55 protein-coding genes, 2 tRNA genes, 1 other RNA gene and 1 pseudogene (2 of these 59 only partly in view) are annotated in these 55,211 nt (G+C 69.2%); 40 read left to right on the forward strand and 19 right to left on the reverse strand.

Annotation, left to right across the window (positions count from 1 at the left end; translation table 11 throughout):
* On the reverse strand, positions 1-851 hold the 5' portion of the coding sequence (locus FHG54_RS07710; protein WP_139416761.1) for a DUF7847 domain-containing protein. The gene continues 322 nt to the left of window position 1, outside the view; the window shows 851 of its 1,173 coding nt (coding positions 1-851); its start codon is at positions 849-851; the stop codon falls past the left edge of the window.
* Between the two features lie 156 nt (positions 852-1,007).
* On the opposite strand from FHG54_RS07710, the gene mtrA reads away from it, so the two are divergent.
* The 6 genes from mtrA (at position 1,008) to secA (ending at position 9,796) form a co-directional block, all read left to right on the forward strand.
* Entirely contained in the window at positions 1,008-1,688 is a 681-nt protein-coding gene (gene mtrA, locus FHG54_RS07715) for an MtrAB system response regulator MtrA (RefSeq protein WP_139416762.1), read from the forward strand.
* Between the two features lie 8 nt (positions 1,689-1,696).
* Positions 1,697-3,445, forward strand: a complete 1,749-nt coding sequence (mtrB, locus tag FHG54_RS07720; RefSeq protein WP_232333628.1) for an MtrAB system histidine kinase MtrB — start codon at positions 1,697-1,699, stop codon at positions 3,443-3,445.
* Positions 3,438-5,135 carry an LpqB family beta-propeller domain-containing protein gene (locus FHG54_RS07725; protein ID WP_139416763.1) on the forward strand — a complete coding sequence of 566 codons (1,698 nt, stop codon included), beginning with the start codon at positions 3,438-3,440 and terminating at the stop codon, positions 5,133-5,135. The genes mtrB and FHG54_RS07725 overlap by 8 nt, the downstream gene beginning before the upstream one ends.
* A 95-nt stretch (positions 5,136-5,230) precedes the next feature.
* Positions 5,231-5,908: a ComF family protein gene (locus FHG54_RS07730; RefSeq protein ID WP_168197143.1), complete on the forward strand. Its 678-nt coding sequence runs from the start codon at positions 5,231-5,233 to the stop codon at positions 5,906-5,908.
* 171 nt (positions 5,909-6,079) lie between these two features.
* The gene (gene hpf, locus FHG54_RS07735) at positions 6,080-6,787 is read left to right on the forward strand and encodes a ribosome hibernation-promoting factor, HPF/YfiA family (RefSeq protein WP_139416765.1); all 708 of its coding nucleotides are present in this window, start codon (positions 6,080-6,082) and stop codon (positions 6,785-6,787) included.
* A 222-nt stretch (positions 6,788-7,009) separates the two neighbouring features.
* Positions 7,010-9,796: a preprotein translocase subunit SecA gene (secA, locus tag FHG54_RS07740; protein WP_139416766.1), complete on the forward strand. Its 2,787-nt coding sequence runs from the start codon at positions 7,010-7,012 to the stop codon at positions 9,794-9,796.
* A gap of 80 nt (positions 9,797-9,876) precedes the next feature.
* Here secA and FHG54_RS07745 read toward each other — a convergent pair whose 3' ends face one another.
* A complete protein-coding gene (locus FHG54_RS07745; RefSeq protein ID WP_232331264.1) occupies positions 9,877-10,329 on the reverse strand; it encodes an Rv3235 family protein in 453 nt (150 codons plus the stop codon).
* Between the two features lie 182 nt (positions 10,330-10,511).
* On the opposite strand from FHG54_RS07745, the gene FHG54_RS07750 reads away from it, so the two are divergent.
* Positions 10,512-11,105, forward strand: a complete 594-nt coding sequence (locus FHG54_RS07750; protein ID WP_139416767.1) for a hypothetical protein — start codon at positions 10,512-10,514, stop codon at positions 11,103-11,105.
* A gap of 4 nt (positions 11,106-11,109) precedes the next feature.
* Here FHG54_RS07750 and FHG54_RS07755 read toward each other — a convergent pair whose 3' ends face one another.
* Entirely contained in the window at positions 11,110-11,412 is a 303-nt protein-coding gene (locus FHG54_RS07755; RefSeq protein ID WP_139416768.1) for a helix-turn-helix domain-containing protein, read from the reverse strand.
* Between the two features lie 122 nt (positions 11,413-11,534).
* Between FHG54_RS07755 and FHG54_RS07760 the strand changes: the two genes are divergently transcribed.
* The 3 genes from FHG54_RS07760 to FHG54_RS07770 are packed head-to-tail and all read left to right on the forward strand — an operon-like array spanning position 11,535 to position 14,934.
* On the forward strand, positions 11,535-12,164 hold the full coding sequence (locus tag FHG54_RS07760) for an SAF domain-containing protein (protein WP_139416769.1): 630 nt from the start codon (positions 11,535-11,537) through the stop codon (positions 12,162-12,164).
* Between the two features lies 1 nt (position 12,165).
* Positions 12,166-13,437, forward strand: coding sequence for a CpaE/TadZ family protein (locus FHG54_RS07765; RefSeq protein WP_139416770.1), 1,272 nt, complete (start codon positions 12,166-12,168; stop codon positions 13,435-13,437).
* A 3-nt stretch (positions 13,438-13,440) separates the two neighbouring features.
* Positions 13,441-14,934: a sensor histidine kinase gene (locus tag FHG54_RS07770; RefSeq protein WP_139416771.1), complete on the forward strand. Its 1,494-nt coding sequence runs from the start codon at positions 13,441-13,443 to the stop codon at positions 14,932-14,934.
* Here the strand turns inward: FHG54_RS07770 and sigJ are convergent.
* Positions 14,894-15,853, reverse strand: coding sequence for an RNA polymerase sigma factor SigJ (gene sigJ, locus FHG54_RS07775; RefSeq protein WP_139416772.1), 960 nt, complete (start codon positions 15,851-15,853; stop codon positions 14,894-14,896). The genes FHG54_RS07770 and sigJ overlap by 41 nt on opposite strands.
* Positions 15,854-15,932: 79 nt before the next feature.
* Between sigJ and FHG54_RS07780 the strand changes: the two genes are divergently transcribed.
* Both FHG54_RS07780 and FHG54_RS07785 read left to right on the forward strand, forming a co-directional pair.
* Positions 15,933-16,868, forward strand: coding sequence for an NAD-dependent epimerase/dehydratase family protein (locus FHG54_RS07780; protein WP_139416773.1), 936 nt, complete (start codon positions 15,933-15,935; stop codon positions 16,866-16,868).
* Positions 16,869-16,952: 84 nt separating this feature from the next.
* Positions 16,953-17,873, forward strand: a complete 921-nt coding sequence (locus FHG54_RS07785; RefSeq protein WP_139416774.1) for a cation diffusion facilitator family transporter — start codon at positions 16,953-16,955, stop codon at positions 17,871-17,873.
* A gap of 21 nt (positions 17,874-17,894) precedes the next feature.
* On the opposite strand, the gene FHG54_RS07790 is transcribed toward FHG54_RS07785, so the two are convergent.
* On the reverse strand, positions 17,895-18,638 hold the full coding sequence (locus tag FHG54_RS07790) for a DedA family protein (RefSeq protein WP_198165643.1): 744 nt from the start codon (positions 18,636-18,638) through the stop codon (positions 17,895-17,897).
* A 126-nt stretch (positions 18,639-18,764) separates the two neighbouring features.
* Positions 18,765-19,418: a biliverdin-producing heme oxygenase gene (locus tag FHG54_RS07795; RefSeq protein WP_139416776.1), complete on the reverse strand. Its 654-nt coding sequence runs from the start codon at positions 19,416-19,418 to the stop codon at positions 18,765-18,767.
* A gap of 206 nt (positions 19,419-19,624) precedes the next feature.
* Here FHG54_RS07795 and FHG54_RS07800 point away from each other — a divergent pair, with 206 nt between their 5' ends.
* On the forward strand, positions 19,625-20,452 hold the full coding sequence (locus FHG54_RS07800; protein WP_210415487.1) for an LLM class flavin-dependent oxidoreductase: 828 nt from the start codon (positions 19,625-19,627) through the stop codon (positions 20,450-20,452).
* 6 nt (positions 20,453-20,458) lie between these two features.
* Here FHG54_RS07800 and FHG54_RS16340 read toward each other — a convergent pair whose 3' ends face one another.
* Complete coding sequence (locus tag FHG54_RS16340; protein WP_157001469.1) at positions 20,459-20,608, reverse strand: hypothetical protein; 150 nt, start codon at positions 20,606-20,608, stop codon at positions 20,459-20,461.
* A gap of 154 nt (positions 20,609-20,762) precedes the next feature.
* Here FHG54_RS16340 and soxR point away from each other — a divergent pair, with 154 nt between their 5' ends.
* Positions 20,763-21,203 (forward strand): redox-sensitive transcriptional activator SoxR, encoded by a 441-nt coding sequence (gene soxR / locus FHG54_RS07805; protein ID WP_139416778.1) that lies wholly within the window; start codon positions 20,763-20,765, stop codon positions 21,201-21,203.
* Between the two features lie 2 nt (positions 21,204-21,205).
* On the opposite strand, the gene FHG54_RS07810 is transcribed toward soxR, so the two are convergent.
* The 3 genes from FHG54_RS07810 to FHG54_RS07820 form a co-directional block, all read right to left on the reverse strand.
* Positions 21,206-21,784 (reverse strand): isochorismatase family protein, encoded by a 579-nt coding sequence (locus FHG54_RS07810; RefSeq protein ID WP_139416779.1) that lies wholly within the window; start codon positions 21,782-21,784, stop codon positions 21,206-21,208.
* A 91-nt stretch (positions 21,785-21,875) separates the two neighbouring features.
* Positions 21,876-21,957 (reverse strand) — tRNA-Leu (locus tag FHG54_RS07815).
* Between the two features lie 15 nt (positions 21,958-21,972).
* Complete coding sequence (locus FHG54_RS07820; RefSeq protein ID WP_139416780.1) at positions 21,973-22,533, reverse strand: helix-turn-helix domain-containing protein; 561 nt, start codon at positions 22,531-22,533, stop codon at positions 21,973-21,975.
* Positions 22,534-22,603: 70 nt separating this feature from the next.
* Here FHG54_RS07820 and FHG54_RS07825 point away from each other — a divergent pair, with 70 nt between their 5' ends.
* From FHG54_RS07825 to FHG54_RS07880, 13 genes are all read left to right on the forward strand, one after another.
* Positions 22,604-22,969, forward strand: a complete 366-nt coding sequence (locus FHG54_RS07825) for a hypothetical protein (RefSeq protein WP_139416781.1) — start codon at positions 22,604-22,606, stop codon at positions 22,967-22,969.
* A complete protein-coding gene (locus tag FHG54_RS07830; protein ID WP_233437904.1) occupies positions 22,966-23,697 on the forward strand; it encodes an ABC transporter ATP-binding protein in 732 nt (243 codons plus the stop codon). Before FHG54_RS07825 ends, FHG54_RS07830 begins: the two co-directional genes overlap by 4 nt.
* On the forward strand, positions 23,694-24,491 hold the full coding sequence (locus tag FHG54_RS07835) for an ABC transporter permease (RefSeq protein WP_139416782.1): 798 nt from the start codon (positions 23,694-23,696) through the stop codon (positions 24,489-24,491). The genes FHG54_RS07830 and FHG54_RS07835 overlap by 4 nt, the downstream gene beginning before the upstream one ends.
* A gap of 97 nt (positions 24,492-24,588) precedes the next feature.
* On the forward strand, positions 24,589-26,472 hold the full coding sequence (locus FHG54_RS07840; RefSeq protein WP_139416783.1) for a glycoside hydrolase family 15 protein: 1,884 nt from the start codon (positions 24,589-24,591) through the stop codon (positions 26,470-26,472).
* 34 nt (positions 26,473-26,506) lie between these two features.
* A complete protein-coding gene (gene zwf, locus FHG54_RS07845) occupies positions 26,507-27,910 on the forward strand; it encodes a glucose-6-phosphate dehydrogenase (protein WP_139418352.1) in 1,404 nt (467 codons plus the stop codon).
* Positions 27,911-27,982: 72 nt separating this feature from the next.
* A complete protein-coding gene (locus FHG54_RS07850; RefSeq protein ID WP_139416784.1) occupies positions 27,983-29,215 on the forward strand; it encodes a TadA family conjugal transfer-associated ATPase in 1,233 nt (410 codons plus the stop codon).
* The gene (locus FHG54_RS07855) at positions 29,212-30,078 is read left to right on the forward strand and encodes a type II secretion system F family protein (RefSeq protein WP_338025699.1); all 867 of its coding nucleotides are present in this window, start codon (positions 29,212-29,214) and stop codon (positions 30,076-30,078) included. Before FHG54_RS07850 ends, FHG54_RS07855 begins: the two co-directional genes overlap by 4 nt.
* Positions 30,066-31,019, forward strand: a complete 954-nt coding sequence (locus tag FHG54_RS07860) for a type II secretion system F family protein (protein ID WP_232333626.1) — start codon at positions 30,066-30,068, stop codon at positions 31,017-31,019. Before FHG54_RS07855 ends, FHG54_RS07860 begins: the two co-directional genes overlap by 13 nt.
* 54 nt (positions 31,020-31,073) lie before the next feature.
* Positions 31,074-31,241, forward strand: a complete 168-nt coding sequence (locus FHG54_RS16345) for a hypothetical protein (RefSeq protein ID WP_168197144.1) — start codon at positions 31,074-31,076, stop codon at positions 31,239-31,241.
* A gap of 47 nt (positions 31,242-31,288) precedes the next feature.
* Positions 31,289-31,669 carry a TadE/TadG family type IV pilus assembly protein gene (locus FHG54_RS07865; protein ID WP_232331267.1) on the forward strand — a complete coding sequence of 127 codons (381 nt, stop codon included), beginning with the start codon at positions 31,289-31,291 and terminating at the stop codon, positions 31,667-31,669.
* Positions 31,644-32,108, forward strand: a complete 465-nt coding sequence (locus FHG54_RS07870; protein ID WP_139416785.1) for a hypothetical protein — start codon at positions 31,644-31,646, stop codon at positions 32,106-32,108. The genes FHG54_RS07865 and FHG54_RS07870 overlap by 26 nt, the downstream gene beginning before the upstream one ends.
* A complete protein-coding gene (locus FHG54_RS07875) occupies positions 32,108-32,554 on the forward strand; it encodes a pilus assembly protein TadG-related protein (RefSeq protein WP_139416786.1) in 447 nt (148 codons plus the stop codon). The genes FHG54_RS07870 and FHG54_RS07875 overlap by 1 nt, the downstream gene beginning before the upstream one ends.
* 47 nt (positions 32,555-32,601) lie before the next feature.
* Positions 32,602-33,000: a PPOX class F420-dependent oxidoreductase gene (locus FHG54_RS07880; RefSeq protein WP_139416787.1), complete on the forward strand. Its 399-nt coding sequence runs from the start codon at positions 32,602-32,604 to the stop codon at positions 32,998-33,000.
* Positions 33,001-33,040: 40 nt separating this feature from the next.
* On the opposite strand, the gene FHG54_RS07885 is transcribed toward FHG54_RS07880, so the two are convergent.
* Positions 33,041-34,336, reverse strand: coding sequence for an MFS transporter (locus FHG54_RS07885; RefSeq protein WP_139416788.1), 1,296 nt, complete (start codon positions 34,334-34,336; stop codon positions 33,041-33,043).
* A 67-nt stretch (positions 34,337-34,403) separates the two neighbouring features.
* Here FHG54_RS07885 and prfB point away from each other — a divergent pair, with 67 nt between their 5' ends.
* The 5 genes and pseudogenes from prfB (at position 34,404) to FHG54_RS07910 (ending at position 38,971) form a co-directional block, all read left to right on the forward strand.
* On the forward strand, positions 34,404-35,510 hold the full coding sequence (gene prfB, locus FHG54_RS07890; RefSeq protein WP_139416789.1) for a peptide chain release factor 2: 1,107 nt from the start codon (positions 34,404-34,406) through the stop codon (positions 35,508-35,510).
* Positions 35,511-35,634: 124 nt separating this feature from the next.
* Positions 35,635-36,216: pseudogene (locus FHG54_RS07895) on the forward strand (cell division ATP-binding protein FtsE); the annotation flags it as partial.
* Positions 36,217-36,675: 459 nt separating this feature from the next.
* Positions 36,676-37,587 (forward strand): permease-like cell division protein FtsX, encoded by a 912-nt coding sequence (gene ftsX / locus FHG54_RS07900; protein ID WP_139418356.1) that lies wholly within the window; start codon positions 36,676-36,678, stop codon positions 37,585-37,587.
* Between the two features lie 105 nt (positions 37,588-37,692).
* A complete protein-coding gene (smpB, locus tag FHG54_RS07905; RefSeq protein ID WP_139416790.1) occupies positions 37,693-38,169 on the forward strand; it encodes an SsrA-binding protein SmpB in 477 nt (158 codons plus the stop codon).
* A gap of 64 nt (positions 38,170-38,233) precedes the next feature.
* Positions 38,234-38,971, forward strand: coding sequence for a tyrosine-protein phosphatase (locus FHG54_RS07910; RefSeq protein WP_139416791.1), 738 nt, complete (start codon positions 38,234-38,236; stop codon positions 38,969-38,971).
* A gap of 33 nt (positions 38,972-39,004) precedes the next feature.
* Here FHG54_RS07910 and FHG54_RS07915 read toward each other — a convergent pair whose 3' ends face one another.
* Positions 39,005-39,682 (reverse strand): SIMPL domain-containing protein, encoded by a 678-nt coding sequence (locus FHG54_RS07915; protein WP_168197145.1) that lies wholly within the window; start codon positions 39,680-39,682, stop codon positions 39,005-39,007.
* A 192-nt stretch (positions 39,683-39,874) separates the two neighbouring features.
* On the opposite strand from FHG54_RS07915, the gene ssrA reads away from it, so the two are divergent.
* Positions 39,875-40,246, forward strand: a transfer-messenger RNA (tmRNA) gene (gene ssrA / locus FHG54_RS07920).
* Between the two features lie 77 nt (positions 40,247-40,323).
* Here ssrA and FHG54_RS07925 read toward each other — a convergent pair.
* Positions 40,324-40,860, reverse strand: coding sequence for a septum formation family protein (locus FHG54_RS07925; protein WP_139416793.1), 537 nt, complete (start codon positions 40,858-40,860; stop codon positions 40,324-40,326).
* Positions 40,861-40,863: 3 nt separating this feature from the next.
* Positions 40,864-41,712: an inositol monophosphatase family protein gene (locus FHG54_RS07930; RefSeq protein WP_139416794.1), complete on the reverse strand. Its 849-nt coding sequence runs from the start codon at positions 41,710-41,712 to the stop codon at positions 40,864-40,866.
* Positions 41,713-41,826: 114 nt separating this feature from the next.
* Between FHG54_RS07930 and FHG54_RS07935 the strand changes: the two genes are divergently transcribed.
* Positions 41,827-41,899: transfer RNA gene (locus FHG54_RS07935), tRNA-Lys, on the forward strand.
* Positions 41,900-41,967: 68 nt separating this feature from the next.
* Here the strand turns inward: FHG54_RS07935 and FHG54_RS07940 are convergent.
* The 5 genes from FHG54_RS07940 to FHG54_RS07960 form a co-directional block, all read right to left on the reverse strand.
* Positions 41,968-42,561 (reverse strand): energy-coupling factor transporter transmembrane component T family protein, encoded by a 594-nt coding sequence (locus tag FHG54_RS07940; protein ID WP_139416795.1) that lies wholly within the window; start codon positions 42,559-42,561, stop codon positions 41,968-41,970.
* Positions 42,558-43,274: an energy-coupling factor ABC transporter ATP-binding protein gene (locus FHG54_RS07945; RefSeq protein ID WP_233437905.1), complete on the reverse strand. Its 717-nt coding sequence runs from the start codon at positions 43,272-43,274 to the stop codon at positions 42,558-42,560. Before FHG54_RS07945 ends, FHG54_RS07940 begins: the two co-directional genes overlap by 4 nt.
* Entirely contained in the window at positions 43,235-43,888 is a 654-nt protein-coding gene (locus FHG54_RS07950; RefSeq protein ID WP_139416797.1) for a biotin transporter BioY, read from the reverse strand. The genes FHG54_RS07945 and FHG54_RS07950 overlap by 40 nt, the downstream gene beginning before the upstream one ends.
* 116 nt (positions 43,889-44,004) lie before the next feature.
* Positions 44,005-44,481, reverse strand: coding sequence for a hypothetical protein (locus tag FHG54_RS07955; RefSeq protein ID WP_139416798.1), 477 nt, complete (start codon positions 44,479-44,481; stop codon positions 44,005-44,007).
* A 103-nt stretch (positions 44,482-44,584) separates the two neighbouring features.
* Entirely contained in the window at positions 44,585-44,773 is a 189-nt protein-coding gene (locus tag FHG54_RS07960) for a hypothetical protein (RefSeq protein WP_139416799.1), read from the reverse strand.
* Between the two features lie 97 nt (positions 44,774-44,870).
* Between FHG54_RS07960 and FHG54_RS07965 the strand changes: the two genes are divergently transcribed.
* The 6 genes in view from FHG54_RS07965 to FHG54_RS07990 are tightly spaced (at most 56 nt apart) and all read left to right on the forward strand, a layout consistent with a single transcriptional unit that may run on beyond the window.
* Positions 44,871-45,470 (forward strand): TetR/AcrR family transcriptional regulator, encoded by a 600-nt coding sequence (locus FHG54_RS07965; RefSeq protein ID WP_139416800.1) that lies wholly within the window; start codon positions 44,871-44,873, stop codon positions 45,468-45,470.
* Positions 45,471-45,477: 7 nt separating this feature from the next.
* Positions 45,478-48,363, forward strand: coding sequence for an MMPL family transporter (locus FHG54_RS07970; protein ID WP_198169711.1), 2,886 nt, complete (start codon positions 45,478-45,480; stop codon positions 48,361-48,363).
* On the forward strand, positions 48,360-50,306 hold the full coding sequence (locus tag FHG54_RS07975; RefSeq protein WP_139416801.1) for a YhgE/Pip family protein: 1,947 nt from the start codon (positions 48,360-48,362) through the stop codon (positions 50,304-50,306). Before FHG54_RS07970 ends, FHG54_RS07975 begins: the two co-directional genes overlap by 4 nt.
* A 56-nt stretch (positions 50,307-50,362) precedes the next feature.
* Positions 50,363-52,609, forward strand: coding sequence for a bifunctional alpha,alpha-trehalose-phosphate synthase (UDP-forming)/trehalose-phosphatase (locus FHG54_RS07980; RefSeq protein WP_198169710.1), 2,247 nt, complete (start codon positions 50,363-50,365; stop codon positions 52,607-52,609).
* Positions 52,610-52,618: 9 nt separating this feature from the next.
* Positions 52,619-54,313, forward strand: a complete 1,695-nt coding sequence (gene ilvD, locus FHG54_RS07985) for a dihydroxy-acid dehydratase (protein WP_139416802.1) — start codon at positions 52,619-52,621, stop codon at positions 54,311-54,313.
* A gap of 44 nt (positions 54,314-54,357) precedes the next feature.
* On the forward strand, positions 54,358-55,211 hold the 5' end (the start) of the coding sequence (locus tag FHG54_RS07990) for an acetolactate synthase large subunit (protein WP_139416803.1). The gene runs 955 nt beyond the window's last position; 854 of the gene's 1,809 nt are visible here — the first part of the coding sequence; its start codon is at positions 54,358-54,360; its stop codon lies off the right edge, out of view.

Genomic DNA, 55,211 nt, shown 5'->3' on the forward strand with positions numbered 1-55,211 from the left:
GCGCCGACGAGCACGAGAGTGCCGAACGTGCGCCAGAAGAATCCGCCGGTGAGGCGCCACGAACGTCGGATCGCCGTGCCGATGCCGGCGCCCTCGAGCACGATCACGCTCGGAACGAGCGAGAGCTTCGTGCCGAGCCATGCCGCCAGCGCCGCGATGCCGAGACCCGCGAGGAGCGTGACGAGGATCGCGACGACGAGCGCCGCCGGGCCGGTGATGGCGGCGAACACGATGACCAGCACGAACGCGAGCACCACGGCGAGGAGGGCGCCGGCGAGCATCGCGGTCCAGCCGAGGAGCGGCCAGATGCGCTTCGCCGCCCGCTTCCAGAGCGCGCCGAATCCGAGTCGATCGCCGAGCGTGCCGCTCGCGACCTCGACGACCATGACGCCTTGGAGGAACGCGCTCGCGACGAGCGCGATGGCGAGCGGCACGAGCATGAGCAGTATGAATCCGCCCACCGCGCCGGAGGCGATCGCGTCGGCATCTGCGGCGGAGGCGCCGTCGATGCGGGAGAAGACGAACACCATGAACGGCACCATGACGGCCAGCGTCGCGACCACCGAGACGAGTTGCACCACGAGCCCGGTGCCGAAGGTCGCCGCAGCGTTGCGACGCAGCACCCGGAACGGCGCCCAGAGCAGCGTGCCGAACCCGAGCGGGCGCAACGGCAGCAGGCCGGGCTTCGGCGGCGGCGTCCAGCCGAGCTGCGGCGGACGGACCGGCGGTGCCATGCCATACGACGGGGGAGGGAATGACTGCGGGGCGGTCGGGGGAGTGCCCGAAGCATCCGGAGCAGGCGGGTGTGCCGGGGCGCCGCCGGGCGCCTGCCAGTGGTGGTCTGACCCCAAGTGCGGCTCCTTCCGGCGGATTCCACCATGCTCGCACATTTCATCCGACGCGCCGACTCGCCCGCACCGGGCCTTCACGCCCCCTTGTCACGGCGACCGACTACGCTTGACGCACTGGTTTCGGCCGTTTCCGGCGGTGCTGACAGGAATGAACGGATGACCTCACGCGTACTCGTCGTCGATGACGACACGGCCCTGGCCGAGATGATCGGCATCGTGCTGCGCACCGAGGGGTTCGAGCCCTTCTTCTGCGCCGACGGCACCGGGGCGCTCGCCGCCTTCCGCGAGTCGAAGCCCGACCTCGTGCTGCTCGACCTCATGTTGCCGGGCATCGACGGCATCGAGGTCTGCGGGCGCATCCGCGCCGAGTCGGGCACGCCCATCATCATGCTCACGGCGAAGACCGACACGGCCGACGTGGTCAAGGGCCTCGAGTCCGGCGCCGACGACTACATGGTCAAGCCCTTCAATCCGAAGGAGCTCATCGCGCGCATCCGCACGCGGTTGCGGCCGACGCCCGATCAGGCCGTGTCGGCGCTCGGCATCGGCGATCTCACGATCGACGCCGCCGGCCACGAGGTACGCCGCGGCGAGTCTCGCATCAACCTCACCCCGCTCGAGTTCGACCTGCTGCTGACCCTCGCCTCCAAGCCGCAGCAGGTCTTCACCCGCGAGATGCTGCTCGAGCAGGTGTGGGGCTACCACTACAAGGCCGACACCCGCCTCGTGAACGTGCACGTGCAGCGCCTGCGCGCGAAGGTCGAGCACGACCCCGACAATCCGCGCATCGTGATGACGGTGCGCGGCGTCGGCTATCGAGCCGGCGCGACCACCTAGGCGGGCGGATGTCGCAGGCGCAGGCCTCGGCACGGTTCAGTGCCGGTTCGTGGCGAGACATCATGCATGCCCTCGCCGGCCTCCCGCGCCGGGCGGCCGAACTGTGGCGCGGTTCGCTGCAATTCCGCACCGTGATCATCACCCTCGCCCTGTCGTCGCTCGCGATCCTCGTCATCGGGCTCTACATCTCGTTCAGCATCGCCTCGAACCTCTTCAAGACACAGCTCGACAGCGCCCTCGACGACGCGAACGACGCGACGGTCGCCGCGCAACGCATCCTCGAGGGCTCAGACGCCGCCGGCGACCGGGCATCGATGCAGCTCGTCATGGCTTCGGTCGAGCGCTCGGTGCGCAGCGTCTCGGGCAGCACCTCGATCGCGTACTTCCAGCCCTCTGACGTGTCGAGCCCGATCGCACCGCCCACCCGCATCGCACCGAGTCTCTCCGGCATCATCACGCCAGAACTGCACGAGCGCGTGCGCGACGACGACGCCGGCCAGTACTGGCAGTCGGTGGCGCTCGAGGGCGCAGACGGCGCCGACGATCCCGGCGTCGTCGTCGGCAGCACGATCGCCGTGCCAGGGGTCGGCGACTACGAGCTCTACATCGGGTACAACTTCGCCGCCGCGCAGGAGACCCTCTCGTTCATGCAGCTCGTGGGAACGATCGGAGCGGTCGCCCTGCTCGTGCTGTTGAGCGCGATCACCCTGCTCGTGGTGCGATGGGTGATCGAGCCGATCCGATCGGCGGCGACGACGAGTCGGCGGCTCGCGGCGGGAGACCTCGGTGTGCGCATGCCCGAGAAGGGCGAAGACGAGCTTGCGACCCTCGCAGCCTCCTTCAACGGCATGGCCGACAGCCTCCAGGCGCGCATCCGCGAGCTCGCGGAGCTCTCGGTGATGCAGCAGCGCTTCGTGTCCGACGTGTCGCACGAGCTTCGCACGCCGCTCACCACCATCCGCCTCGCGGGCGACGTGCTCTACGGCCAGCGCGACGACTTTCCGGGCCCGACCTCCCGCACCGTCGAGCTGCTGCACACGCAGACCGAGCGCTTCGAGACCCTGCTCTCCGACCTGCTCGAGATCAGCCGCTACGACGCGGGCTCGGTCGAACTCGTGACCGAGCCGACGAACCTCGTGCACCTCGCGGGCGACGCGATCGAGTCGATGCACGAGCTCGCCCACAGCCGGGGCAGCGAGTTGCGACTCGACGCACCCGGCGGCCACCTCGACGCGACGGTCGACCCCCGTCGCATCCGCCGCATCGTCAGAAACCTGCTCGGCAACGCGATCGAGCACGGCGAGGGAAGGGCGGTCGTCGTCTCGGTCGACAGCAACGCCTCTGCGATCGCGCTGTCGGTGCGTGACTACGGCCTCGGCATGACACCGGAGGAGTCGGCGCGCGTGTTCGACCGGTTCTGGCGGGCCGACCCGAGTCGCATGCGCACGATCGGCGGCACCGGGCTCGGGCTCGCGATCGCCCTCGAAGACGCCGTCGCGCACGGAGGCATGCTCGAAGTGTGGTCGCGGCAGGGTTCCGGCACCGTGTTCCGGCTCACCCTGCCGCGGTCCGGGGCGGGCGACGCCATCGTCTCGCCGCTGCCCCTCGAGCCCGACGACATCGATGCCACAGGGCCGCCGCCCACGGGAGCCACGCCTGCAGCCACGTCCGAGGCGACGCACGAGACGGAGGCGTCGAGGAGCACGGCAGGCGCACAGCGGCCGGGCGCCGGCAGGTGGGAGGCACACGATGCGTAGACGTCTGGGTGTGCTCGGGGTAACCGTGTTCGCCGCGGCGACGGCGGTGCTGTTCGCGGGGTGCGTCTCCATTCCGAGCTCCGGCGGGGTCAACGCCGGGGATCCGGCGCCCGTCGAGGAATCGCTCGAGCTCGACACGATCGTGCAGCCTCCTGCGCAGGATGCGAGCCGGCTCCAGATCCTGGAGGGGTTCATCGATGCGGCGGCGAGTCCGCGCAACGGGTACCAGGTGGCACGCGACTTCTTGACGCCGGCCTTCGCCGACGAGTGGAGTGCGGGCGACGGCGCGACGATCGACGTGCTCGCCGACCGTGAATTCAACGAGCTCGGCGAGACGACGATCGTCGTCGACGCGACCCCGGCGGCGCAGTTGTCGCCGAACGGTCAATACGACATCACGGAGTCGAGCACGCCGATCGAGCTCCGCTACGAGTTCGAGCAGGTCGACGGGCAGTGGCGCATCTCACAGGCGCCGCCCGGACTCCTCACCGACGAGACCACGTTCACCCAGGTGTTCCGGAAGTACCCGCTCTACTTCTACTCGCCCGATTTCGACTACCTCGTGCCCGACCTGCGCTGGTTCGCCGGTCGCGACTCCGCACAGACGAGCATCGTGCGTGCCCTGCTCACCGGTCCGTCCGAGTGGCTCGCCACCGGGGTGGTGACGGCGTTCCCCGAGGGCACACGGCTGGAGTCGGCCTCGGTGCCGGTCGCCGGACGGGTGGCGAGCGTCGACCTCACCGGAGCGACCGACGACGACGTGCTCACCGTGCAGCGCATGCAGCTGCAATTGCAGCAGAGCCTCGACGGAGTGCGCGGCGTCGACGACGTCATGCTGTCGCTCAACGGGGTCGAGGAGGACGCGCCCGAACTCTCGCCCGTGCCGCTGAAGAATCCGCTGGTCGATCCGCGTCCGGTCGTCTTCGACGGCACCGCCTTCGGCTATCTCGCGAGTTCCGGCGAGGGCATCGAGCCGATCCCCGAGCTCTCACCTCAGGTGGAGGCGCTCGCCCCGACGGGCGCGGCGCTCGGGCCCGGCGGCGAGTCGGCGGCCGTGCGCGCGGCCGGGGGAGTCTCGGTCGTGCGCGCGGGCGAGGAGGCCGTGCTGCTCGACCCGCGCGACGGTCTCATCGTGCCGGCGCTCGACGCGCACGGCGTCGTCTGGTCGGTGCCGGGCGCGCTACCCGATCAGCTCGTGGTCTTCCCGGCCGGCGGGGCGACTGATCCGGTCCAGCTCCCGGTGCCGTGGAGCGGTACGTCGATCGCCGCGATCGAGATCTCTCGCGACTCCACTCGGCTCGTCGCGCTCCTCGGCGACGGCGCCGCGACGCGCTTCGTCGCCGCCTCCATCGAGCGGGATTCCGCGGGCACGCCCGTCGCACTCAGTCCGGTCACGCTCGGGCTCGCGGATGTCGCGGGTGCACCGCTCGACGTCACATGGCTCGATTCGCGCACCGTGGCGTCGCTCACCGCGCTGCCGGGCGGCGGAACGAGGGTGATCACCCAGGAGATCGGCGGGTTCGCCGATCCGCGCCAGGGACCCGAGGGCGGCATCGCCATCGACGGCGGCAACAGCGTGCGCGACATCCGCCTGCTGACTGCCGCCGGCGACCTCGCTGCGCCGAGCGGTGTCGGCTGGCAGGCCCGCGCGAGCGGCATCCGGCTCATCGCGGCTCAGCAATCGGACTGAGCCGACTCCTCCTCGACAGCGCCGGTTCGAGGAGTGCCGGACACTGCGGGTGCGTCGGGCGTTTCCACCCGGTCGTCGTCGGTCAGGCTGGGCGCATGCCGAACGTCGAGATCCCGCCCGGCAACGCGCGCGCCTCGGTCGGCTCGCTCATCCGGGCGTCGATGCGCGACGCGGTCGCGGTGCTCCTGCCGGTGGCGTGCTCGGGGTGCCGGGCCCCCGATCGCGCCGTGTGCCGAGACTGCCGCCTGGCACTCGAGCCGGCGCCGCGCAGCCTCGAACGCGCCGGCCTCCGCCTCTGGACCGGCCTCGAATACTCAGGAGCCGTGGCGGCCGTGCTCGGCGCCTTCAAGGACGGCGGTCGAACGGATGCCGCGGCGGCACTCGCCCCGGCGCTGCGTGCGTCGCTCTGCGCGGCGCTCGCGGAAGTGCCCGGCTCGGTGCCGATCGAGGTGTGCACGATCCCGTCGACGCCGGCGGCGCGCCGCGCGCGGGGTTACGTTCCCGTCGACACGCTGCTCGGGCGCCTCGGTCTCCGCCCGGCGCCGGTGCTCGTGCTTGCGAGGGAACGCGCCGATCAGGCCGGCCTCGACGCCGAGGCGCGTCGGCGCAACGCCGCCGGAGGCCTCGTCGCCCGTTCGGCCAGACGACGGCTCGGGCCGGCGCCGCGCGATGCCCCACTCGCGGGCCGCCGGTTCCTCCTCGTCGACGACATCGTCACGACCGGTTCGACCCTCGCAGAGGCGGTGCGCGCCGTCGCCGCAGCGGGGGGGTGAGACGGCGGCGATCGCGGTGCTCGCCGAGACGCCGCGCAGGTGGCCGCACCATGCAGGGAGTTCACGGGAAACACTCCGTGACATCGCCTCGCAAGGGGGCTACGGTGGCAGGACAGGCGTGGTCGATCCACCCTTCAGAACCGGGTGACACGTCGGTGAACGGAGGTCGTCATGGAACTGAACATCGTCGGACGAAACCTGGGGATCACGGACCGATTCCGCGCCTACGCGGCGGAGAAGTCCGAGAAGGTTTCTCATCTGGCAGAGCGCGCGATCTCACTCGACGTGAAGCTCAGCCGGCACAACGAGAAGAACGGAAACCCCGGGCCCGACCGCGTCGAGCTCACCCTCTTCGGCAAAGGGCCCGTGGTCCGTGCCGAGGCAGACGGCTCCGACAAGTACGCGGCGTTCGATGTCGCACTCGGGCGATTGCTCGAGCGCATCCGGCGCGCGAAGGATCGCCGGAAGGTCCACCGCGGCGGTTCGAAGCGACCGACCTCGCTGCGCGAGGCCACCGATGCCGGGTTCTCGGAGGTCGGCGTGCAGGCCGCGGCATCCGAGGTGCTCGCACAGGTGCGCACCGGCAGCATCCCGACCGTCGACGAGAACGAACCGCACGTCGAGGAGGACGAGGTCTACAGCCCGGTCGTGATCCGTCGGAAGATGTTCGCCTCCACGCCCATGACGGTCGACGACGCGCTCTACTTCATGGAGCTCGTGGGGCACGACTTCTACCTGTTCGTCGATGCCGAGTCCGGCCGGCCGAGCGTGGTCTACCGGCGCAAGGGCTGGGACTACGGGCTCATCGGGCTCGACCAGCAGTCCGAAGAGCGGTCGCCGACGACCTCGCCGGTCGAGATGCAACGCGCCACGGCGTGACATCCGCTCACTGAGCAGTACGTGCGCCGAGCTCGTCGAGGCAGGCCGTCAGGTCGTGATCGCTTCGACGAGCTCGGCGCATGCGTTTGGCAGGCCTTCGGCGGGCTCGGGCACGCGGCTCGTTCCCCGCTAGCATGGCTATGATGGCCGTCTGCACGGCGGCAGCGGGCGCGCCCCGATTCGATCCGCGGCCGTGCGCCCAACGACTACAGGAGAACATTCGTGGCAACGATTCTGGAAAGGGTCCTCCGTGTCGGTGAGGGCCGCACCCTCAAGCGGCTGGAGAACTACGCGGCGGCGATCAACGCGCTCGAAGACGGATTCCAGGCGCTCAGCGACGACGAGCTGCGCGGCGAGACGGCCGAGCTCCGCGAGCGGTACGCGAGCGGCGAGTCGCTCGACGACCTGTTGCCCGAGGCGTTCGCCGCCGTGCGCGAGGCGAGCCGCCGCACGCTCGGCCTCCGCCACTTCGACGTGCAGCTCATGGGCGGGGCCGCACTTCATCTCGGCAACATCGCCGAGATGAAGACCGGTGAGGGCAAGACCCTCGTCGCCACGACGGCGGCATATCTCAATGCGCTCACGAGCCGCGGCGTGCACGTCATCACGGTCAACGACTTCCTCGCGAGCTACCAGTCGGAGCTCATGGGCCGCGTGTTCCGTGCGCTCGGCATGACCACCGGATGCATCGTCGCCGGCCAGAACCCGCAGGTGCGCCGCGAGCAGTACGCCGCCGACATCACCTACGGCACGAACAACGAGTTCGGCTTCGACTACCTGCGCGACAACATGGCGTGGCAGGCCAGCGACATGGTGCAGCGCGGCCACCACTTCGCGATCGTCGACGAGGTCGACTCGATCCTCATCGACGAGGCGCGCACGCCGCTCATCATCTCGGGCCCGTCGTCGGGTGAGGCCAACCGCTGGTTCTCGGAGTTCGCGAACCTCGCGAAGCGTCTCGTTCCCGAGGTCGACTACGAGGTCGACGAGAAGAAGCGAACCGTCGGCGTTCTCGAGCCCGGCATCGAGAAGGTCGAAGACTATCTCGGCATCGACAACCTCTACGAGTCGGCGAACACCCCCCTCATCTCATTCCTCAACAACTCGATCAAGGCCAGTGCCCTGTTCAAGCGCGACAAGGACTACGTGGTGATGAACGGCGAGGTGCTCATCGTCGATGAGCACACCGGCCGCATCCTCATGGGGCGTCGCTACAACGAGGGCATCCACCAGGCGATCGAGGCGAAGGAGGGCGTGCAGGTCAAGGCCGAGAACCAGACACTCGCGACCGTCACGCTGCAGAACTACTTCCGCCTCTACTCGAAGCTCTCCGGCATGACCGGTACCGCCGAAACCGAGGCATCCGAGTTCATGGCCACCTACAAGCTCGGCGTGGTGGCGATCCCCACGAACAAGCCCATGGTGCGCATCGACCAGCCCGACCTCGTCTACAAGAACGAGGAGGCGAAGTTCGCGCAGGTCGTCGACGACATCGTGGAACGTCACAAGAACGGCCAGCCCGTGCTCGTCGGCACGACGAGCGTCGAGAAGAGCGAGTACCTCTCGCGCCTCCTCGCCAAGAAGGGCGTGCGGCACGAGGTGCTGAACGCCAAGAACCACGCCCGTGAGGCTGCGATCGTCGCGCAGGCGGGCCGGCACGGCGCCGTCACCGTCGCAACGAACATGGCCGGTCGAGGTACCGACGTCATGCTCGGCGGCAACGCGGAGTTCATCGCCGTGCAGCTCATGCACGAGCGCGGCCTGAGCCCGGTCGACACGCCCGAAGAGTACGAGGCTGCCTGGGACGAGGTCTTCGAGAAGATCAAGGGCGAGGTCGCCGTCGAGGCTGAGAAGGTGCTCACCGCGGGCGGACTCTACGTGCTCGGCACCGAGCGTCACGAATCGCGACGCATCGACAACCAGCTGCGCGGTCGCTCCGGCCGCCAGGGCGACCCCGGCGAGAGCCGGTTCTACCTCTCGCTCACCGACGACCTCATGCGCCTGTTCAACGCCGGCGCGGCCGAGAGCCTCATGTCGCGCGGTGTGCCAGACGACGTCGCCATCGAGTCGAAAGTGGTCTCGCGGGCCATCCGTTCGGCGCAGTCGCAGGTCGAGGCCCGCAACGCCGAGATCCGCAAGAACGTGCTGAAGTACGACGACGTGCTGAACCGCCAGCGCGAGGCGATCTACAGCGACCGTCGTCACATCCTCGAGGGCGATGACCTGCACGAGCGCACGCAGAAGTTCCTCGAAGACGTCATCGACGAGGTGCTCGACAGCCACACGGCCGACGGCAACCCCGAGGAGTGGGACTTCGACGCCCTCTGGACCGAGCTGAAGACGCTCTACCCGATCGGCATCACGATCGACGAGGTCGTCGCCGAGGCAGGCGAGAAGGGCAGGGTCAACCGCGACTTCATTCGCCGCGAGATCCTCTCCGACGCGAAGGTCGCCTACGGTCGCCGTGAAGAGCAACTCGGCTCGCCCGCCATGCGCGAGCTCGAGCGTCGCGTCGTGCTCTCGGTCATCGATCGTCGCTGGCGCGACCACCTCTATGAGATGGACTATCTGAAAGACGGCATCGGCCTGCGCGCCATGGCGCAGCGCGATCCGCTGGTCGAGTACCAGCGTGAGGGATACGCGATGTTCCAGCAGATGATGGGTTCGATCCGCGAGGAGACCGTGGGCTTCCTCTTCAACCTCGAGGTCGAGGTCGCACCGCAGGGCGGTGCCGGAGCGAAGATCGAGGCGAAGGGCCTCGACCGGCAGGGTGCGTCCGACGAAAAGCTCAGCTACTCGGCACCGAGTGACGCCGGCGGCGTGGAGGTGCGCAACCAGCGCGGCCAGGTGCAGCAGGCGGCGACGCAGCGCGCACGCCGTGCCGTAGCCGAGAGCCAGGCGCCGACCGCCGAAGCAGCGCGCGGAGCCTTCGGGCAGCGCACCGACGGCGGTGCCGCAGAGCCGCAGAACCGTGCGGAGCGACGCGCTCAGGAGCGCAAGGGGCGCTGACCGACGTCAGGGGCCCCGGCCGGTGCAGTGCACCGACCGGGGCCTCTCGCGTCTGTGTGCCCGATCTGCGGCGGCGTCGCTCAGAGCACGCCGATGGCGCTCGCGCGCCAGCGCTGGTCGAAGCCCTCGATGCGGATCGCCACTGCCCGGGAACGCGCTCGCTGGTGCACCATCACGACGGCCTCGACGACGCCGTCTGCAGGCTCGCACAGATGCACGCGGCCGACCGAGAACGCTGGGCGCTGCGGCGACTGACCCTTGACCCGACGTGCACGAGCGGCGAGCACGACTCGCTTCGACAGGTTGCGGAAGACGTCGTCGTCGACCCATCTCGCGAGCTGCTCGAGGTCGCGAGCACCGGCCAGTGCCTCGATGATGCAGTGGGTCAGGCTACGCAGCATCGGCTCGGGGTCTGGGAGGTCGGTGCTGCGGGCCGGTTGGCGGCCGAAGTACTCGTCGTCATCGTCGAGGGCATACGCAGAAGAGGTGCGGTTCAGGGCGGTTCGGTTGCCGATCACGTCGCGTGCGGTCATCTGTGCTCCAAGGGGAGGAAGGCTCGCAGGACCCCTCGGCCGAGCGACGGAATCACCCCCATGTGGGGGGCAGGGGGTGATTCCTGTGAGAACGCTAGATGAGCGGATGAAACGGTGTCAAGGATTTTCGGGGCCTGTGGATAACGTTTCCGGTCGATCACGTCTCGCTGTACCGTCGCTGCATGCGCTGGGATCTGCTGTTCGACGACCTCGAGTCGCAGATCGATCAGGACCAGCGCGATGAGGAGCGAGCGCTCGCCATCGAGGAGGAGCGCCTGCGGCTCGGCCGCCTGACCCTCCGCGACCGGCTCGCTGCAATCGCCGGATCCGATGCCGGGGGCGGTTCCGTCCGCATCGAGCTGCATGGCGGGCGCACGATCACACTGCGTCCGCAGGTCTTCGGTCGCGACTGGGTCAGTGGTCGTATCGCAGAAGCTGCGAGCAGTGCGGCTCAGTGCGTGGTGCCGATCGCCGCGATCGCCGCGCTCCTTCCCGCCCGCGCACAACTGGAGCCGAGCCTCGAGTCGGTGCCCGAGGCATCCGCACGCATCGCCGAACGACTGGGCCTGCCATTCGTGCTGCGCGACCTCTGCCGGCGTCGCACGCCGGTTCACCTCAGCACGATCGACGGCGATGCGACCGGCACGCTCGACCGCGTCGCGCGCGACCACGTCGACCTCGCGCTCCACGACGCCGATCGCCCGCGTCGTGAGAACGCCGTTCACGGCTACCGCATCGTGCCGCTCGCGCGAGTGCTCGTCGTCGAGTTCAGCTGACGACTCAGTGCGGTCGATCGACCGGGCGGATCCGCCCGGTGCGTGCGCCGGAGAGCTCGACGATGTTCGAGAACTCGCCCTGATTCCAGGCCGTGGACTTGCGGGTCTCCTCGTATTGGAGTTCGATCCAGACCTCGAGCTGCACGCGCTCGATGCGCCACGGGCCGGAAGTGCCGACGCGGATCGCCGGCAGCTCGCCGGATCGGATCAGTTCGTCGACGGTCGCGACGTCGACGGCGAGGATCTCGGCCGCGTCGGCGATCGTGAGGAACCGGCCGATCTCATCGCCCGAACCTGGAGTGGTCATGACTCGATTATCGACCGATCGCGGGCCGGGCGGAGCGACTGTGGATAACTTCCGGCCCGTGTCGCGTGTTCGGGCGACGATAGACCACGGCGCGACCCGGCGCCGATCCGAAGGGAACGCACATGGCAGCACGTCGCGAGCGGAGCGAACGCGGAGCACTCCGGCTGGATCCGCGTCTGATCATCGGCATCGTGCTCATCGCGGGCTCGACCTTCGGCGTCTGGAGCCTCGTGACAGGGCTCGACGACGGCGTCGAGGTCTATGTCGCCCGCGACACCCTCACGCCGGGCACGCGTATCCAGGCCGACGACCTCGCAACCGAGACCGTGCGCCTCGGTGCGAGCGGCGCGCGCTACCTGGTGGCCGACGGTCTTCCCGACGACGGACTCGTCGTGGCGCGCACGATCGAGGCGGGCGAACTCGTGCCGGAGGCCGCCGTCGACGAAGCCGACCGCACGGGCCTCGCGACCGTCGTCGTGCCGAGCAGGGGCCCGCTGCCCGCGGAGATCGCCCCGGGCGCTCGCGTCGATGTCTGGACCGCGAAGCAGGTGGAGCGCGGTGGATTCGAGCCGCCCGCCGTGCTCGTCTCGGACGCCGAGATCGCCGGAATCATCGAGAGCGAGGGCATGGTCTCGACCGACGGCACGTCCGTCGAACTCCTGATCCCGCGCGAGAAGGTCGCGGCGTTGCTCGGGGCCCTGGCCGCAGGCGACGCGATCGATCTCGTGCCGGCGCGGGCGACGGGCGAGTGACGTGGCTCGGCTCGCCCTCGCCCTCGACGGCCCGACCGAAGATCGGATCCTCGCCGACATCGTCGAGCATGGCCACACGATCGTCGCCCGGCTCGTCGGCTGGAACGACCTCCTCGAGAACCTCGACGTGCTCGGCCCCGAGGTCGCGATCGTCGGCGCCGGCAGCGGCACGCTGAGCGCCGAACTGCTGAGCGCCTGCGATGAACGCGGGGTTCGTCTCGTCGCCCTCGCCGGCAGCGACGCCGAGCGGGCGCACGCCTCGCAGCTCGGCCTGCACGAGATCGTCGATGCTGCGGCACCGTGGGCCGAGATCGAACCACTCGTGAGCGGGGGAGTGCCGGTGCCGTCGCGGGTGGGCGACGTGCGGCCGAGGGAGGAGCGCACGGCTTCCGTCGTCGCAGTCTGGGGGCCGGGCGGAGCCCCGGGTCGCAGCACGCTCGCCGTCAACCTCGCCGCCGAGATCGCGGCGGCCGGGCACACCGTCGCCCTCGTCGACGCCGACCCCTACGGGGGCGCGATCGCGCCGTCGCTCGGGCTGCTCGATGAGGCGCCCGGCTTCGCCTCGGCGTGCCGGCTCGCCGGTGCCGACGCCCTCGATCGCGCCGAGCTCGAGCGCATCGCGCAGCGCTACACCGCCCCACGGGCGGCGTTCAACGTGTTCACGGGACTCGTCGGCCCGAGTCGATGGCCCGAGCTCTCACGCGACCGGGTCGCTTCGGCGATCGCGACGATGCGAGCGTGGGTCGAGTACGTCGTCATCGACACCGGATTCAGCCTCGAGCGCGACGAAGAGCTGACGAGCGATCAGTTCGCCCCGCGCCGGAACGCTGCCACCTTCGCGGCTCTGGCGGCCGCCGATCGGGTCGTCGCCGTCGGACTGGCCGACCCTGTCGGCCTGTCTCGGCTGCTCAGGGGGCACGGCGAACTCGTCGAACTGGTCGAGCACGAGCGGGTCGACGTCGTCGTCAACCGGGTGCGAACGAGCGCGCTCGGCATCGACGCGCACGGGCAGGTGCGGCAGACGCTGCGCAGGTTCGGCGGGCTCGGTGACGCCACCCTCCTTCCGCACGACTCGAAGGCGACGGACGCCGCGATCCTCACGGCACGCACACTGCGCGATGCAGCGCCGCGCTCGCCGCTGCGCACTGCGATCCGCGACTATGCGTTCGAGGCGCTGCTGCCCACGCCGCAGCCCGAGCGGCGCAGGGGCCTCACGATCGCGGCGCTGCGCCGGCGACGGCCGGCCGAGGTGAGCACCGGGCGGTACGCTTGACCGGTGTCGACCCTCAGTGATCTCGTCCTCGCCCAGGGCCGCAGCAGTCAGGCCGATGTCGACTGGCTGCACATGCTCGTCGGCGACCTCCAGCTGCTCGCCGATCTCGCGTTCGCCGACATCGTGCTGTGGGTGCCGTCCGGCGACGATTCGTTCGTCGCCGTCGCCCACTCCCGGCCATCGAGCGCCGCGACGCTCTTCTACCGTGATTTCGTCGGTCAAGAGATCAAGCCGCAGTGGCGTGAGCATGTCGGGCAGGCCTATTCGACCGCACGGATCGTCGATTCATCCGCCCCTGACTGGTATGAGGAGATGCCCACCCGCGTGAGTGCCGCGCCCGTCATGCGCCGTCTCACCACCGCCGGCGCCGACGTCGCGCCCGAACCGGTCGCCGTGCTCACCCGGCACACGAACCTCGGCGCGACCCGCACACCGAGCCGCCAGGAACTCACGTTCAACGAATGTGCAGAAGAGCTCTTCCTGATGATCGCATCGGGCGACTTCCCCGATCTCGGCGCCCCGACCGGTCCGCGTCGCGGCGCTCCACGCGCGTCCGACGGACTCATCCGGCTCGACGTCGACGGCATCACGACGTTCGCGAGCCCGAACGCGCTCTCCGCGTTCAATCGCATGGGTTTCGACGACGAGCTCGAAGGCGAGTCGCTCGCCGAGGTGACCACGAGGCTCCTCGCCGGCAAGCTCGTCGTCGACGAGTCGCTCCCGCTCGTCGTGACAGGTCGGGCCCCCTGGCGCACCGATGTCGAGTCCCGAGGGGTCACCGTGTCGCTTCGGGCCATCCCGATCCGGCACCGAGGCGAGCGCGTCGGCGCGATCGTGATGAGCCGTGACGTCACCGAACTCCGCCACCAGGAGCAGGAGCTCATCACCAAAGACGCGACGATCCGCGAGATCCACCACCGGGTGAAGAACAACCTGCAGACGGTGGCGTCGCTGCTTCGCATCCAGGCCCGGCGCACGCACTCCGACGAGGCACGTGAGGCGCTCACGCAGGCCATGCGGCGCGTCGGAGCGATCGCGGTCGTGCACGACACGCTCTCCGAGGGGCTGACGCAGAACGTCGACTTCGATGCGGTCTTCGACCGCGCACTGCTGCTCGTCGCCGAGGTGGCGTCGGCCCACAATACGACGGCGCACCCGAAGCGCTCCGGGTCGTTCGGCGTGTTGCCGAGTGAGTACGCGACACCGCTCGCGCTCGCGCTCACCGAGCTCGTCACGAACGCGGTCGAGCACGGTCTCGCCGGGCAGGAGGGCGACGTCGAGATCACGGCCGACCGCTCGCAGACGATGCTGAGCGTGACGGTGCGCGACACCGGTTCGGGTCTGCCCGAAGGCAGGGTGGGCGAAGGGCTCGGCACTCAGATCGTGCGCACGCTGATCCAGGGCGAACTGAGCGGCACGATCGACTGGCACACGATCGTCGGCAGCGGCACCGAGGTCACGATCGAGGTTCCGTTGCGCTGGATCGCGCCGGCCTGACCGAGTCGGTCGGTGTCGCCGACAACAGTGCGAACAGGTCACCGACCGTGCCGAGGTGAGTGAGCTTCTCGGGATTCAGCTGGTTCGCGATCACCTGCACCGAACCGTTGACGAATTCCACCATCAGAACGCAGAGCAGCGCACCGTCGGGGCCACGCACCCAGAGCGACGGCGCTCCGTTCACCGGGCGCCGCTCGAACGCGATGCCCGCTCGGGTGCCGCGCCGCACGAGGCCGCCGAGGAAACGCGCGACGGCGACGGCGCCGTGCACGGGCCGGCGGACCGCAGGTGCCCGGCCGCCGCCGTCGCCGTAGAACACCACGTCGTCGGCGAGTGCCACGACGAGTCGGTCGACATCGCCGACCTCGAGCGCAGCGAAGAACGCGTCGGTGAGCGCCGTGTCACGGTCGGCCGCACCGTCGAACCGCGTCCGTCCCTCGGCGATGCGCTGCTTCGCCCGGTGCATGATCTGCCGGCACGCGGCCTCATTGCGGTCGACGATGGCGGCGATCGTCGGGTAGTCGTAGGCGAAGACCTCTCGAAGGAGGAATACGGCGCGCTCGACCGGGCCGAGCCGTTCGAGCACCGCGAGGAATGCGAATGACAGGGTCTCGTCACGTTCGATGCGGTGCGCGGGATCGGCGTCATCGTCTGGCAGCGGCTCGGGTATCCACGGGCCGACGTAGATCTCGCGTGTGCGCCGCGCCGAGCGGAGCACGTCGATCGCGAGCCGCGTGGCAACGGTGGCCGCGAAAGCCTCGGGGTTGTCGATCGGTTCGCCGACAGCATGCCGCTCCTGCAGCCGCACGTACGCGTCTTGCACGACGTCTTCGGCCTCCACGACGCTGCCGAGCATGCGATAGGCGATGGAGAACATGAGTGGACGCAGAGCGTGCTGCGCCTCGCCCGTGATCGCCATGCTTCGAGGATGTCACAGTACTGCTGTCACAGGTGGAGTCGTTGGATCGTCGGAGGGGGTGACAGGAACGGAGACCGAGATGCGAGTGTTCATCGCCGGCGCCACGGGCGCCATCGGATCGAGAGTGGTGCGACTCCTCGTCGCGGCGGGGCACGAGGTGGCCGGAACGTCGAGGCACGGCGACCGATTGGCCGACATCGAGGCGGCAGGTGCGCGCGGCCTCGTGATGGACGGCCTCGACGCGACATCCGTTCGCACCGCCGTGCTCGAAGCCCGCCCCGAGGTGATCGTGCACGAACTCACCGCGCTCGCGGGCCTCGCGCCCGATCTCAAGCACTTCGACCAGGGGTTCGCCATGACCAACGAGTTGCGTACCAGCGGAACCGATCACCTGCTCGCGGTCGCAGCCGAAGCCGGCGTCGGCAGGTTCATCGCGCAGAGCTACACGGGGTGGCCGAACGAGCGCACGGGCGGCGCGGTCAAGGACGAGGCCGACCCGATCGACCCGCACCCGACTGATGCCTCGAAGGAGACGATCGCCGCGATCAGGTACGTCGAGGGTGCGACCGCCGCGGCCGACGGGGTCGCGCTCCGCTCTGGGCAGCTGTACGGGCCGGGCCAGTCGATCGGACGCGGAGGCGAGATGGTCGAGATGATCGCCGCGGGAAGACTGCCGCTCGTCGGCGGCGGCACCGGGATCACCTCGTTCTGCCACATCGACGACGCGGCATCCGCCACCGCGGCCGCCGTCACGCACGGTGCTGCCGGCGTCTACAACATCGTCGATGACGACCCAGCGCCCGTCTCGGAGTGGTTGCCCGCGCTCGCCGAGGCGGTCGGGGCGAAGGCGCCGAGGCACGTGCCGGCGTGGGTGGCACGGCCGCTCATCGGCGAACACGGGGTGTCACTGATGACGAAGGCGCGCGGCTCGTCGAACGCGAAGGCGAAACGGGAGCTCGACTGGACCCCCGACTGGCCGAGTTGGCGCGAGGGCTTCCGCAGCGGCCTCGGCTGAGCGTCGGCCGGCCGAACGGATGAGAACGCGACTCATTCCCAACTTGGCCCGGGTCGCCGAATCGCGGCCTACGCTGTGAGTGACATGGCACACGATCACGATCACGTAGCAACCGCCGACCGTGCACGGCTCTGGGTCGCCGCCGCGATCATCGGCGCGTTCCTCATCGTGCAGGTGATCGGCGCGGTCTTCAGCGGCTCGCTCGCGCTCCTCGCCGACGCCGGGCACATGGCGAGCGACCTCATCGGGCTCGCTGTCGCCCTCGTGGCGTCATTCGTCGCGGCCAGACCCGCGACCGACCGCCAGACCTACGGCTATCGCCGGGCGGAAGTGCTCGGGGCTCTCGTGAACGGCGTCATTCTCGTGGTCGTCGCGGTCTCTGTCGCGATCAGCGCTGTCGGCCGCCTGGTGACGGGTGCAGCAGGCGAGGCCCATGAGGTGCAGGGCGTGCCGATGCTCGTCGTCGCCGGCATCGGTCTCGTCGCCAACGTCGCGGCGATGCTCGTGCTGCGCGGCGGTGCGAAGGATTCGATCAACCTTCGCGGCGCGTACTTGGAAGTGCTCGGCGACCTCATCGGGTCTGCCCTCGTCATCGCCGCGGCGCTCGTGATCGTCTTCACGGGCTTCGACGCCGCCGATCCGATCGCCTCGCTCGCGATCGCCGCGCTCATCGTGCCGCGGGCGCTGTCACTGCTTCGCGACGTCGCGCGCGTGCTCTTCGAATCGGCGCCGGCCGACACCGACGTCGCCGAGATCCGCGCGCACATCCTGCGCACGGACGGGGTGGTGGCAGTGCACGACGTGCATGTGTGGGCGATCACCTCGGGTGCGCACGTGTTCAGCGCGCACGTGGAGGTCGCGCCCGACGTCTTCTCCTCCGGCCGCACCGGTGAACTGCTCGATGAGCTCGGCGGATGTCTCAGCGAACACTTCGACGTCGAGCACTCGACCTTCCAGCTCGAGCCGGCGGGCCGGGAGCAACGGGAGCAGTCGCAGCATCCGTGACCGGGGCTTCCTGAGCGGGCGCTACTTCTTCTCTTCGTGGCCGTGCTCGAAGACCTCGGGGTCGAGCACGAGATGAGTCGCCTCGTCATGGTCGGTGACGACGTCTTCTCCGGCCGCTGCTGCTCGCTTGGCCTTGCGGGCTGAGGCGAAGTAGTGCCAGAGGGTCGGGATGAGCGTGAGCACCACGGCCCCGATGAGGATGACGTCGATGTACTCCTGCACGAATTCCGCGATGGGGGGGATATAGCCGATGAGGAAGCCGAAGTAGGTGAGCCCGACGCCCCAGATGATCGCACCGATGAAGTTGTAGAGCGTGTACTTCTTGTAGTTCATGTGCCCCACGCCGGCCGCAACGGGAGCGAAGGTGCGCACGATCGGCACGAAGCGGGCGAGGATGATCGCGAGCGCGCCGAAACGCGTGAAGAAGGCGTTCGTGCGCTCGACGTTCTTCACGCTGAACAGGCCCGACTCCTTGCGTTCGAAGACGCTCGGGCCGAACTTGTGGCCGATCAGGTACCCCACCTCGCCGCCGAGGAACGCGGCGAAGCCGATGGCGAGGCACACCCACCAGATGTCGACGCCGAAGACGAGCGAGGTGTGCGTGAGCAGGCCGGAGATCACGAGCAGCGTGTCGCCGGGCAGAAGGAACCCGACCAGCAGGCCCGTCTCGGCGAACACGATCGCGCAGACCACGACGAGCGCCCAAGGGCCCGCGCCCGCGATGATCGTCTCGGGGTCGAGCCAGGGGATGAGCGCGGTGTGGATCACAGATGGATCTCCTGTCGTCGTCGAGGCACAGCGATTGCCGGTCAGCAGGCGGCGGTATTTCGTTGCAGTCTATCGACGGCGATCACGAGCGACATCAGACCCGAGAATGATCCCGGATCAACTTCAGGCGGAGAGCGCCTCGAAGATCGCACCGTTCATGCGGAACGAGGTGCGGACCTCGGCGATGAGCACGTCGACCTGATCCGGCGCCAGTGCGAGATCGTTCATGGCTTCGCGGTAACCGCGCTTGTAGCGCACGACTCCGTCTTCGGCGATCTCGAACCGGTAGAAGCTCAGTTGCTCGGGGGTGGCGCCGTAGTGGCGCGCGACGAGCCGCGCGATGGCCTGGCCGCCCGAGAGGTCGCCGAGGTACCGCGTGTAGTGGTGCGCGAGGTACCGCACGTCGTCGTCGGAGACGGCGCGGAGGTGGTCGGCGTACTCGCTCGTCGCCGGAAGCGGTGGGTGCGAGGTGCGCCAGTCGGCGGCACCGAGAGCGGCGAGGTCGGCCTCGATCGTGGCCATGCGAGCCAACTCGGGGTCGAACACCGCAGGGTCGCCGTCGCGGCTGCCTCGCTCTTCGAGCGCTTCGTAGACCCAGCCGAACTGCGCAAGGTAGCGCGTGTACTCCTCGAGTGAGAGTTCGCCGCCCATGAGCTGCACGATGTAGCCGCGAGATTCTGCGGCCCGGTGGTCGTCGGCGGAGGCCGCGCGCACGAGTGCAGCGACGTCGAGGGGTTCTGCGTCGGTGTGCGCCGGGGCAGTGGGGGCGATCGTCATGGTGCGACCCTTCAGTGAGGTAAGGATTGCCTTACATCTTAGGGGGCGATGCTGAACGTCGGGTCCCGGTTCCGTCGCAGAGCGACTCGATCGGGTGGGCCGGCCCGACCGGCCCGGGCCAACCGGGATCGATCTCGATGTCGCCGGCCGGCCGTACCCTCGGCGGTATGCGAAACGGCTTCATCTACACGGGAAGTGATCCAACCTTGGCGGTCGAACTGGCGCAGCTCGCCGAGACATCCGGATGGCAGGGCTTCTTCGTCTGGGAGGGCATCTGGGCGACCGATCCGTGGGCGATGCTCGCGGCGGCCGCGATGGTCACCGACGACATCAGACTGGGCACCATGCTCACGCCGGTTCCGCGCCGCCGACCGTGGGAGCTCGCCGGGCAGACCATGACGGTCGACCGGCTCTCGGGCGGCCGGGTCATCCTCTCGGCAGGACTCGGCGTCTCAGCGGCCGAGCCGCGGTTCTGGATCTTCGAAGACGATCCCGGCCGCAGGCATCGGGCCGAACTGCTCGACGAGTCGCTCGAGCTCATGCAGCAGTTGTGGCGGGCCGAGCCGTTCGAGTTCGAAGGCCGCCACTACCGGGCCGAGCGCACCGATTCGATGCTGCCGCCGCCGATCGTGCAAGACCCCCGAATTCCCACTTGGGTGGTCGGGCTCTGGCCGCGCATGAAGTCGATGCGCCGGGTCGCTCGTTACGACGGGTGGATTCCCAACTATGCGCCGCCGGGAGCGTCTCCAGAGAGCGCCGATGAGCAGACGCGGCTCTTCACGCCGGAGGTCGCCGCCGAGGCGATCGCCTGGATCCAAGACGAGCGTGCCCGGCTCGGCCTCGCAGACCGGCCGTTCGACGTGATCCAAGAGGGCACCACGAGCGGCACCGATGCGGCGGCCGACGCGGCCGTCGTACGGCCGTGGTCCGATGCGGGTGCGACGTGGTGGCTCGAGTCCGATTGGTCGGTGCCCGCCGAGCGCATCGAGGCCTACGCGCGCGAACGCATCGCGGCGGGCCCGCCGGCACTGTGAAACAACTCAGTCGGCAGCGGCGTCGTTCGGGATCTCGTTGCCGTCGGCGTCGTACTCGACCCATTCCTCATCGTTCTCGGGCGACAGCGAGTCCGGTCGATCGGGGTCGCGGTCGAGGTCGAGCGGTTCTTCGAGCGGATCGACGAAATCGGTCATGGCGTCCTCCTGATATGTCTTGATCCGAACGGATGTGTCGTGATCCGACGTTAGCGCGAGTGTCGTCGCATGGACAGGGCTTCTCGGTGCTCACTCAGCGTTGCGCGGTTGCTGCCAAGACCTCGAGTAACCTTGAGGTCAAGTGGAGGTGACGATGGTCTTGGAACCCGATGATCTGCTCGCGATCGGCGAGGTCTCGCGCCGTTCGGGCGTGCCGGCCTCTGCGCTGCACTTCTACGAGCAGCTGGGCCTCATCGCCTCCACTCGAACCGCGGGCAACCAGCGCCGCTATCGACGCCACATGCTCCGACGCATCTCCCTGATCGTCGTCGCCAAGAGGCTCGGCATCCCGCTGAGCGATGTGCAGGAGGTCTTCACCAGCCTGCCGCTCGACCATCCGCCCTCTCAGCGCGACTGGCGACGTGTCGCGCAGCAGTGGCGTGCACAACTCGAGGTGCGCCGCACGCAACTCGATCACTTGCAGCGCGAGCTCACTGGATGCATCGGCTGCGGGTGCCTGTCTCTCAAGGCATGCCGCCTGCTGAACCCCGAAGACGAGCTGGCCACCGACGGTCCAGGGCCGCGGCGCATCTGAGATCACACCGCCACGGGGGTGCCCGTTCGCTGGGCCGTCGTCACGATCACCGCGAAGCCTCGCGCGCCGAGGACACCTGCCGTGCGCGCCATCAACTCCTCACCCGAGACCGATGGGTACCCGGCGCCTGCACGGATGGCCGAGGTCGTCGTGGCATCGAGGACGAACTCGACTTCGAAGCCGAGGTCGCTTGCGACCCGCGCCGTGGTCTCGCAGCACTGTTCGGTTCGGATGCCGCAGATCACGAGGCGGCGGATTCCGTGCTGCATCAGCTGCTGTTGCAGGTTCGTCGTGGTGAATGCGTTGACCGAGGTCTTCGTCACGTGGAGATCGCCCTCGAGTGGCTCGAGCTCGCTCACCACGCGAACGAAACCTCGAGCCGGATCGAACACGCCGCCCGTCTCGGGTTCAGCATGAGTGATCCAGACGACCAGGTCATCAGCCGAACGCGCATGCTCCGTGAGCTGTGCGATGTTCGCGAACACTTGCGGATTCGTCGTCCGCGACCAGTCGTCGGCACGCTGCCGGAACGACTCCTGAGCATCGATGACGAGGAGTGCGGTAGTGGTGGCATGTGTCATCTCCCCATCCTGTTCGCGGCCGCCGAGAGCGGACAAGAGGAGAAGACGTCAAGAACCGGGTTCATCCGGTCATCGCTGAGTGCTCATTGCGTGCGGAAGGTGGGACTTGAACCCACACGCCCGAAGGCACAGGAACCTAAATCCTGCGTGTCTGCCGATTTCACCACTCCCGCGAGTGCCCGATCAGTCTAGGCGCCGGGTCGCGATGCGGGCGGCGGATCGGGATCTGGAACAAGCGCCGTCGAGAACAAGACGCGTTGCTTGCCGTCTCCGCTATCGGCGAGCAGCGGCGTGATGAGCTCCGAGAGCCCGTTCTGCAGGGCAGCAAGGTCGTCGGTGGTGACATACAACGGAACCTGTCCGAAACCGACGAAGTCACGGAGCGCGGCGGCATCGTCGGCGTCGACGAATCGTTCGAAATCTCGACCCAGCTCGGCGAGGAAGGTGAGGAACCACCGACGGAGCTCAGCGGACTTCATCGCGTGGAGTTCGGGTGCGTCGACATGCGCCATCCGATCTCCCAGCGTGAGCGTGCGTTCTACCGCTCCCCGCACGCGGCGTTCCTCTGCGACGGCCAGGATGCCGGCGTCGACGAGAGCTGCGACGTGCCGATACAACGTGGCCTGCGAGACATCCGGGAGCGCGGTGCGCAAATCGGCCGTCGTGACGTCGCGACCGCCGACTTGTTGAAGGATGCGGAACCGCACCGGGTGCAGGATGACGTCGGCCAGATCGGCTGGTTCAGCCATCGTGGAGCAACCTTTCTCATTGTGATAACATTATCAATGTCGATCTGATTCTACCGAAGGAGCAGGAGCCATGACTGAAGTTCGCCTCGAAGGCGCGGAGCTCCACGTCGAGTTCCCGGGCTGGGAGTCGATGATGACCGGCCGACATGCCGCCGCGATCGCGGTGGACGCGATTGTGCGCGTCGAGGTGCTGCCCGGCTGGACATCCGAGGTGCTCGGCGTTCGTTCCGGGCTCGTCGTGTCGGGATATCGCAAGCTCGGCACGTTCATCCATCCAGCAGGGATGAAGCGGTTGGTGAGCATGCGGCGGGGTGAGCCTGTGCTCCGAATCAGCCTCAGCGGCCGCCGCGCCGGCTGTGAGTTCGACGAGTTGCTGCTGAGTCATCCGGATGCAACGGCGATCGCCGACGGCATCACACGGCGGATCGCCGCATGAACGCCGTTGATATCGAGATGAACGCCGTCGACATCGAGGTGGTCGGGCTCGAGAAGCGATTCGGGAACGTCGCAGCGGTCCACGGAGCCACGTTCACGGCGCCGGCGGGCCAGGTGACCGGGTTCATCGGCGCGAACGGTGCGGGCAAGTCCACCACCCTGCGGATGCTCGTCGGGCTGACGACCCCCGACGGTGGCTCGGCTCACTTCGGCGGAACGCCCTATCGCGCTCTTGCCAGGCCGTCGAGAACCGTGGGTGCTGTGCTCGACATCGCGGGCGCGCACCCGTCGATGACCGCAATCGGGCATCTCCGCACCTATGCGGCGCTCGGCGGCCATGGCCGTATCGGCGATGTGATCTCGCTCACGGGGCTGGAGTCGTACGCCCACCGACGCATTCGTGGATTCTCGACGGGCATGCGGCAGCGTCTCGCGCTCGCCACGGCGCTTCTCGGCGATCCCGCAGTACTCGTGCTCGACGAGCCGTCGAACGGCCTCGACCCGGCCGGAATCGTGTGGCTCCGTCGTTTCATCCGCCAGTTCGCGGATGCCGGCGGCACCGTGCTCATCTCCAGCCACGTGCTCGCCGAACTCGAGCAGGTCGTCGACGGCGTCGTGCTCATCGACGCGGGTCGAATCCTCTGGAGCGGCACCCGCACGCAACTCGTCGAGCGGGGCGGGCTCGAGGCGATGTACTTTCAGCTTGCGGCGATCGGAGAACTCGCATGAACCGACTCATCCGCGGCGAGTTCACGAGATTCGCGGCCACCCGACTCCCGCTCTGGACCGTGCTGTGCGCGGTCGGATCGGGTGGAGCGATCACCGGCCTGCTCGGGTTCATCGATCCCGAGCAGGCCACTCCTCCGATGCCCGGATTGGAGACTTCCGAGGGTGTCGCGGTCGTGCTCGGCATGAACGCGATGCTGCTGTTCGTCCCCGCCCTGATCGGCACCATCGCCGTCACCAGCGAGTATCGGCACCGAACCATCGGCACCACGTTCCTCGTGGCGCCGCGCCGCGGGGCGGTGCTGTCGGCGAAGCTCCTCGTCTACGGGCTGCTCGGGATGGTCTACGGAGTGCTGACCAGTTGCACCGCAGCGCTCGCACTGATGGGTGCGGCGGCGGTGCGGGGCGTTGCACTCGGCCTCGAATCGAGCGACCTCGTCATGCTCCTCGCACGGCTCGCGGCCGCCGGCGCGGTGTACATGGTGATCGGCGTCGCTGTCGGAGCATTGGCCGCCAACCAACTCGTCGCGGTGGGCATCGTGCTCGGCTACTTCTACTTCCTCGAACCACTGCTCATGATCGTGCCGGGAGTGAACGCCGTTCATGCGTTCCTCCCCGGTGGGGCGACATCCGCGCTCATGGGCTCCACCTACCTCGCCGATGCGATCGCGACCGAACTGTCGGGCCCTGCGGCGCCGGCCGTCACAGCCGGACTCGGCGCAGCCCTGCTGCTCGCGTATGCCGTGATCGCCGCCGTTGCGGCGATCGCCGTGCCGCTCCGCCGAGACCTCAGGTGATCGCCCACGGGCCGAAGGCACCGGCGAGCGATGAGCCTGCCCTACCGCTCTCCGCCGTGACGTGCGACGATGCACGGGGGAGTCAGGGGTCGTTCGCATGGGAGATTCGTATCCGAACATCGCCGATCACGGGTTGATCGGCGACCTGCAGACGGCCGCGCTGGTGGACACGAACGGCACGATCGACTGGTTCTGCGCGCCGCGCTTCGACTCACCGAGCATCTTCGCCTCGCTGCTCGACGCCGAACGAGGCGGGTTCTGCAGCATCCGCCCGACAGATGCGGACTACGTGACCCGGCAGCTGTACCTGCCGAACACCGCGATCCTCGTCACCCGGTTCATGACCGAAGCCGGCGTCGGCGAGGTGATGGACTTCATGCCCGTTGCCGACGGTGACGCGACCGACCGTCATCGCCTCGTGCGCCTGCTCCGCGTGGTGCGGGGAACGATGAGCTTCGAGGGCGAGATCCAGCCGAGGTTCGACTACGGGCGGATGCCGCACACGATCGAACCGGTGCCTGACGCCGGCGTCGTGTTCTCGGCCGGCGACCAGGCGCTGACGGTGCACCGTGTCGGCGATGCCGTGATCCACGGGTCCCGGCGGGCCGGGCACATCGAGCTCGCGGGGCAGGGTCTGCGCATCACCGGCAGCCTCAACGCGGGCGAGATGAGCGGCCTCATGCTGGAGTCCGGCGGCGCGGCGCCGGCGAAGATCACCGAAGACGAGCTGTTCGAGATGTTCCAGGAGACCCGCCGCTACTGGCGGGACTGGAACAACCGCTCGACCTACCGCGGCCGCTGGCGCGAGATGGTCGCCCGATCTGCGATCACGCTCAAACTGATGACGTATTCCCCGACAGGTGCCCTCGTGGCGGCTCCGACCGCCGGCTTGCCCGAGCAGGTGGGCGGTGAGCGCAACTGGGACTATCGGTACACGTGGATCCGCGACGCATCCTTCTCGGTCTACTCGCTGCTCGGACTCGGCTACACCGAGGAGGCCGAGCGCTTCGTCGCGTGGCTCATGGACCGCATCCACGAGAGCGTGGGCGAGAGCTCCGGACCGCTCAAGATCATGTACCGGGTCGACGGATCCTCTGACCTCACCGAGGAGACGCTCGATCACTTCACCGGCTACAAGGGCTCGTTTCCGGTGCGCATCGGCAACGGGGCATCCGATCAATTGCAGCTCGACATCTACGGCGAGGCGATGGACTCGATCTACCTCGCCGACACGCACGGGCTGCAACTGCCGCACGTCGGCTGGGTGCAGGTGAGCGAGATGCTCGACTGGGTGTGCGACAACTGGGATCGGCCCGAGGAGGGCATCTGGGAGACGCGCGGCGGCCGGCAGCACTTCACGTACGGCCGCTTCATGTGCTGGATCGCGCTGGACCGAGGCATCCGTCTCGCCAACTCACACGGCCGGCCGGCCTCGGTCGCGCGATGGACCGAGCAGCGCGATGCGATCTACGAGCAGCTCATGGCCAAGGGCTGGCACCCTGACCGGGGCGCATTCGTGCAGCACTACGACACCGAGGTGCTCGACGCGTCGCTGCTCCTGATGCCCCTGATGGGGTTCATCGCCCCGCGAGACCCGATGTGGCTGTCGACGCTCGACGAGATGGATTCGGAGCTCGTCTCCGACAGTCTCGTCTATCGCTACGACCCGAATGCTTCGCCCGACGGGCTGAAGGGATCGGAGGGCACCTTCACACTCTGCTCGTTCTGGTACGTCGATGCGCTCGCACGGTCGGGTCGTCTCGATGAGGCGCAACTCGTCTTCGAGAAGATGCAGACCTACTCCAATCACCTCGGCCTCTACGCCGAGGAGATCGGGCTCACCGGTGAGCAGCTCGGCAACTTTCCGCAGGCGTTCAGCCACCTCTCGCTCATCAATGCGGCCATGAATCTCGACTTCCAACTCGACCACGGCTCGGGGGTCGTCGACCCGGTGCTGCACAAGGGCCGTCGCACGACGTAGCCGACACGAACGCACTCACGATCGAGAGGTGAAGATGGCACTCATCACGAATGTCGCGACCACGCCGAAGGGCGACGTGCTGGTGATCTTCGGGATCACCGGCGACCTTGCGAGGGTGATGACGTTCCGCTCGCTGTACCGGCTGGAGCAACGCGGGATGCTCGAATGCCCCGTCGTCGGCGTCGCCGTCGACGACTGGACGGTCGACCAGCTCATCGACCGCGCCCGCACCTCGATCATCGCCACCGGAGAGACGCTCGACGAGGAGGTGTTCGGGCGACTCGCCGCACGCCTGAGCTACGTGCAGGGCGACTTCCTCGACGCAGAGACGTACCGGCGCGTCGGAGCGGCGATCGCCGCGGCGAAGCTCCCCGTGTTCTACCTGGAGATTCCGCCCGGCTTGTTCGCGACCGTCGTGAAGGGACTGTCGGAGGCCGGGCTCACGACGCACGGCCGGGTCGTCGTCGAGAAGCCGTTCGGCCACGACCTGGCGTCGGCACGTGCGCTCGCAGCGGAGCTGCATCGATACATCGACGAGTCGCGTCTGTACCGCATCGACCACTACCTCGGCAAGATGGGCCTCGAGGAGATCCTCTACCTGCGCTTCGCGAACACGATGCTCGAGCCGGTCTGGAATCGCAACTACGTCGACAGCGTGCAGATCACGATGGCCGAGGAGTTCGGGATCGCGGACCGCGGCCACTTCTACGATCCGGTCGGCGCACTGCGCGACGTCGTGGTCAATCACCTGATGCAGGTCGTCGCGGCCGTCGCCATGGAGGCGCCCGCGCACGGCGACCCGCAGACCCTCAAAGACGCGCAGCTCTCGCTCTTCCGTGCGGTCGACGAAGCGGATCCGAAGCACTACGTGCGCGGGCAGTTCGACGGGTACCACGATGTGGCGGGCGTCGCCGCCGGCTCCACGACCGAGACCTTCTGCGCGCTTCGGCTCGAGATCGAGAACTGGCGCTGGTCGGGCGTGCCCTTCTTCATCCGCGCCGGCAAGGAGCTGCCGGTGACCGCGACCGAGGTTCGGTTGATCTTCAAGGAGCCGCCGAAGCTCGGTTTCGGGTTGCGCGACACGACCAGTCAGCCCGATCAGCTCGTGATCAGGCTCGACCCGTCGACGGGCGTGCGCATCGCGCTCAATGCACGCCGAGCGGATGCACCGCTGCCACGCCCGATCGACCTCGACGCGGTGTTCGCGGAAGCCGGCGGCGAGGCCCCCACCCCCTACGAAGTGCTGTTGTTCGCCGCGATGGCGGGAATCAGTCCCCGGTTCGTGCGGCAGGACTCGGTCGAGGAGATGTGGCGGGTCATGCAGCCGCTCATCGACGCGCCGCCGCCCGTGCGCGCCTATGCGCCGGGCACGTGGGGCCCTCCGGAGGCAGACACGATCGTCGAACATCATGGGGGATGGCGCGGTCCCTGGACCTGAGCGGGCGGTCGCTGAAGGGCGCCTGTGGATAAGTTCGGGGCGTGACCGCCGTCACCGTCCAGTATTGAGCGCATGACCGACGCCGTGCGCACCATCGCCGACCGGGTGCGCACGCGCGTGCTGCGCGACGGCGTCGATCTCACGCGCGACGATTCGGCGGCAGCCCGATACGCGCATGAAGAGGTGCGGCGCTACAGCGAGCGCGCACTGTCGGGTGCGCATGCCCAACTCGGCGACGAAGTCGGCACGACGCGCGAGGTCGTGGCGTCGATCACCGGCTACGGGCCGTTGCAGCCGTTCTTCGAAGACGCAGAGGTCGAGGAGATCTGGATCAACGCGCCCACCCGGGTATTCGTCGCCCGCCGCGGAGTCGCGGAGCTCACCACGGTCGTGCTCTCCGATCGCGAGGTGCGCGAGCTCGTCGAGCGGATGCTGCAGCACTCGGGTCGGCGCGTCGACCTGTCGTCGCCGTTCGTCGATGCCACGCTGCCCGACGGCTCGCGATTGCACGTCGCCATCCCCGATGTCGCCCGTTCGCACTGGTCCGTCAACATCCGGAAGTTCCAGCGGCGCATCCGCTCGCTCGTCCAGCTCATCGAACTCGGCTCGCTCACGCCCCATGCCTCGGAGTTCCTCCGCATGAGCGTGCTCGCCGGGGCCAACATCCTCGTGTCGGGCGCGACCCACACGGGCAAGACGACGATGCTCAACGCCCTCATCGCCGGTGCTCGACCCGGCGACCGCGTGGTCACGGTCGAGGAGACCTTCGAGCTCGATCTCGATGTGCGCGACCTGGTCGCCCTGCAGTGCCGTCAGCCGAGTCTCGAGGGCACCGGTGAGATCACGCTGCGCCGCCTCATCAAGGAGGCGCTCCGGATGCGCCCCGACCGCCTCATCGTCGGCGAGGTGCGAGAGGCCGAGAGCCTCGATCTGCTCATCGCGCTCAACTCGGGCCTTCCCGGCATGTGCACGATCCATGCGAATTCGGCTCGCGACGCCCTCGCGAAGCTCTGCACGCTGCCGCTTCTCGCGGGCCGCAACATCGATTCCGCCTTCGTCGTGCCCACGGTCGCGAGCTGCATCGATCTCGTGGTTCACCTCACGATCGACCGCGAGGGCCAGCGACGCGTCGCCGAAGTCGCGGCACCGACGGGCGGTTGCACCGGGGCTGCCGTCGACGCAGAGGCGATCTTCGTCACCCGTGCGGGCGAACTCGTCGCGACGGGCACCGCTCCCGCGCGACTCGAGAAGTATCGCGCCGTCGGGCTCGATCCCGACATCGTGCTCTCGGCGGCGGCCCGATGAACCTGAGTCTCGTGCTCGGCGCACTGCTCGGACTCGGCGTGCTGTTGAGCCTCTCGCCACTCCTCTGGCCCGCGAAGGCGGTCGGCCGCAGTCGGGGTGCGATGAGCGCGCGGGTCGCCGACGAACTGGCGCTCGCGGGCCTCGCCGGGGTGCCGATCGCGGTGATCGTGATCGTGGCGGCGCTCCTCGCACTCGTGGCAGGCGCGGTCGCACAGGCGGTCTTCCTGGTTCCCGTACTCACCATCGTGGCGACGGTGCTGGGTGCCGCGATCGTGCCACTCCTCGTGCGTGCCCGTGCCATGCGTCGTCGAGCAGCCAATCGCGCGGTGTGGCCCGACGTCGTCGATCATCTCGTGTCATCCGTGCGTGCCGGCATGTCGCTCCCCGACAGCATCGGCGCGCTGGCCGAGCTCGGACCGGCATCGACGAGGTCTGCATTCGCGGCGTTCGACGACGAGTACCGGCGCACCGGCAACTTCGGCGCTTGCCTCGACCGGCTGAAGGGCACGCTCGCCGATCCGATCGCCGACCGGATCCTCGAGACCCTGCGCATGGCGCGGCAGGTCGGCGGCAGCGACGTGACGGCGGTGCTGCGCGGGCTCTCCGGGTACCTGCGTGAAGATGCGGCGCTCCGCGCCGAGGTCGTGGCGCGACAATCATGGATCCGCAATGCCGCGCGCCTCGGCGTCGCTGCACCGTGGCTCCTGCTCGTGGTGCTCGCCTCACGCCCAGAGGCGATCGTCGCGTATGACTCCGCGGCCGGTGCTGCGCTGATCATCGCCGGCGTCGTGGTGACGGTCGTGGCGTACCAGGCGATGGTCGCGCTCGGGCGTCTTCCCGAGGAGCGTCGATGGTTCCACTGAACAGCGTGCCCGCGCTCGGGCTCGTCTTCGGCGCGGTGCTCGGACTCGGGCTCTGGCTCATCATGTCGACGGTGCCGCGCATCGGTCGCCCCCGACTCATCGATCGGGTGGCGCCGTACGTCGCCGACATCTCGGCGGAGGCCCGTGCACTGCTCGCGCACCGCCCGGCCGACCCGACACCGGTGTTCGGCCTCGTCGCCAGGCCGATCGTGCGTGCCCTTCGTACGATCGCCTCCGAGTGGCTCGGCGGCGCCGACACGATCGCACGGCGACTGCGCCAGGCGGGGTCCACGGCATCGGTCGAGCGATTCCGCGGCGAGCAACTCGCGTGGAGCGCCGGAGCATTCGCGCTCGCCGCGACGACGGCCATCCTCGCCCCGTCGTTCGGCGCGCTCCCGACCGTCGTCCGTATCGCACTCCCGTTCCTTGCAGCGGCGCTCGGCGCCGTTGTGCGCGACTGGATGCTGCAGCGCGCCGCCCGGCGCCGACTCGCGCGAATCTCGGCCGAGCTCCCGACGGTGCTCGAATTCCTGACGTTGAGCCTCACCGCCGGAGAGGGCATGCTCGACGCGATCCGCAGAGTGGCGCGCCTCGGCAACGGCGCCGGCGTACTGCCGACCGAATTCGCCGCGACGGTCGCGTCCGTCGGCGCCGGCGTGCCGCTCGGCGCCGCGCTCGCTCGGCTCCGCGACGACCTCGACCATCCGGCTCTGTCCCGGGCACTCGACCAGGTGCTCGGAGCGCTCGAACGCGGTGCACCGCTGGCGTCCGTGCTCCGGTCGCAGGCCGGCGACGCGCGCGAGGAGGCCAAGCGCACGATCATCGAGCAGGCCGGCCGCAAAGAAGTCGCCATGCTCGTTCCCCTCATCTTCCTGATCCTTCCGGTGACGATCGCCTTCGCGTTGTTCCCCGGCTACCTCGTGCTGCAGGCGGGCTTCTGATGGCTCGCAACCGCTCCACCCGCACGGCTCCATGCTCCGACGAAAGGGATTCACATGCGAAATCGGATCAAGCACCGGTTCGAGGACGAACGCGGCGACGTGCCCGGCTGGGTGCTGATCACCCTCATGACCGCGGGACTGGTGATCGTCATCTGGGGGCTCGCGGGCCCGGCGCTGTCGGGCGTCTTCGACCAGGCGATCAGTCGGGTGCTCGGCGTCTGACGCTGCGCCGCCGCGCCGCTCGGGCATGGGGCACGCGACTGCGCGCGTTGGCGAACGATGAACGAGGCTCGGCCGTCGCCGAATTCACGCTCGTCGGCATCCTGCTCACGGTGCTCGCGCTCGCCGTCATCCAACTGGCCCTCGCGCTCCACGTGCGCAACACCGTGCTCGACGCCGCAGCCGAGGGCGCACGATACGCCGCGCTCGCCGGATCGAGCGAGGGGGCGGGCGTCGCTCGCACGAGAGAGCTCATCAGCATGGCGGTCTCGGCGGAGTACGCCGACGATGTGCGGGCGGGCATCAGCACGGTCGACGGCGTCAGCATGGTGTCGGTGACGGTGCGGGCGCCGCTCCCGATCGTGGGCCTGCTCGGGGTCGACCGTGCATTGGAGGTGACGGGGCATGCTGCGCTCGAGGCTCTCGACTGACGACGGCTCGGCCTCACTCGAGTTCCTCACCGTCGGCATGATCCTGCTCGTACCGATCGTCTACCTCGTGCTCGCGATGGCGTCGATCCAGGGTGGGGCGCTGGCCGTCGAGGGTGCGGCCCGGCAGGCGGCGAGAGTCGCGGTGCAGGCGTCAGACGAACGGGCAGCGCATGACGCCGTGGAGCGCGCCGTGCGGATCACCCTCGACGACTACGGGGTCGACGCCGACGAGGCATCCGTGACCGTGTCGTGCTCGCCGTCGGGTGACTGCCGCGCCGCCGGGGAGCGCGTACGGGTCTCGGTCATTGCGAGCGTGACCCTGCCGCTCGTACCCGACGTGCTCTCGCTCCATCAGGCGGCCCGCGTGCCGCTCGAGGCGAGTGCGACCCAGACGGTCTCGCGGTTCGTCGCCGGGGCCGTCGCCGGGAGCGACCCGTGATGCGCTCTGCCCGCGCCCGCCTCGACCAGGACGAGCAGGGATCGACCCTCCTGCTCACGATCTTCTACTGCGTGCTGGGTCTCTCCCTCGTGCTCGTCGTCGTATCGGCGACGTCCCTCTACCTCGAACGCAAGCGCCTGTTCACCCTCGCCGACGGTGCCGCGCTCGCGGCGGCGGAGGCGTGGAGCCTCGACACCGTGCAGGTCGAGGGCGACCGCCTCTCGCTCGAACTCGACTCGGCCGAGGTCGGGTCGGCCGCGAGCGCGTATCTCGCCGACGCGGTGCACGAGCTGCACGAGGTCGAGCTCGTGCGCGCGGCATCCGATGACGGCCAGAGCGCCACGGTCGTCATGCGTGCCGTCTGGTACGCGCCCATCCACACCGAGCTCCTGCCGATCTCGGTGCCGATCGAGGTGACGGCGACAGCGCGCTCGGTCTTCCACTGAGCAGGCAGCGATGCTGCCGACCCGGCGGCATGCGGTTGACTGGGGACATGACCGTCGACATCTCAGATCACTTCGCCCGCATCCTCGCAGCCCCCGTCTTCGCACACCTCGGCACCGTGCGTCCGAACGGCGAGGTGCAGGTCAACCCCATGTGGTTCGAGTTCGACCCGGCGACGCAGACGATCCGCTTCACGCATACGACGAAGCGCGCGAAGTTCCGGAATCTCGCAGCCGACCCGCGCATGACCCTCGAGATGATCGACCCCGAGAACCCGCTCAAGTACGTCGAGGTGCGCGGGCGCCTCGCCGAGATCGTGCCCGATCCCGAGGGTGCGATGTACGTGCGCCTCGCCGAGCGCTACGGCAACGCCAACCCGCAGGCGCCCGGAGACAAGGCAGACCGGGTCATCCTCGTGATGACGATCGAGAAGATCAACGGGCGATGAGCGCGCACAGGAGCCGCGGCGACGGCGAGGTCACGCCGCGTCAGCGCCTCCGATGCGGCACGTAGCGGGGAATCCACCGCCAGAGCATCGCGGCACCGAGCAGGCCGAGTGCCCCGACCACGACGTTCGCCGCCATGATCGACGCGATCGAGGTCATGGCGGCGATCAGGAGCGGCGCCCCGGCCCCACCGGTGTCGCCGATCATGCGGAACGCGCCGAGGAACGGCGCGGGGTTCTGCTTCGGGGCGAGGTCGGCTCCGAGGGTCATGATGATGCCGCTCGTGATGCCGTTCGCGAGGCCGAGCCAGACGGCGATGACCGTGAACCAGAGCGCGTTCGCCGGCAGGTCGTGGGTGAACGCCAGGGCGATGTGGCCGGCGGCCATGCCGAGCATGCCGGGAATCGCACTCCAGAGGCGCCCGAAGCGGTCCATCAGCTGGCCGCTCGCGTAGAAGAGGGCGAAGTCGATCGTGCCCGAGATGCCGATCACGAGGGCCGCCTGCTCGGCCGGCATGTCGATCGAGACCGACCACAGCGGCAGCATGACCGTGCGGCTCACGCGGATCGCGGAGAGCAGCCCGATGCCGGTGCCGACGCGGGCGAGCACGCCGCCGTTCTCGCGGATCGCACGGAACACGCTCGGCGACGACTCCGCCGCGGCCTCGGCCTCGCCGGCGGTGAGCGGCCGGCCCGAGGCATCCGTCGGCGCGTTCGAGCGGTCATCGGATGCCGCGCGCGCGAGTCTCGCGGCGCCGAAGACCCGCTCGGGGTCGGGCAGCAGAAGCAACACGCCGATCACCGCGAAGCATGCCCCGACGAGCACCCAGATCACGGACTCGCTCGAACCGGTCCACGCGATGATGGCGGCGGCGACGAAGGGCCCGGCGGCCCAACCGGCGCGGAACACGCCGCCGAGCGTCGAGAGCGCGCGAGCGCGGAATCGAACCGGCACGTAGCTCGTGAGGAACGCGTGCCGGGCGAGCCCGAACACGGCGGTCGCGAGCCCGAGGAGGAACACGCCGACGGCGAGCGCCGGCAGGGTGGGGGAGACGATCGCGATGAGCACGCCGACGACCGCGAGCATCGCCGCGCCGATCATCGCGTTGCGTTCGCCGATGCGGGCGACGAGCCATCCGGCCGGGAGGTCGCCCGCGAGCTCGCCGACCATGAGCATCGCGGCGATGAGGCCGGCGAGGGCGAGCGAGGCACCGCGCTCGGTCGCGATGAGCGGGATGATCGGGATCATCGCGCCCTCGCCGAGCGAGAAGACGAGGGTCGGCAGGTAGGCCGGGAGGATGATCGATCGCCACGAGAATCGGGGCGGGGAATCGGTCATCGCCTCGACGCTACACCCGCACATGCGGTGCACCACGTGGGAGTCGACTCGCGTAGGCTGGGAGGTCATGTTGGATCTTGACCTCACGCAGGAGATCGCCGCGCTGCGCTCCACCTTCCGAGACATCCGCGCGGTCGTCGACGTCGACGCCCTCGAAGCCGACATCGAGCGGCTCTCAGCAGAGGCGGGCGTCCCCGATCTCTGGGACGACACGGCGAACGCCCAGAAGGTGACGAGCGCCCTCAGTCACCGCCAGTCCGAGCTCGCGCGGGTGAAAGGCATCGACTCGCGCCTCGACGATCTCGAAGTGCTCGTCGAACTCGCCAACGAGATGGGCGACGAGGACTCCGCGGCCGAGGCCCGCGCCGAACTCGAGTCGCTGCAGCAGGCGATCGGCGATCTCGAGGTGCAGACGCTGCTCGACGGCGAATGGGACGACCGCCCGGCGGTCATCACGATCCGCGCCGGTGCGGGCGGCGTCGATGCCGCCGACTTCGCCGAGATGCTCATGCGCATGTACCTGCGCTGGGCCGAGCAGCACGGGTACCGGGCGACCGTGATGGACACGAGCTATGCCGAAGAGGCGGGCATCAAGTCGGCCACCTTCGAGATCGATGCGCCCTACGCGTTCGGCACCCTGAGCGTCGAGGCCGGAACGCACCGCCTCGTGCGCATGAGCCCCTTCGGTGCGGCAGGCAAGCGCCAGACGAGTTTCGCGGCCGTCGAGGTCATCCCGCTCATGGAAGAGGCGCAGGAGGTCGACATCCCCGAGAGCGACATCCGCGTCGACGTGTTCCGTTCGAGCGGCCCCGGCGGCCAGTCGGTCAACACGACCGACTCCGCCGTGCGCCTCACGCACCTGCCGACCGGCACGGTGGTCTCGATGCAGAACGAGAAGTCGCAGATCCAGAACCGCGCGGCGGCGATGCGGGTGCTGCAGTCGCGACTGCTCCTCATCCAGAAGGAGCAGGAGGCGGCCCAGAAGAAGGAGCTCGCGGGCAACATCACCGCGAGCTGGGGCGACCAGATGCGCTCCTACGTGCTCGCGCCGTACCAGATGGTGAAAGACCTCCGCACCGAGCACGAGGTGGGCAACCCGAGTCACGTCTTCGACGGCGACATCGACGGATTCATCTCGGCCGGCATCAAGTGGCGCAAGCGAAAAGAAGACTAGCCGCCCGGCCTCTCACGCAGATTCGGGGGCGGGTCGTGCCGGTCGTCCCGATCCGGCGAACGTCCACCCGGATTTCCGGTGTCGCTGCCCACTTTTCCGTGGTCCCTGCCTAGGCTCGATTCCGATGATCCGCTTCGACTCCGTCACCAAGTCCTACTCCGGCCAGGCGAGGCCAGCCCTGAACGACGTCGGGGTCGAGATCCTCCGCGGAGAATTCGTCTTCCTCGTTGGTGCTTCCGGCTCGGGCAAGTCGAGCTTCCTCCGGCTGATCCTCAAGGAGGAGAAGCCGTCGAAGGGCTCGATCCATGTGCTCGGTCAAGACCTCGGTTCGATCTCGAGCCGGAAGGTGCCCTACTTCCGCCGTGATCTCGGCGTCGTCTTCCAGGACTTCCGGCTGCTCCAGAACAAGTCGGTCTACGAGAACGTCGCCTTCACGCTTCGGGTGATCGGCAAGTCGCGCGGCTACGTGCAGTCTGCCGTGCCGGAGACGCTGAAGCTCGTCGGGCTCGACGGCAAGGGCAAGCGCATGCCGCACGAGCTCTCGGGCGGTGAGCAGCAACGCGTCGCGATCGCGAGGGCGATCGTCAACAAGCCGCAGATCCTCCTCGCCGACGAGCCGACGGGCAATCTCGACCCGGTCACGAGCGCGGGCATCATGACGCTGCTCGAACGCATCAACGCGGGCGGCACCACGATCGTCATGGCCACACATGAGGCCGGCATCGTCGACCAGATGCGCCGGCGCGTCATCGAACTCTCCGCGGGCGACATCGTGCGCGATGAGCGCAGCGCCGGCTACGACGGGCAGACGGTGCGCGACATCGAGTACGTGCCGGAGCAGGAGCAGGAGGCGACAGACGAGCCCGGCCGAGCCGTCCGCCACTGCAGCCCCCGCGGTCGCCGCGGCCGCGCCGAAGGTCACTCCGGAGGTCATGCGCGACGCCGGGCCGCTCTACGTCGAACCCGAGGCGACCGACGACGTGACCGACGCCGCTGCCGAGATCACGGCCGCCGCCACCGGCACGATCCGGCTCGACCAGGACCAGGTGACGGCGAAGAAGACCGGCGCCGCATCCGCGCACCTGACGCTCGCCGAACGCCTCGGACTCCGGGCCCCGGGAGGCCCCCGGGAAGGCGACGACGATCAGGAAGTGGGGCCGACGAAATGAGGATCGGTCTCGTGATCTCCGAGGCGGCGAACGGCCTTCGCCGGAACGCCTCGATGGTGGTCTCCGTCGTGCTCGTCACGTTCATCTCGTTGACGTTCGTCGGCACCGCGGCCCTGCTGCAATTGCAGATCGGTCAGATGAAGAACTACTGGTACGATCGCGCGCAGGTCGCCGTCTACCTCTGCACGGGTGTCTCGACGACGGCGGGGTGCACCGACGGCGAGGCGACGGAGGAGCAGAAGGACGCGATCGAGGAGCAGCTCTCCTCCGACACCCTCGCGAAGTACATCGACGAGTTCTACTTCGAGGACCGCGAGCAGGCGTTCGAGAACTTCCAGGAGCAGTTCGAGGGCACGCCGGCCGCCGACTATGTGACCCCCGAGGTGCTGAACGAGACGTTCTGGGTGAACCTCGTCGACCCGTCGCAGGCGGCGGTGCTCGTCGAGAGCTTCGCGGGCATGGCCGGCGTCGAGGGGGTGGTCGACCAGCGGCGCTACCTCGACCAGATCTTCGACGTGTTGAACGCGGCGAGCTACACCGCGATCGCCGTCGCGGCGATCATGCTCGTGGCCGCGGCGCTGCTCATCGCGACGACGATTCGGCTCTCGGCGTTCTCGCGGCGACGAGAGCTCGGCATCATGCGGCTCGTCGGAGCTTCGAACCGGTTCATCCAGACCCCCTTCGTGCTCGAGGGCGTGTTCGCGGGGCTCATCGGCTCGCTCCTCGCCGGAGGTGCCGTCGTCGCGATCGTGCACTTCTTCGTGCAGGGCTACCTCGTCGACAACCTCTCGTTCACCTTCGTCGATCTCTCCGATGCCCTCCTCGTGGTGCCGTTGCTGATCCTCGTCGGCGTCGTGCTCGCGGCCGTCTCGGCCGGCATCGCGATCACGAGGTATCTGAAGGTCTGATCGAGCGAATTCGTCGAGGTTTCGCATGGCGGGCCGCGTGCGGCTAGACTGAACGGCTGCTCCGGATGCCCCGGGGCATCCGCTACTCGACGCAAGGAGCCGCTCGTGCCCAGGGAGACCGGTCAGAAGGTCGTGGCGACCAACCGCAAGGCCCGCCACGACTACACGATCGAGGACACCTACGAGGCCGGCCTCGTGCTCACGGGCACCGAGGTCAAGTCGCTCCGCGAGGGCCGTGCGTCACTCGTCGACGGCTATGCCTTCATCGAAGGCGGCGAGATGTGGCTCGATGCCGTGCACATTCCCGAGTACACCGAGGGCACGTGGAACAATCACACGCCGCGCCGCAAGCGCAAGCTCCTGCTGCACAAGCAGGAGATCGTGAAGATCAGCCACCGCACGAGCCAGGGCGGGTACACTCTCGTGCCGCTGCAGATCTACTTCTCGGGTGGGCGGGCGAAGGTCGAGATCGCGATCGCGAAGGGCAAGCGGGAGTACGACAAGCGGCACGCGCTGCGCGAGCGTCAGGACAAGCGCGAGGCCGACCGCGCCATGGCGAGCCGGCGCCATCTCGGCGACTGAGCTCGGGCTCGCGACCCCGTTCGCTCCGATGCGTGCGCTCGGAACGCGCGGTAGGCTCGGGTCGATGCAGACCTCGACGCGCCTTCCGGTTCCCGGCACCTACAACTTCCGCGACCTCGGCGGGTTGTCGGCGCTGACCGGCACCGTCCGCGACGGCGTGCTGTACCGCGCCGACGGACTCGCCCGGCTCGGCGAGGCGGGGCAGGCGCGACTGCGCGAGCTCGGGGTCGGCATCGTCATCGACCTGCGCGACGAGAACGAGGCGCAGATGATGCCCGACGACCTCGGCGATCTCGACGTCGAAGTGCTTCGGCTGCCGGTCTTCGAGGGCTCAGGCGCTTCGCAGGGCATGGCGGGCATCTCACTCGAAGCCCTCTACGAGCGCATCGCCGTCCAGCACGCCTCGGTCGTCGTCGCCGCCCTGCGCGAGATCTCGACCGCCGGCGATCGCGGCGTCGTCGTGCACTGCACCGCGGGCAAGGACCGCACCGGAGTCGTCGTGGCGTTCACCCTGCTCGCCGTCGGCGTCGATCGCGAGTCCGTGATCCTCGACTACGCCGCGACCGAGGCGAACCTGGCCGGAGAATGGCTCGAAGGAATGGTCGAGCTCGTCTCTCGTTACGGGGTGCCCGACTCGCCGGCGCTGCGCACACTCATGGGCGGCAGCCCGCGCGAGGCCATCGAGGGCGTGATCGAACTCGTCGAGCGCGAGCACGGCTCGGTGCGCGAGTACCTGCTCGCGTCGGGCCTCGAGCTCAGCACCCTCGCCTCGCTCGAACAGTTGCTCATCGAGCCCGCGTGAGCGGTCGGTCGTCGGCGAGCCGTCCAGCGTCGGCTACCGCGGGTCGGCGGTGAACCTCGCCTCGACGGATGCCTCGATCACGAGCAGCGCAGGAGTGAACTGCGACGGCGCCCCGCCACCGCCTGAGATGTCGGCCGACATGCGCACGGCGGAGAGCACCCCACCGGGGCCGCCGCGGGCGACGGGCTGAACCGTGAGCAGGCCGGTGTCGGCGAGCTCGGCGGGTGCCGGCGTGCCGAGTCCGAGCGCTGCCGCGTACACGGCGGCCTTCGCCACCGCGTCGGCGACGGCCTCGCGCTGGGCGGTCGCCTGGGTGCGCTTTCGCGTGGCATCCGTCAGCCGCCAGTCGATGCCGATGATGCCGATGGACTCGCCCAGCGAGACCGTGCTCACCCAGTCGCCGAGTCGGCCGAGGTCGGTGAAGACGACCTCGACGTCGGCGCTCGTCTGGTGCACGACGGGCAGTTGCTTGCCCTCGTTGTTCCATGGGCGGTGGGAGAAGACACGCAGTTGGCCGGCAGACCACGTGTCGAGCACACCGGATGCCTCGAGCTCGCGCACCGCCGCGAGCAGCTCTTCGTGCGCTCTCGACGTGCGTGCGAGCGTGGCGTCGCGTTCCGCGCCGGAGCCGCTCACCGTCAGCGCGACGGCGCCGAGCTCGGGTGCGATGCGTTGTTCGGCCGTGCCGCGAACTGTGATGGTGGTGGTCACATCGGCCTCCAAGTGATTCCGCTCGGGAATGGCGGAGCGGTCGCGCCTGTTCTAGACTGTAAGGCCGGGCACCCGAAGTTTCGACGGAGGCGCTCGGTTCGGGTTCCGACCCGTGTTTGGAAACTCCACAGTGCGACAACGGCCCGCCAGGCCCCGTTCAGTTCCGACTGGGCGACGGTCACGGCGATTCATGGGGATGATCGGTTTCGACATCGTCTGCGAACCCACGAGAAGCGGGCCGAGGATCCAGGGTTATCTCGTAAACGATCTCTGGAAAACAACAAGTGCCAATTCAAAGCGCACTGACTTCGCCCTCGCTGCATAAGCGAGCCCGATAGTCCGTCAGCCCGCGGGTCCGTTCCCGCCCCGGTAGCTGGCGTCATCTAGGGAACTTGCTGCGTGTGGTCGCCTGAGCGACACGCGGGACTTCATTCAGGCTGGGCCCGTCGACCTAGGCGCCTGTGGCAAAGGTCGGGGCCGAGCAGAACGCTTGCACAGGCTGCGCCCGGAGAAGGCGTGGAATCACAGCGATGGACGGGGGTTCAATTCCCCCCATCTCCACCAATGGTCGTTGTCGCACAGTGTGGCCGAGGATGCCGCGTGGCGAAGCCTGATGGCGCGCCGCGCGGCATCCGTTCGTTTCAGCGGGCCGACCCGGCCAGCGTGCCGGTGACCTTGCCGGCGGGGTCGTAGATCACGCACGAGACGACGCGGTCCTCCGCCCGTTCCCAGCTCTCCTGCGACGGGCGGTACGCGTAGAAGCCGAGCGTCGACGAGTCGTAGGCGAGGCCGACGAACGGCTCGAACTGTGCGAGGCAGGCCTCGTCGGCCCGGGTCTGGACGGCCTCCTCGCCCGGGAACTCGTCGCCGTCGAGGGTGAGGTCGAAGTACACCTCTTCATCGTGGGGCTGGTCGCACGGCACGACGGGCACCTCGGAGACGAGCTCCTCGCTCACCTCGTTCATGCAGTCGCCGACCATGAGGGCGAAGACGTCGGCGTCACCCTGCTCGATGAACTCCTGGGTGGTCTCGTCTCGTGCGGGCTGCGACGCCGAGCCGCCGACGAGATCGCGGACCACGCCGCAACCGGAGAGCGGGATGACGACCGCGGCCGCGGCGAGGCAGGTGAGGGCGCGCATGAGCGTGCGGCGCGTTGCAGTGCTCGCGGGAGCGGCCATCGTCTATGCCCCCTCGCTGAGCGCGGCGAGCACCTCGTCGTGGAGCCGGCCGTTCGTCGCGAGCGCACTGCCGTGCCACGGGCCGGGCTCGCCGGCGATCGAGCTGAAGCGCCCGCCGGCCTCTTCGACGATCGGGATGAGGGCTGCGAGGTCGTACGGCTGCACGTCGAATTCACCGGTGATGTCGATGAGCCCCTCGGCGAGGAGCGTGTACGACCACAGGTCGCCGTAGGCCCGGTCGCGCCAGACGCGTTCGCAGAGGGCGAGCAGGTGGTCGAGGCGGCCGGCGTCGCGCCACTGCGCGAGGCTCTGGAAACTCAGCGAGGCATCGGCGAGGGAGTCGACGCCGGAGACCCGCAGGCGGCGTGCCCCGGGAACTCGAGCGGATGCGGCATCAGCCATCTGCTCGTCGCTGACGACGCCGAGCTCGCCCGCAGACGCGCTCGTCCACGCGCCGTGCCCGCGTGCCGCCCACCAGCGACGACCCATCGCGGGGGAGGAGGCCACGCCGACGACGGGCACGCCGTCGACGGCCAGCGCGATGAGGGTGCCCCAGACCGGAACGCCGCGCAGGAAGTTCGCGGTGCCGTCGATCGGGTCGATGATCCACTGGCGTGCCGTGTCGCCTTCGGTGCCGAACTCCTCGCCGAGGATGCCATCGCCGGGCCGAGACGTGGCCAGCCGGTCGCGGATCGTTCGCTCCACTGCGAGATCGGCCTCGGTGACGGGGGTGCGGTCGGGCTTCGTCTGCACGTCGAGGTCGATCGCCCGGAATCGCCCGAGCGAGACGGCGTCGGCGAGATCGGCGAGTTCGAGGGCGAGGCTCAGGTCTTCGGAGAGGTCGACGGGCACCTGTCCAGCCTAGCGAGGTGCGAGGGGCTGCCGGTGCGTTCGATTGGCGCGAGAGGCCGGTGTGCTGGTAGCGTTGTCTCTCGGTTCGGGGTTGTCAGCGACATCCGGAATCACGCACCTCTAGCTCAATCGGCAGAGCAACTGACTCTTAATCAGTGGGTTCTGGGTTCAAGTCCCAGGGGGTGCACGGAAAGCCTCGAACCTCTCGCCGGGTTCGGGGCTTTTTCACGTCGCGCCTCATCGCCGGGCAACCGGTCAGTCGTCGAAGCCGCGCGCGACGAGCGCCTCGCCCATGGCGTCGGCCGTCTGCAGTGCGCGCACGACGACCGGCACCGCGACGGCGCGCAGGGAGGCCTCGGCACCGCGCGCCTTGCGCGCCTCGAGCACCGCACGCACGATCTCGGCGAGGAGCGGCACCGCTCGGATCGTCATCGCGAGCACGATGCCCACACGGTCGGCATCGATGCGCGGGGCGAGCGGCCGCAGCCCTCGCTGCGCGGCGTCGAGAATGGCCGAGACCTGGGTGGTGAGTGTCACGAGCGCGGCGAGCGCGACGCACCCAGCGAGGCGCATCGACATGACGAGCGCCGATTCCCACCCCGAGAACAGCGCGTTGAGCGGCGCCGCGATGGCGAGGATCCAGAGCACCGGCACGAGCTGACGGGCCGCGACTCGCGGCGGGATCCGCGCGACGGCGAAGCCGGAGAGCACCACGGACAGGGCGATCGCGAGCATCCACCAGGCCGGCAGCAGTGCGATCACGACGACGGATGCCGCGAGCAGACCGAGCTTGACCCCGGCGGGCGTGCGGTGCAGCAGTGAGTCGCCCGCGACGTAGGCGCCGATCACGAGATGAGTGCCCGATAGGCGTCGAGCGCGACCGACGGCACGTCGTCGGCGACGATGCGGCCGCCCTCGACGACGAGCACACGGTCGAACGACTCGACCGCTTCGAGCCGATGCGTGACGACGATGAGCTGCTCATCGAGCTGGGCGAAGTGTCGTTCGACGAGCTCGGCATTCCGGGCATCGAGGAGCGTCGTCGGTTCGTCGGCGACGACGACGGCCGGCCGCATGACGAGCACCGCCGCGAGGGCGAGCAGCTGTTTCTGCCCGCCCGACAGGCGGTGTGCCGGGCGGTCGGACAGCTCGGTGAGGCCGAACCGGTCGAGTGCGGCGTCGACTCGAGCCGCGGCATCCGCTGCATGCAGACGGAGCCGGCGCAGCGAGAACGCGATGTCTTCGCGCACCGTTGGCATGACGATCTGGTGGTCGGGGTTCGTGAAGACGAAACCGACCCGGCGGCGCACCTCGCGGCCGTGGCGCGCGACGTCGAGGTCGTCGACCGTCACCCGCCCGGCGGTCGGTGCGACCAGTCCGTTGACGAGGCGGGCGAGCGTCGACTTGCCCGAACCGTTCGCCCCGACCACGCCGATGCGCCGCTCGGTGAGCCGGAGTGAGACGTCGCTCAGCACCGCCTCGCCGTCGTAGCGGTGCGTCACGTGATCGAAGACGACCTCGGTCATGCTGCGGGCGAGTCCTCGCGGCGCTGCCAGGGCCATGCGCGCGGCGTGAGGAGTCCTGGCCAGGCGCGGTGCACACCGGTGGCGACGGCCGCGGTGACCACGGCCTTCGCGACATCGCCGATGAGGAACGGCGACATCACGCCGATCGCCGCGCCGACGGGCATGCCCGTGACGACGGCGAACCACGGAATGCCGACGAGATAGACGACGAGCACGCCGCCGACGAGGCTCGCGGCCGCGATCGCCCAGAACGGCGGCTTCGGAGCGAAACGCTCGACGAGCCAGCCGATCACGAACACACCGGGGATGAAGCCGACGAGGAAGCCGCCGGTCGGGCCTGCGAGGATGCCGAGGCCCGCGGCGCCGCCGGCGAGGATGGGCAGCCCGGCAAGGCCGAGTGCCACGTAGACCGTCACCGCGAGTGTTCCCCTTCGGGCGCCGAGGATGGCTCCCGCGAGCATCACGCCGAGGGTCTGCAGGGTGATCGGCACGCCGAATCCGAGCGGAATCTGACCCGGCAGGGTGAGGGCAGCGATGAGGGCGGCGAAGACGGCGATCTGCGCGAGGTCGCGAGCGGTGCTTCGGCGCGGTGCGGCGGTGACGTCACCGGTCTCGGAGTCGCGGGGGGTGGTGCTGCGGGCGGAGCTCATCGGGTTCCCTCTCGTGGCGTGCGGGCGATTGCCCGAAGATCACGCTACGAGGCGCGACGGGGCGCGGGCTCGGCTGGCGATACAAGAATGACCGCTCGATTTTGGAGAACCGCGGCTCAGGCCGCTCGTACGTCGACGGCCGTGGCCGCGCCGATCGTTGGCAGCGCGGCGGCCTCGACCTCGACGGATGCTTCGACGTGCGTATCTGTGTCGGCTGCGTCGTCGATCGGTGCCGACGTCTCGACCGGATCGGCCCAGACGATGAGCGGCGCCGGCTCCCACCCGAGCGCGAGGGTCTCTTCGCCGGCGGGCACGACGACGGCGACGGAGTCGCGTTCGTCGAGGATCGCGCGGGTGAGCTCTGCTGCGATCTGGTGCGTGAGCATCGCATGGAAGATGCGGTCGGTGTCGCCGTCGGACTTGCGCACGAGCGACCACCCACCGCCGGGACCGATGAATTCCGACAGCCGAGAGTTCAGCAGTTCGAAGATGTGCTCGCCGCGAAGGTCTGCCGCAGAAGGGTGCGGGGTCGGCGCGGCTACATGGGCGGAGGCCTGGGCGGCAAGTCGTGCACGGCGCCAGCGGCGGAACATCGGTGGCCCCTCTCGTCGGATCGTCTGCGGGTCGTTCGTCCCAGTTTCGGGCACGGCGACGCGTATTCCGGGTGACACGCCGCGCAGCGACGGCTCGAAGGCGCTATTCGGAGAGTTCGTCCTGCTTCGACTCCTCGGCCACCGTGCCGATCGCGATCGCGAGGCTCGCGGCCCACGACACCCACATGAGCGCGAGGCGCCAGTCACGGGGGCCCGATGCGGTGGTCTTCACGACGGCGAAGCCGCTGATGACGGCGCTGATGACGGCTCCACTGAAGAGGTACTTGCGCATGGGGCAACGCTATCGTGCCCTCCGCCGTGGCTGTGAGGCATCCGTGAATCTGACCGATCGTGCAGAATCTGACCGATCGGTCAACTACCGTGAGTACATGCCGTCCGACGAATCCGCCCCCTCTCGTGTGCGCGCAAGCGACGAACTCCGCCAGGTCGCGCTCGAACAGTTCTCGACCGTCGGCTTCGCTGCGAGCTCGTTGCAGCAGATCGCCGACCGCGCGGGCTACTCGAAGTCGAGCGTGCTCTACCACTTCGCCTCGAAGGAGGCGCTGCTCGAGGCTGCGATCGACCCGGCGATCGACCGGCTCGAGGCGCTGCTCGGCGACTTCGTCGCGGGCGGACGCTCGTCGGCGGCGCGAGCGGTCTTCATCGAGCGCTTCGTCGACTTCCTGCTCGGCAACCGGCTCGCGGTGCACACGTTCGTGAACCAGGGCCAGTCGCTGCGCGGGCTGCCGGTGATCGAACGCGCGACGACCGCCATCCGCGGCCTCGCCGGATCGGTCAGCAATGGCGACGCCACGACCGCCGAGCAGATGCGCTTCGGCGTCGCGCTGGCGGGTGCGACCTACATGCTCGTGGCCGGTGCCATGTTCCTCGACGACGACCAGAAGCAGAACGACGACGACCTTCGCGCCGGGCTCGTCTCCGTCCTCTCCGAACTCCTGCTGACGGCCGACGGCCGCACGACCAGATAGGCGCCACATGGCACTCCTCCTCCACCGCATCGGTCGCTTCGCGTTCCGCCGTGCCTGGTACGTCATCGTCGCCTGGGTGCTCGCCCTCGGCGCGCTCCTCGGTGTCGGTCTCGGCCTCGGCGGTCAGCTGCAGGATTCCTTCGCCATCCCCGGCACCGAGTCGCAGACGGCGATCGACCAGCTCGCAGCGGTCTTCCCCGAGACGGCGGGGGCCTCAGCCAAGGCCGTCGTCGAAGCGCCCGACGGCGAGGCCGTCGAGGCGGGCTCGGCGCGAGGGGCGATCGAGGCGATGGAGGCCGAGATCGAGCAACTCGACGGCGTTGCGAGCGTGCTCGGCCCCTTCGACGAGTACGCGGGCGACCAGATCTCGGGCGACCGACGCACCGCCTACATCCAGATCCAGTTCGACGGCCAGGTGACGGATGTCACGGCGGACACGCTCGACGCCGTGACCGCGACCGGCGACGTCGGCCGTGACGCGGGCCTCACCGTCGCCTTCGGAGGCGACGTCTTCCAGGAGACGAGCTTCGGCCTCACCGTCACCGAGGTGTTCGGCGTGCTCTTCGCCGCCGTGGTGCTCATCATCACCTTCGGCTCGCTCCTCGCGGCCGGCATGCCGCTGCTGACCGCCCTCGTCGGCGTCGGCGCGGCCTTCGGCGGCATCTCGATCGTCGCGGCGTTCACCACGGTGTCATCGACCGCGCCCATGCTCGCCGTCATGATCGGCCTCGCCGTCGGCATCGACTACGCGCTCTTCATCCTCTCCAGGCATCGCAACCAGCTCGCTCGCGGCCTGGACCCCGAGGAGTCGGCGGCCGAGGCCGTCGCGACCGCGGGCGGAGCGGTCGTGTTCGCCGGCCTCACGGTGATCATCGCGCTGCTCGGCCTGCTCGTCGTGGGTATCCCGTTCCTCAGCGTGATGGGCGTCGGCGCAGCGTTGGCCGTGCTCATCGCCGTTGCCGGGGCGGTCACCCTGCTGCCCGCCCTGCTCGGCGTGTTCGGGCGGAGGCTCGTGCCGAAACCCGGCAGTCGGGCCCACCGCCGGGCGAACGCCGACGACGACAGCGGCAAGCGCACGATGGGCCGCCGCTGGGTCGACCTCGTGCTGAAGGCCCCGGTCGTCTTCGTGGTGGTCGTCGTCGGCGTGCTCGGCACCGCCGCGGTGCCCGCCCTCAGCCTCGACCTCAACCTGCCGAACGGCTCGGGCACCGAGGGCTCGAGCCAGCGCGGGGCCTACGAGATGATCGAGAACGGATTCGGCCCCGGCTACAACGGCCCGCTCATCGTGACCGTCGACATCACCCAGACCACCGACATCCTCGACGATCTCGACGCCATCGGTGCCCGCATCGATCAGCTCGACGACGTCGCGTTCGTCGGCCAGGGGCTGCCGAACCCGACGGCCGACACCGCGATCATCCAGGTCATCCCCGAGAGTGCACCGGATGCCCCGGCGACGAAGGTGCTCGTCGAGAACATCCGCGAGCTCGAACCCTCGATCGCCGCCGACTACGGCACGCCCATCGCCGTCACCGGCTACACGGCGGTCGCGATCGACATCTCGAACCGGTTGGCCGACGCGCTGATCCCGTTCGCGCTCATCGTCGTCGGGCTCTCGATCGTGCTCCTCGCCATGGTGTTCCGCTCGGTGTTCGTGCCGATCAAGGCCGCCCTCGGCTTCCTGCTGTCGGCGTTCGGCGCGATCGGCGTCACCGTCGCGATCTTCCAGTGGGGCTGGTTCGCCGAGCTGTTGCACGTCGAGCCCGGCCCGATCCTCAGCTTCCTGCCGATCCTGCTCATGGCGGTGCTGTTCGGACTCGCCATGGACTACCAGGTGTTCCTCGTCTCGGGCATGCGCGAGGAGTTCGTGAAGACCGGTGACGCGCGGAGGTCCGTCGTGCACGGCTTCCAGCACGCCGCACGCGTCGTCACCGCCGCGGCGCTCATCATGTTCTTCGTCTTCTTCGCCTTCGTGCCCGAGGGTGCGGGCGTGATCAAGGGCATCGCCTTCGCGCTCGCCGTGGGCGTCGCCTTCGACGCCTTCCTCGTGCGCATGACGCTCGTGCCCGCCGCGATGGCCCTCGCGGGCAACGCCGCGTGGTGGCTGCCGAAATGGCTCGCGCGCGTGCTGCCGAACGTCGACATCGAGGGTGAGGGCCTTCGCACCCACCTCGAACAGGAGGAGTGGGCCGCGTCGCGGCCGGCCGCCGTGAACGCGGAGGCGGCGGTCTTCGGCCTGCCCGAGCGACCCATCGGCCCACTGACCGTCGAGGTGCCGGTGGGCGGCGTGCTCGTCGTGCAGGGCGACGCCGTCGATCGCCGTGTCGTCTCCGCGACGCTCGCGGGCAGACTCGCGCCGGTCGGGGGCCGTCTCGCCGTGCTCGGCTCGCCGCTGCCCTCGGGCGCCGGCGCGATCATGCGCGGTGTCGCCATCGCAGAGGTCGCAGCGGCCGCCGCACCGGGCGGCACGGTCGGCGAGCTGATCGCCGCCCGACTCGATGCCACCCGCCCCTGGTACCGCATCGCGCCGGCCCGTTCACTCGTTCGCAGCTGGACCGAGCGTGCGGCCGCAGCGACCGGCAACGGTCCTGACGGACCGCGGTTCACCGCCGAGACTCCGCTCTCCGCACTCGGCGTCGAGGCTCGCACGCTCGTCGCCGTCGCGGCGGCGCTCGCCGAACGGCCGAAGGCCATCGTCGTCGACCTCGACGATGATCCCGGCGCGGCGACCGGCGAGCTCTGGCACGCGCTCGCCGCGCTCGTGCCCGCACAGGTGACGGTGATCGTCGGCCTCGGCACCTCCGCCCTGCCGCCCGGCGCGTCGCCGGAACTCGCCGCACGCGGCATCCGCACCCTCGAACCCGTCTCGCGTATTCAGGAGGCCCTCCGATGAGCACCCGACTCTCCCGACTGTTCGGCTCGACTCCTGCCCAGCGCCGCGTGCGCTACGGCGCGCTGCTCGCCGCGGTCGTCGCCGTGCCCCTCGCCGTCGCCGGACTCGTCTCGGGTGCGGTCGGGGGCGGCGGCGACAACCTCGAGCAGATCCCCGCCGTCGTCGTGAACAACGACGAGATGGTGACGATGACGCTGCCCGACGGCACCGATCAGTCCGTGCTCGCCGGCCGTCTCCTCGTGACCGAACTCACCGACCCGGAGACCTCCGGGTTCCAGTGGACGATCTCGAACGACGAAGAGGCCGCCGATCTTCTCGCGTCGGGCGACGCCTACGCCGTACTCACGATCCCTGCCGACTTCTCGGAGTCGGTGACCTCGCTCTCGGGTGCCGAACCCACACAGGCCGATCTCGACATCCGCACCGACGACGCCCACGGCTACCTCGCCGGATCGGTCGCGCAGTCGGTCGGCGACGCCATGTCGGCGACCTTCGGCCGCGAGCTGACCGCGCAGTACCTCGAAGGCCTCTACACGAACCTCGCGACCATGGGCGGCGCGCTCGGCGATGCCGCCGATGGCGCGACGCAGCTCTCCAGCGGCGCCGGCTCGCTCGCGGGCGGTCTCACCACCCTCTCGAGCGGGGTCGCCTCCGCGACGAGCGGCGCAGCGGAGGCTGCGAGCGGCGCACACCAGTACGCCGCCGGTGTCACGCAGTACACGCAGGGCGTCGAGGGAATGGCCGGTGGACTTGCGGCCCTCGAACAGGGTGCTGCAGGTCTCACGCCGGTCGCCGAGGGCGTGACCGGCTACGTCGGCGGCATCAACGGCGTCGTCGACCAGATCAACTCGGGCATCACACCGCTCATCGCCGAACTGCAGAAGCTCGCGGAGACCAACCCCGAACTGCAACCGGGCATCGACGAGGCCATCGCGGCACTGCAGCAGGGCGAGGGGATGCTGCAGGGCTTCACGCAGCAGGGCAACGCCCTCGCAGCGGGAACGACGGCGGCCGTCACCGGCGTGCAGGGCGGCATCTCGCAGTCCGCAACGGGTGCCGCACAACTGGCGGCGGGCTCCGCCGGCATCCGCGACGGGGCGACCGGACTCGCCTCGGGGCTCGACGAACTCGCGGGCGGCCTCGGTGCGCTGCAGGGCGGTGCAGCGGATGCCGCGAGCGGCGCCACGCAACTCGCGGGCGGCGCCGACACGCTCGCTTCGGGACTCGCCTCGGGTGCCGAGAGCGCCGCCGCGCTCACCGACATCGATGCTTCGAAGACCGCCGACGTGATCGCCGAACCGGTCACGGCGGCCGCGACTCGCGACCACGAGATCGACGGCGTCGGCGACGTCATCGGCATGCTGTTCGTACCGGTCGGCCTGTGGCTCGGCGCTCTCGCGCTCTTCCTGGTGTTCCGGCCGTTCGGGCGCGAAGCGCTGCGCTCCACCGCCTCGACCGGAGGGCTCGTCTGGCGCACGCTTGCGCGGGCCGGCCTCATCGCGCTCGCGCAGGCCGTCGCGGTCGTGCTGCTGTTGCACGGCGTCATGGACGTCGCGTGGAGCCTGTTGCCGCAGACCCTCGCGTTCGCGGCGTTGCTCGCCCTCGTGTTCACCGCGTTGCACGCCTTCCTGACGGTCTGGCTCGGCCGGGCCGGCCTGCTCATCTCGCTCGTGCTCGTCGCGCTCCAGCTCACCGCGTCCGGCGGGCTCTATCCGGTCGAAGTGCTGAGCGGGCCGTACCAGGCCATCAGCCCGTTCCTGCCGCTCACCTGGGCGGTGCAGGGCATGCAGCTGATCGTGGCGGGTGCATCCGGGGGAGCGGTCGCGATGGCGGCGGGCGTGCTCGTCGTCTTCGGCCTCGTGGGCGTGCTCGGCACGGCCCTCGTGGTCGGCCGGCGCCGCGGCATCCGCTCGATCGGATTCGCGGCGGCCGCGCTCGGCTGACCCGTGCGCAGCCCGGCTGTTAGCCTGAATCGAGCGCGAGAAGGGACATCCGCCACATGAACGCCCCTGAACCGAAACGCGACGATCTCTACGTCGATGCCGCCTACGACATGATCGTCGTCTCGAACCGGTTGCCGGTCGACTACCAGCGTGGGCCCGACGGTGAGACGATCTGGAAGAGTTCGCCGGGTGGCCTCGTCACCGCCCTCGAACCGGTCATGCGAGCCGCCGACGGCGCATGGGTCGGCTGGGCCGGGGTCGCCGACCGCGAGTTCGACCCGTTCGAGCATGACGGCATCAGCATCATCCCGGTTCCGCTGTCGGAGTCGGAGCTCGAGGAGTACTACGAGGGCTTCTCCAATGACACGCTCTGGCCGCTCTACCACGACGTCATCGCGTCGCCGTCGTACCACCGGGAATGGTGGGATGCCTACGTGCGGGTGAACCGCCGCTTCGCAGAGGCCGCGGCTCGCGCGGCGTCACCCGGCGCGGTCGTGTGGGTGCAGGACTACCAGTTGCAGCTCGTGCCGCGCATGCTCCGTGAGAAGCGTCCCGACCTCGTGATCGGCTTCTTCAATCACATCCCGTTTCCGGCATACGGTCTCTATTCGCAGCTGCCATGGCGACGCCAGGTGCTCGACGGACTGCTCGGCGCCGACGTCATCGGCTTCCAGCGCGCGGCAGACGCGGGCAACTTCACGCGCGCCGTGCGCCGGCTCTTCGGCCACGCGACGCGGGGCAGCGTCATCGAGGTGCCCGGCGAAGACGGCGAGGTGCGACGCGTCGTCGCCCGCCAGTTCCCGATCTCGATCGACTCCGCCGGTTTCGAGGAGCTCGCGAGGCGACCCGACGTGCAGGCGCGCGCCGACGAGATCCGCGAGAGCCTCGGCAACCCCGGGACGATCATGCTCGGCGTCGATCGCCTCGACTACACGAAGGGCATCAGGCATCGTCTGAAGGCCTTCGGCGAGCTGCTGCGCGACGGCCGCCTCGACGTCGAGGATGTCACGCTCGTGCAGGTCGCGAGCCCGTCGCGCGAGCGCGTCGAGACGTACCGGCAACTTCGCGACGAGATCGAGCTGATGGTGGGGCGTCTGAACGGCGATCACTCGACGCTCGGCCACCAGGCGATCGCCTACCTGCACCACGGTTACCCGCGGGAGGAGATGGTCGCGCTCTACCTCGCCGCCGATGTGATGCTCGTGACGGCGCTCCGCGACGGAATGAACCTCGTCGCCAAGGAGTTCGTGGCGTGCAGCTTCGACGCCGACGGCGTGCTCGTGCTCAGCGAGTTCGCCGGGGCATCCGATGAACTGCGCCAGGCGATCCTCGTGAACCCGCACGACATCGAGGGTCTGAAGGACGCGATGGTCGAGGCGGCGCACATGCCGCGCAAGGAGCGCACCCGTCGCATGCGGGCGCTCCGCAAGCGGGTACGCGAGAACGACGTGGCGAAATGGTCGTCGACCTTCCTGAAGACGCTCACCGGCGCGGGCATCATCGCCTCGGGGGTACCCGACGGGCTGGAAGCCGCGATGGTGCGCCTGGCGGAGACCGACCGGCTGCTCGTGGCGCTCGACTTCGACGGCACCCTCGCTCCGCTCGTCGACCGGCCCGAAGACGCGCGGGCGACGAGCCGCGCCCGCGCCGCGATCACGCGTCTGGCCGCGATCGACGACACCCGTGTCGCGATCGTCTCCGGTCGTGCGCTCGAGAGTCTCCGCGAGGTCGCCGATCCGCCGCCCGGAGCCTTGCTCAGCGGCTCGCACGGCGTGGAGCTCCAGCTCGACACCGGTGCCGTCACGATCGACCTCCGCGACGCGGAGCTCGCAGCGCTCGACCACCTCACGAAGGTGATCGAGGAGATCGCATCGGGCACCGAGGGAGCGTGGGTGGAACGGAAGCCGGCGGGCCTCGCGTTGCACACCCGCAAGGTCGCCTCCGATGCGGCGACGGAGCTCCAGCGCGTGGCGCGGGCGCGCGTCGAGGCCGAGATCCCAGAGCTCACGGTGCGCAGCGGCAAGAACGTGCTGGAGTTCTCGGTTCGCCCGAGCGACAAGGGGGAGGCCCTCACCCGACTTCGGCAGCACTCCGGCGCCAGCGCGGTCGTCTACGTCGGCGATGACGTGACCGACGAAGACGCGTTCGCGGCGCTCGAGACCGACGACCTCGGCGTGAAGGTCGGTCAGGGCAGGTCGCTCGCGGCGCACCGCGTGCGCAGCCCCGACGATGTCGCCACCCTCCTCGAGCGCCTCGCCGATGCCCGCGACGCGACGCGCGGGGGCCCGTCGCGCTGGTCATAGAATCGATGCATGTCGGAGTTCGATCCCAAACCTCGTAGCCGCACCGTCACCGACGGTATCGAAGCCATGACCAGCCGCGGCATGCTCCGTGCGGTCGGCATGGGAGACGCCGACTGGGACAAGCCGCAGATCGGCATCGCGTCCTCCTGGAACGAGATCACGCCCTGCAACCTCTCGCTCGCCCGCCTCGCACAGGCTGCGAAAGAGGGAGTGCACGGCGGGGGCGGCTACCCCCTGCAGTTCGGCACCGTCTCGGTCTCCGACGGCATCTCGATGGGCCACGAGGGAATGCACTTCTCGCTCGTCTCCCGCGAGGTCATCGCCGACTCCGTCGAGGTCGTCATGCAGGCCGAACGGCTCGACGGTTCGGTGCTGCTCGCCGGGTGCGACAAGTCGATCCCCGGCATGCTCATGGCCGCAGCCCGCCTCGACCTCGCCTCGGTCTTCCTCTACGCCGGCTCGATCGCGCCCGGGTGGGTGCGCCTCTCAGACGGCACGGAGAAAGACATCACGATCATCGACTCGTTCGAGGCGGTCGGCGCCGTCAAGGCCGGCACGATGAGCGAGGCCGACGCGAAGACCATCGAGTGCGCATTCGCTCCCGGCGAGGGCGCCTGCGGCGGCATGTACACGGCGAACACGATGGCCTCGGTCGCCGAAGCGCTCGGACTGTCGCTCCCGGGCTCGGCCTCACCGGCATCCGCCGATCGCCGTCGCGACTACTACGCGCACCGCTCGGGCGAGGCGGTCGTCAACCTGCTGAAGCACGGCATCACGGCCCGCCAGATCCTCACCAAGGAGGCCTTCGAGAACGCGATCGCGGTCGGGATGGCCCTCGGCGGTTCGACGAACATCGTGCTGCACCTGCTCGCCATCGCGCGAGAGGCCGAGGTCGACCTCACGCTCGACGACTTCAACCGCATCGGTGCGAAGGTGCCGCACATCGGCGACCTGAAGCCCTTCGGCAAGTACGTCATGAACGATGTCGACCGTCGCGGCGGCGTTCCCGTGCTCATGAAGGCGCTGCTCGATGCGGGCCTCCTGCACGGCGACGTGCTCACGGTCACCGGCAAGACCATGGCCGAGAACCTCGCAGACCTGAACCTCCCGCCGCTCGACGGAGAGGTGCTCCGCACGCTCGACGACCCGATCCACGAGACCGGCGGGCTCACCATCCTGCACGGTTCGCTCGCACCGGAAGGTGCGGTCGTGAAGACCGCGGGCTTCGATGCGGCCACCTTCGAGGGGCCCGCACGCGTCTTCGAGCGGGAACGAGCCGCGATGGACGCGCTCACGGCCGGCGAGATCAAGTCCGGCGACGTGGTCGTCATCCGCTACGAGGGGCCGAAGGGCGGGCCCGGCATGCGCGAGATGCTCGCCATCACGGCGGCCATCAAGGGAGCCGGCCTCGGAAAAGATGTACTACTCTTGACGGACGGTCGATTCTCAGGCGGCACAACCGGCCTCTGCATCGGCCATCTGGCACCCGAAGCGGTGGACGCAGGTCCCATCGCCTTCGTGCGCGATGGTGATCTCATACGGGTCGATATCGCAGCTCGTTCCATCGACCTACTGGTCGACGATGCCGAGCTGGCTGCCCGCCGCGATGGGTGGGCTCCGCTTCCCCCGCGCTATACCCGTGGCGTCCTCGCGAAGTATTCGAAGCTCGTGCGTTCCGCCGCCGAAGGCGCCACGACGGGTTGAGTGCTGCGCTCCCCGCACACACCGTCCACCAGAACAGGAACCGAATGACCACGGAATCCAGTCCCGTGCCATCGCCCGCCACCGTGCCCGCAGGCGCCCCAGTGGAGCTCACCGGCGCCGCAGCGGTCGTCCGTTCACTCGAGATGCTCGGCATCACCGACGTGTTCGGGCTCCCCGGCGGCGCGATCCTCCCCGTCTACGACCCGCTGCTCGACAGCAAGAAGCTCCGCCACATCCTCGTGCGCCATGAGCAGGGTGCGGGCCACGCGGCCCAGGGCTATGCCTCCTCATCGGGCAAGCTCGGCGTCGCCATCGCGACGTCGGGCCCGGGCGCCACGAACCTCGTCACGGCCATCGCCGACGCGCACATGGACTCGGTGCCGATGCTCGCGATCACCGGCCAGGTCTTCTCGAACCTCATGGGCACCGATGCGTTCCAGGAGGCCGACATCGTCGGCATCACGATGCCGGTCACGAAGCACTCCTTCCTCGTGAAGGATGCCTCGGAGATCCCGGCGACCATCGCCGCGGCCTACCACATCGCCACGACGGGCCGCCCCGGGCCCGTGCTCGTCGACATCACGAAAGACGCGCAGCAGGCGACGGCCGTCTTCCGCTGGCCGCCGAAGCTCGACCTTCCCGGCTACCGGCCGATCACGAAGGCGCACGGCAAGCAGGTCACGGCCGCAGCCCAGTTGCTCGCCGAGGCGAAGCGCCCGGTGCTGTACGTGGGCGGCGGAGTCATCCGCTCGGGGGCGTCGGAAGAACTGCTCACGCTCGCCGAGACGACCAACGTTCCCGTGGTGACGACGCTCATGGCGCGCGGCGCGTTCCCCGACTCGCATCAGCAGCACCTCGGCATGCCGGGCATGCACGGCACGGTTCCCGCCGTCATCGC

This window comes from Agromyces laixinhei (assembly GCF_006337065.1).
In the GTDB taxonomy this organism is placed as follows: Bacteria; Actinomycetota; Actinomycetes; order Actinomycetales; family Microbacteriaceae; genus Agromyces; species Agromyces laixinhei.

Excerpts from the sequence above, each read along its gene's own strand:
- FHG54_RS16345 (WP_168197144.1), top strand. The coding sequence starts at position 31,074 with ATGCGAAATCGGATCAAGCACCGGTTCGAGGACGAACGCGGCGACGTG.
- FHG54_RS07755 (WP_139416768.1), bottom strand. The coding sequence starts at position 11,412 with ATGACCACTCCAGGTTCGGGCGATGAGATCGGCCGGTTCCTCACGATC.
- FHG54_RS16340 (WP_157001469.1), bottom strand. The coding sequence starts at position 20,608 with ATGACCGATTTCGTCGATCCGCTCGAAGAACCGCTCGACCTCGACCGC.
- FHG54_RS07830 (WP_233437904.1), top strand. The coding sequence starts at position 22,966 with ATGAACGCCGTTGATATCGAGATGAACGCCGTCGACATCGAGGTGGTC.
- mtrA (WP_139416762.1), top strand. The coding sequence starts at position 1,008 with ATGACCTCACGCGTACTCGTCGTCGATGACGACACGGCCCTGGCCGAG.
- FHG54_RS07810 (WP_139416779.1), bottom strand. The coding sequence starts at position 21,784 with ATGACACATGCCACCACTACCGCACTCCTCGTCATCGATGCTCAGGAG.
- FHG54_RS07950 (WP_139416797.1), bottom strand. The coding sequence starts at position 43,888 with ATGAGCTCCGCCCGCAGCACCACCCCCCGCGACTCCGAGACCGGTGAC.
- FHG54_RS07820 (WP_139416780.1), bottom strand. The coding sequence starts at position 22,533 with ATGGCTGAACCAGCCGATCTGGCCGACGTCATCCTGCACCCGGTGCGG.
- zwf (WP_139418352.1), top strand. The coding sequence starts at position 26,507 with ATGGCACTCATCACGAATGTCGCGACCACGCCGAAGGGCGACGTGCTG.
- FHG54_RS07860 (WP_232333626.1), top strand. The coding sequence starts at position 30,066 with ATGGTTCCACTGAACAGCGTGCCCGCGCTCGGGCTCGTCTTCGGCGCG.
- ftsX (WP_139418356.1), top strand. The coding sequence starts at position 36,676 with ATGAGGATCGGTCTCGTGATCTCCGAGGCGGCGAACGGCCTTCGCCGG.
- FHG54_RS07875 (WP_139416786.1), top strand. The coding sequence starts at position 32,108 with ATGCGCTCTGCCCGCGCCCGCCTCGACCAGGACGAGCAGGGATCGACC.
- soxR (WP_139416778.1), top strand. The coding sequence starts at position 20,763 with ATGGTCTTGGAACCCGATGATCTGCTCGCGATCGGCGAGGTCTCGCGC.
- FHG54_RS07730 (WP_168197143.1), top strand. The coding sequence starts at position 5,231 with ATGCCGAACGTCGAGATCCCGCCCGGCAACGCGCGCGCCTCGGTCGGC.
- FHG54_RS07945 (WP_233437905.1), bottom strand. The coding sequence starts at position 43,274 with ATGGCCCTGGCAGCGCCGCGAGGACTCGCCCGCAGCATGACCGAGGTC.
- FHG54_RS07780 (WP_139416773.1), top strand. The coding sequence starts at position 15,933 with ATGCGAGTGTTCATCGCCGGCGCCACGGGCGCCATCGGATCGAGAGTG.
- FHG54_RS07955 (WP_139416798.1), bottom strand. The coding sequence starts at position 44,481 with ATGTTCCGCCGCTGGCGCCGTGCACGACTTGCCGCCCAGGCCTCCGCC.
- FHG54_RS07925 (WP_139416793.1), bottom strand. The coding sequence starts at position 40,860 with ATGGCCGCTCCCGCGAGCACTGCAACGCGCCGCACGCTCATGCGCGCC.
- FHG54_RS07725 (WP_139416763.1), top strand. The coding sequence starts at position 3,438 with ATGCGTAGACGTCTGGGTGTGCTCGGGGTAACCGTGTTCGCCGCGGCG.
- FHG54_RS07835 (WP_139416782.1), top strand. The coding sequence starts at position 23,694 with ATGAACCGACTCATCCGCGGCGAGTTCACGAGATTCGCGGCCACCCGA.
- FHG54_RS07745 (WP_232331264.1), bottom strand. The coding sequence starts at position 10,329 with ATGACCGCACGCGACGTGATCGGCAACCGAACCGCCCTGAACCGCACC.
- FHG54_RS07980 (WP_198169710.1), top strand. The coding sequence starts at position 50,363 with ATGAACGCCCCTGAACCGAAACGCGACGATCTCTACGTCGATGCCGCC.
- ilvD (WP_139416802.1), top strand. The coding sequence starts at position 52,619 with ATGTCGGAGTTCGATCCCAAACCTCGTAGCCGCACCGTCACCGACGGT.
- FHG54_RS07965 (WP_139416800.1), top strand. The coding sequence starts at position 44,871 with ATGCCGTCCGACGAATCCGCCCCCTCTCGTGTGCGCGCAAGCGACGAA.
- FHG54_RS07855 (WP_338025699.1), top strand. The coding sequence starts at position 29,212 with ATGAACCTGAGTCTCGTGCTCGGCGCACTGCTCGGACTCGGCGTGCTG.
- hpf (WP_139416765.1), top strand. The coding sequence starts at position 6,080 with ATGGAACTGAACATCGTCGGACGAAACCTGGGGATCACGGACCGATTC.
- FHG54_RS07870 (WP_139416785.1), top strand. The coding sequence starts at position 31,644 with ATGCTGCGCTCGAGGCTCTCGACTGACGACGGCTCGGCCTCACTCGAG.
- mtrB (WP_232333628.1), top strand. The coding sequence starts at position 1,697 with ATGTCGCAGGCGCAGGCCTCGGCACGGTTCAGTGCCGGTTCGTGGCGA.
- FHG54_RS07785 (WP_139416774.1), top strand. The coding sequence starts at position 16,953 with ATGGCACACGATCACGATCACGTAGCAACCGCCGACCGTGCACGGCTC.
- FHG54_RS07970 (WP_198169711.1), top strand. The coding sequence starts at position 45,478 with ATGGCACTCCTCCTCCACCGCATCGGTCGCTTCGCGTTCCGCCGTGCC.
- FHG54_RS07840 (WP_139416783.1), top strand. The coding sequence starts at position 24,589 with ATGGGAGATTCGTATCCGAACATCGCCGATCACGGGTTGATCGGCGAC.
- FHG54_RS07750 (WP_139416767.1), top strand. The coding sequence starts at position 10,512 with ATGCGCTGGGATCTGCTGTTCGACGACCTCGAGTCGCAGATCGATCAG.
- FHG54_RS07825 (WP_139416781.1), top strand. The coding sequence starts at position 22,604 with ATGACTGAAGTTCGCCTCGAAGGCGCGGAGCTCCACGTCGAGTTCCCG.
- FHG54_RS07760 (WP_139416769.1), top strand. The coding sequence starts at position 11,535 with ATGGCAGCACGTCGCGAGCGGAGCGAACGCGGAGCACTCCGGCTGGAT.
- FHG54_RS07880 (WP_139416787.1), top strand. The coding sequence starts at position 32,602 with ATGACCGTCGACATCTCAGATCACTTCGCCCGCATCCTCGCAGCCCCC.
- FHG54_RS07910 (WP_139416791.1), top strand. The coding sequence starts at position 38,234 with ATGCAGACCTCGACGCGCCTTCCGGTTCCCGGCACCTACAACTTCCGC.
- FHG54_RS07885 (WP_139416788.1), bottom strand. The coding sequence starts at position 34,336 with ATGACCGATTCCCCGCCCCGATTCTCGTGGCGATCGATCATCCTCCCG.
- FHG54_RS07960 (WP_139416799.1), bottom strand. The coding sequence starts at position 44,773 with ATGCGCAAGTACCTCTTCAGTGGAGCCGTCATCAGCGCCGTCATCAGC.
- prfB (WP_139416789.1), top strand. The coding sequence starts at position 34,404 with ATGTTGGATCTTGACCTCACGCAGGAGATCGCCGCGCTGCGCTCCACC.
- FHG54_RS07795 (WP_139416776.1), bottom strand. The coding sequence starts at position 19,418 with ATGACGATCGCCCCCACTGCCCCGGCGCACACCGACGCAGAACCCCTC.
- sigJ (WP_139416772.1), bottom strand. The coding sequence starts at position 15,853 with ATGGCGATCACGGGCGAGGCGCAGCACGCTCTGCGTCCACTCATGTTC.
- FHG54_RS07850 (WP_139416784.1), top strand. The coding sequence starts at position 27,983 with ATGACCGACGCCGTGCGCACCATCGCCGACCGGGTGCGCACGCGCGTG.
- FHG54_RS07975 (WP_139416801.1), top strand. The coding sequence starts at position 48,360 with ATGAGCACCCGACTCTCCCGACTGTTCGGCTCGACTCCTGCCCAGCGC.